This is a genomic window from Anaerotruncus colihominis (genome assembly GCF_010206195.1).
In the GTDB taxonomy this organism is placed as follows: Bacteria; Bacillota; Clostridia; order Oscillospirales; family Ruminococcaceae; genus Anaerotruncus; species Anaerotruncus colihominis_A.
The window spans coordinates 1-57671 of the sequence record NZ_VIQT01000010.1 but is presented as its reverse complement, the minus strand read 5'-3'; the positions used below and the strand labels follow the sequence as shown (position 1 = coordinate 57671).

Below are 57671 nucleotides of genomic sequence, written 5' to 3'. Positions count from 1 at the left end.
CAAAGGTTACACGCAGCGCAATTCAGAACGCCTCCTCTGTCGCTTCGATGGTTCTGACCACTGAATCGCTCGTTGCTGACGAGAAGGAAGAAAATCCGGTTCCGGCAGCTCCGGCCGGTGGCATGGGCGGTATGTATTAATCGGGCGCCCGCACGCTATCATAGAAAAAAGGCCGCTCCCCATTATGTGGGGAGCGGCCTTTTGCATTTATGTTTGGATTTGTTTGCCATCCGTTATTTTTTTCTGTGTGCCGTGATAATGGTGTAACTGTGTGCATTTATCGTTATGATGCAATGGTCCACATCTATATACCAGTTCTTTCCGGACCTGGTAACGATGGCATTGGGCACGGAGATTTTTGATTTGCACCAATCGACAACCTGGTCCGTATTCAGGCAAAGATTCCTTTTTATGCGCATGACGCCCAATTCGGTCGTATGCAGTTTTTCCAGATTAGCAAACAGTTCTTTCATATAGCGTATCACCTGAAACGATTGTATCATGTCCGCGAAGCGGTATGGTATAATTGGCCGTTCGGGCGGCAGCGGGCCGCGCCCGCGTATCGCCATGGCCATAATCTGGTATAATAACCGCTTTGTGGTTATTATACCACAGCAACAAGCCCTTTCGGGCTTGCCTGCCGCAAAGCGGCAGCGAAACCGGCTTTGCCGGTTTTGGCTGTGGTGTAACATGCGCAGTCCGCTGCTTTGCAGCGGGCGCCGCCAGACGGCGGCTACAAACGGCAAAGCCGTTTGCCCTGCGCATATTATACCAGATCGCGCCTACAGCCTGCAAGATGCGGTATCAGACATGATCTTACACAGGAACCGCGGACGCAAAAGTTTACAGCGTTTCGCTGTTTTCCGACCGGAAAACATGCTATACTGGCCGTATGACAAATGCGGCGTTTGGGCGCACGCGGGACAGGAGTGACAACTATGCGGATTGTAACATCCGGACAGATGAAAAAGATTGAAGAAAATGCGCTTCACTATGCGCTCAGCTATGAGCGGATGATGGAAAACGCGGGCAGCGCGGCGGCCGCCGCTATCCGCCGCCGCGCCGATATCAGTGGACGGTACATCACGATTTTCTGCGGACGCGGCAATAATGGAGGAGACGGATTTGTCGCAGCGCGCAGGCTGTATGAAAGCGGCGCGAATGTGGCGGTGATCCTGACGGACGGCGCGCCTAAAACAGGACAGGCGGCGGTGATGCTGGAACGCATCGGCGATATGGATATCGCGGTGGTTACATACGGCGACGATCAGCCGTATCTTACACAGCGCCTTGCGGAGACAGATATTTTGATTGACGCAATTTATGGGACAGGCTTTCATGGAGAGCTTGACGAGCGCCATCGCGATATCTGCCGTCTGATCAACGGCGTTGATGCTGAAACGTATGCGCTCGATATTCCGAGCGGTGTCAGCGCCGAAACAGGCCGGGCCGACGAGTTTGCTGTCCGCGCCGATGCTACAATCGTATTTGACAGCGATAAGCCTGCCACGGTCATGCCTGCGGCGGCAGCATGGTGCGGCGAGGTGATTGTCGCGGATATCGGTATCCCGCCGGAAGCACACGAGGGAATTGAACGTCAGTTTACGCTGGTGGATGAGGCGTATGTGTTTGGCCATCTGCCGCGCCGCCGCCGCGATACGCATAAGGGCGATTACGGAAAGCTTCTCAATGTGGCCGGTTCGCAGCAGTATATGGGCGCCGCCGTGCTATCAACGCTCGCGGCAATGCGCACAGGCGCGGGATATGTCACGCTGGCGTCGACCAAGGAGGTCTGCCGCACGGTGCTGCCGCTTCTGCCGGAAGCGGTGATGCGTCCGCTGCGCCAGAATCCAGACGGTGCTCTTTCATGGCAGGCAATGGACGAGCTGCGCGGCGCGATGAAGCGTGCGACGGCCATTCTCATTGGAAATGGACTTGGAACAAGCGAGGATACCGTGCGCATCGTCGGCGAAGTCCTGACGACAGCCAGTTGTCCGGTCGTTGTCGACGCCGATGGAATAAATGCGCTCGCACAGAATATAAATATATTGAAGCGGGCAAGCTGCGACGTGATTCTGACGCCGCACCTCGCGGAACTTTCAAGATTGACCACGCTTCCAATAGAACAGCTCAAGACGGATGTGCTGGCAGCGGGGCGGACTTTGGCGTGTGAATATGGCATTACAGTTGTGCTCAAGGGCGCATACACGTTGACAGTCGGGCCGGATGGGTGCGTATGGATCAATACAACTGGAAACGCGGGGCTTGCGAAAGCCGGCAGCGGCGACGTGCTTGCCGGGATGATCAGCGCGCTCGCAGCGCAGGGACACAGCGCGCCGGAGGCGGCGGCCTGCGGCGCATGGCTGCATGGGCTGGCTGGCGATTATGCGGCGGATAGCCATTCGCAATATGCGATGCTGGCGCGCGATGTGATTGATGCGCTGCCGCTTGTATTTGCGGATCATGAGAGATAAAGCCCGGCCGGTACGTCCGCGCCGGAATGTGGAGGTGCGTTTATGCGCAGACGGATTGGCTGCTGTATCCTGCTTTGTGCGGCGCTTTTATGGACCGGAACCGGGTGCGCCCGGCGCGATCAACAGCATCAGGCTGAAAATCTGGCCAGGCAGAGCTTAAGCCAGAATTTTCAGACGACGGCTAAGGTCCGGTATAAGAATATTGAAACGGTGATGACCATCTATAAAAAACCGATGAACTGCGCGGTCGTAACGTTTGAAGCGCCCGACAGCCTCAAGGAAATGAAGATGACGTTTTATACCGATCACGTTGCGCTTTCCTATAAGGATCTGTCATTCGATTTCACACCGGACAGCGTTCCAGGAAAAGCCGCGTCAAAAATGGTATTGACCGCTCTGAATGCGGCGCTGAATGACGACGGTATCTCTGTACGTGAGGAGGAAGGGCGTCTGATTGTCGATGGAACGATTGATGCGGGGGACTTCTCTCTGATTATTGATGCAGAAAATGGAAATATCCTGAAACTCTCCATACCAGAAAATAATTTGGAACTTGAGGTATTGAATTTCAAGTTTCTTGAATAAAACGTCCGTTTTAAAAAGGCCCGCGCCAACTGGCGCGGGCCTTTTACTGTCAGAAAACAGAAGCCGGCAATAGTATATAAAGGGCGCGTCAAACCTTTTTACATGAATTGTTTTACAATTCATGTAAAATCGCCGGCCAAGGGTTAATGATAGTACGAAGTCGATGAATTCTTTCGGGAGTCTATCAGGCCGGACGACGGGCGCATGATAAAAAATAACCGTCCAGCAACTGTTTTTTATAGATTGCGTTTTGCAATCTATAAAAAATTGGCCATCCACGCCGTCCCCGGCGCGGGGCTGTTTGATTAAAATGCATCTGCCCGCAGAGCGGGCAGATGCGCAAAAAATAGTTGCGAAGCAACTATTTTTTTGTCAACGCTGTTTAAAAAACGCCCAAGATGATCAAAATATGGATGCATGAGCATGCAATATATTTCAGCGCGGCAGCAGGCCTGTTTGAGAGCTTTCAGCCAGGTGATGAGACGGCCTTGAACCGCCAATAGCCACGGAGAGTGATAAACGTGACCGTAAAAAGGGGAGATATCTACTACGCGGATCTAAGTCCGGTGGTGGGTTCCGAGCAGGGCGGCGTGCGCCCGGTGCTGATCGTACAAAATGATGTTGGAAATCGATACAGTCCCACCGTGATTGCTGCGGCGATCACCAGTCAAAAGGATAAATCCAAGCTTCCGACTCACATTGAAATCAATTCGCAGGTATGCGGGCTTTCACGTGATTCGGTCGTGCTGCTTGAACAGATCCGTACCATTGATAAACGAAGGCTGAAAGAAAAGATGGGCAGGCTTGACGACGGCTCCATGGGGCAGGTCAATCATGCTCTGTCGATCAGCTTTGGGCTTGACGGTTTTGGCAATCCGCTTGCGCCTACATAAAAACTTACGTAGGCGAACCGCTGCGCCCCGTGAATGCACTGTGTATAAAAAGGCCGGCGCTTTTCTTGCGCCGGCCTTTTCCCAATCGTAAAAAGAAAAAAATGATACCTTATTATATATACGCAACATCCCCACCGCAGACATCAGCCTGCGGTGGGGGTGTTGTCAAGTCAGAACGATATTGTTAAATCCAGCGGCGCGCGCATAATCGGCGTGCGCCTGCATGGTTTCAAGGGAGGGGGAGGGCGTCTCGGACAGGCGTCCGCGTACGCCGTTTTTGCGGAAAGTAATCAGTTTAAGCCGAGTGCCCGCCCTGCGCGCTCCGATTGTCCGGGCGATCCCGTCGATCGCCGCGCGCGTGTCAACCAGTTCGTCAATACAGACGATGCGAATTTCCTCCAGCTTTTCATGTTCGCTGAGATAACCAAGGTTTTTCTTTACATTGGCATTGTCGGAGTCCGTGAGCGCGCGATGTATTTCGCTGTCCCATGCTTTGACATCGAGCATCACGCCGTCGCAGACTTCCATCAGTGCGGGATATGCGGCCAGATCGACAATGCCGTTACTGTCCATCAAGCAAGTAAGGCCCTCTTTTTGCGCCATCGCAAACAGCTCTGTCAGAAAATCGGCGCGCAGGGAGCATTCACCGCCGGAGGTCGTAATGCCGCGTATGAACGGGATGTTTTTGCGCACCTCATCCATCACCTGCTGCGGGGTCATGGTTTTGACACGGGGCGAAGCCAAATGCGGGCAGGTGATGATACACGCGTCGCATTCAACACATTTGTCCGCATCCCATACGACGCGGCCGTCCGCCATAGAAAGCGCCCCCTCAGGGCATCCCGGGACACATGCGCCGCAGTCGCGGCACATATTCTGCGTCTCGGGATTGTGGCAATAGGCGCAGGCGATGTTGCACGCCTGAAAGAAAACGGAGGTGCGGCTGCCCGGTCCGTCGACCGTGCTGAAAGGGATGATGCGATTGACCGGCGCTGTTAACGTCATGCCATCCTGACCTTTCTCTGCGCAAGGCGGTTTACATCGTAGTTCGGTGCGCCCAGATGTGTTGTGTTCTGAAGCACAACCTCTTTGTTGCGGTATTTTTCCATCTCGCTGCGTTTGACCAGATAGCCTGTGATACGCACCAGGTCAGCGTCGCCCGCATAGAAGCTCATGTAGTGAACGCCCGTTTGGAACGCGCCTTTTACAACGTCGAGCAGCGCAGCTGGATTCCGGCTGACGTTGGTCGCGATCGGGAAGATATCGCCGACGCCTGTCGGGAAGTACTTGTGGAACTTGGCGCAATGGCGCAGATGCTCCGCAAAGGATTCCGGCTCATCGCCGACCGGGATACGCACGCCGGAGGTGATGCCGAGATCGGAATCAAGCCCCACCTGTGCGTGTAACATGAACTTGCCGCCGGCGATCGGGGAATACTCCGCGTCAAAGCCGCTGACAATGCGCTCGATGGCGTCCATGATGCGCACGCCAAGCGCGTCGGCGTCAGGATCGCTGCCGTAAAGCTTGCCGGTGCCCTTCAAAAGCGTGTTGACGCCTTCGGCCAAGCCGGTAACGCCGAACATGCCGACAAAGCGGTCCTTGGAGAGCAGCCCTTCTTTGACGAGGAAGTTGGAATCAAAGAAGCCGGACTGCTCGACGATGAAGCGGATGCGCTCATTCATATAATCGGCGATGAGGCCAAGGCACTCGGGGAGCAGCTCATCAAAGAAGTGGTCGATATCGCGCGCTTCCTCGGCAAGCTTTGTCAGAGTGACGCGTGTCAGCGTGTAAGCGCCGCCGCATATCGGCAGGATGTTGTAACAGCTGGAAATTCCATAATCGTCGTAGGTATCCTTGTTCGCCTTGTGGTTGCAGATGGCGGGATTGGAGCAGACGAGTGAGCAGTCGATCGCCGCCTCCATGAAATCATCCGGCGTGATGTCGGGATCATACTTGATCGTCAGGTTCGGGACAGCGTTCTGAAACTCTTTTTCAACCTGAAGGATCAGCCAGCCGGCGCGCGTGGCCTCGGGTCCGATGTTCGCGTGGCAGAACGAGTCGGTGATCGTGCGGTCGAGATAGGTCATGAACAGGCGCAGCTTCTTGAGGACTTCCTCGTCGCTGAGTCCCTCGATGAACGGATCGATCAGTTTGTCAATATTTCCAAGATAAACCGGGAAATTGGTGATGGAAGGGACGTGGCGATAAAGGATCATGAGGGAATACAGCAGCTCATCCAGATCCTTCGGCGGGTCAATCTTCAAAAAGGCGCTGCCGTTCTTGACGAAACGCTCATAGTCCGGCATAATATAGCGCGGACGGTACGGCGCGCCGCCCTCGAACAGGTCGTTGATCGCGCCGGTGCTGAAATAGTGGCGCGCCCGCTCGGGGATATTGAGCACGTCAAGTCCGTTTTCGGCGCATTTGGCCAACTGCATCAGCTTCTGCTCGTGAGTCAGAGAGCGGGATGAAACAATTTTGTAGGCGTTTTCCTTGTCAAACATAACCTTTACCTCCAAATTTTTAATGGCCGCCGTCTCGGGCCTGTATGCGTATCTGGTTTGACGTTCATACGGGCATTACTTCAACGTGCGGTGTTCAAGCTCGGTTGTGAGCATTTCGTACTGTTTAGCTGTCAGGCGGACCTTCCCGCGCTGAATGGTCACAAACCCTTCCTCCGCAAGCTTGCGCAGGCTGCGGTTTACAGTGCGCGTGCAGAATCCGATTTCCTCGCTGATGGCGGGCCGCGTCATGGCGACCGTGGCCGCCGCGCCTTTTTTGGCGTTTTTTTCGTAGTAACGCGCAAGAAACTGCATCATGCGCGCGGTGCCGTCGAGAAAGAGCGAGCGGCGTTCCTGCGCGGTCTGCCGGACGAGGGTTTGTAGGACGCTGCGTACCCGCGAGAGAAACATGCGTCCGTCGCGCATCATCCAGTTCATATAGGTCTGTGCAGAAATCACAAGCAAGCGGCAACGTGTTTTTGCCTTGACCTCGGCCAGATAAGAGGTCATTTCACTGAGCACCTCATATTCGCCGAACAGCTCGATCGCCTCAAAGTCCCAAAAGGCATACGTGTTGTAACCGGGCTGCGACGCGAGCGTGGTTGTCTGTCCCTCCAGAAGGATATATACCGATCCACACGGGTCGTCCTGGCGAATCAAAAATTGACCGGCGGGGAGTGTAAGCGGCGATACGGGCGCATCGGCGGGAAAATTGGCAAAGAAGCGTTCAAGCTCGCTGCGCAGCGGCTCGTTTTCCCGCGCCAAATAGTCCGCCAATCTCATTTCGCCACCTCCTGAATCCAATTATAATCGGGCGGACCATCAAAAAAAAGGACGTATGTCCTTAAAAACGATCTTTGGATAATCGCACAATTATATGCGCCAAGCTATGGACATTGTGCCGAACATCGTGGCTGTATGATTTATGAGTTGCAGAGTTGGCCGCCATTTGTTATAATAATCACACAAAACATCATGCTTGAATTTGTTTGTCTAAACGTTGGGTAAACAAATGTTTATGACAACATCAACAAATATAAGCTCATGCTTTCAGGCCATATGGTAAAATATTGTTTTTTTGACTTTACATTTTAAATTTTTATGATATACTAGATAAAAATCGTCAATGTGAACAATAAATCACCCAAGAGAGTGGATGAAACATCACGAATCTATAAAAATGCCTTTGTTATATGGGATAAATATTGTTCATTGATTACTGCTTGGAGGGTACATATGGATAAACAGGAGCTTATTAAACTTGCTTTTGAGGCGCGCGAGCACAGCTATTCCCCCTATTCCGGCTTTTGTGTAGGCGCGGCGCTTTTGACATCGGGCGGCAGGGTTTACCAGGGCTGCAACGTTGAAAACGCGTCCTATGGCGCTGCGATCTGCGCGGAACGAAACGCCGCAATGAAGGCCGTTTATGATGGAGAACGGCGTTTCGAAGCGATTGCAATCTGCGGTTATCCGCGCGACGGCCGTCCGGAGGACGCCGGTTTCGCATATCCCTGCGGTATTTGCCGCCAGTTTCTCAGAGAGTTTTGCGATCCTAAGCAGATGAAAGTCTATGTCGCACGCACGCCGGACGATGTACTGGAATCGACGCTTGAGGACATGATGCCGCATTCATTTGGGCCAGAGGATCTGATCGGCGACGCGCCTGGCGTGTGAGCGCGGCCGCTCCTGGAGGTTTGTTCACCCGCCCTTTTTACGGGCGGGCGTTCATAAAAACATCCCCCATTTGGGGGATGTAAAACACTGTAAAAGCAAAGGAGAAACAAAATGAAAAAACTGCTCAGCTCTGTTTTGGCAGCGATCCTGGCAGCCGGTATGCTGACCGCATGCGGCTCCAAGCCGGCTGAAAGCACGACTTCGCAGGCTCCGGCCGGCGACGCTTCGACCGCGCAATCCGCCGCGCCTGCGGGCGACGAGGCTTCCACTGCGGAAGACGGCTCGACCGCCGCTTCCGGTGATTTTTCGGCAGCGATGATCACCGACGTCGGCGGTATCAATGACGAATCCTTCAACCAGTCCGCGTGGAGCGGTATGGAGCAGCTTGAAGCGGACAAGGGCGTTTCGGTCAGCTTCCTCGAATCCAAAAAGGACGCCGACTATGCGCCGAACCTTGAAAAGAAAACAGACGAGGCTCCCGACATCATCTGGGGTATCGGCTTTCTGATGAAGGACGCCATTCAGGCGGCCGCCGAAAGCTATCCGGATCAGCTCTATGCCCTTGTTGACGATCAGTTCGAGGAGGGCACTGTCCCGAATGCGATCGGCGTTGTGTTCCAGGCGGAGCAGTCCTCCTTCCTGGCCGGTTACGTCGCGGCCAACAAGACAGAGACGGATCATGTCGGCTTTATTCTCGGCATGGATTCCCCGACAATGGACCGCTTCAAATACGGTTATTTCGCGGGCGTCCAGTATGGCGCGAAGGAGCTTGGCAAGGAGATCCCCTGCGAGTATCAGCTCGCCGAGAGCTTCAGCGACTCCGCCAAGGGCAAGGCGATTGCTCAGAAGATGTACACAGACGGCGTTGACGTGATCTTCCATGCGGCCGGCCAGACCGGCTCCGGCGCGATCGAGGCCGCCAAGGAAATGAACAAGATGATCATCGGCGTCGACCTCGACCAGAACTGGATGGCTCCTGACAATGTCATCACCTCCGCTCTTAAGAATGTCGGCAATGCGGTTTATAACGTCACCGAGCGCGTCATGAACGGCGAGCAGCTTGGCGGCACAAATGTTATCATGGGTCTTGCTGAAGGCGGCGTGGGCCTTGCTCCGTCCTCCGATAAGCATCTGTCCGCCGAGCTTCTTGCAAAGGTGGCTGAGCTTGAGCAGAAGATCATCGACGGCGAGATCGTTGTTCCTTACACCGAGGGCGACTACAATACGTTTGTCGCGTCCCTGTAAGAACTTTACCCGGACTGCCTGTCCGCGTAAGATAACTGTTTTGGCGTCGGGACAGCCCGTGCGCAGGCAATGCCTGCGCACGGGGGCGTTCCCCGGCTGAGACAGTTTTTTTTTAGAAAAGTTCCAGAAAGTATCCCCTGAAAAGGGGGTGCTGGCGCGGGCTCGGTATTGATAAGCCATGCGCCGGCGGCCTGTTCCGGCCTGTGGCTTATCAATATGGAGGACGCGGCGGCTGCGCGTCTTTCGGGAAACCTGCAAGGAGGAGGATGATTATGGCAGCAGATAACCCTCAATACGCAGTACAAATGAAGGGCATTTCCAAATTCTTTGGAAGCTTCTGTGCGCTCAACCACGTGAATTTGGATGTCAAAAAGGGTACGATTCATGCATTGCTTGGTGAAAACGGCGCGGGTAAGTCAACCTTGATGAATGTGCTGTATGGTTTTTACAGAGCGGAGCAGGGTGAGATTTATCTTAACGGAGAAAAAGTTGATATAAAAAATCCAAGCGTCGCAATCAAGCATGGTATCGGCATGGTGCACCAGCACTTTATGCTTGTTGAAAATTTCACTGTGACACAGAATATCATGCTTGGCGCCGAAACGACAAAATCGCTTGGTGTTCTTGATATGGACGCCGTTAAAAAGCAACTGGTCGAGTTGTCGGAAAAGTATGGGCTGTATGTTGATCCAGACGCAAAAATCCAGGATACATCTGTCGGTATGCAGCAGCGTGTCGAAATTCTCAAGGCGCTCTACCGCGGCGTCGATATCCTGATCCTCGACGAACCAACGGCTGTTTTGACGCCGCAGGAGATAGAGGAACTGATCGCAATCATGCACCGCCTGACCGACGACGGCAAGACGGTTATCATTATTACACATAAGCTGGCTGAAATCAAAAAATCCTCGAATTACTGCACAATCATCCGCCGCGGCCAATATATCGATACCGTCGATGTTTCCAAGGTGAGCCAGGAAGATCTGGCAACTATGATGGTCGGACGGCAGGTAACGCTGCATATCCAAAAGGAAAAAGCAAAGCCGGGCGATGTCGTTTTTAGCATTGATAATCTTTTGGTGCGCGACGCGCGCGGGATCGCAAAGGTAAACGGCTTGTCGCTAAATGTGCGTGCCGGCGAGATCCTGGGGATCGCGGGTATCGACGGCAACGGCCAGAAGGAGCTTGTCGAGGCGATCACAGGGCTGACAAGGGCGGAGAGCGGCACGATTTCCATCAAGGGCGATCAGATTCAGAACACACCGCCGCGCAATGTTTTGGAGCATGGCGTCTGTACAATTCATGAGGACAGGCACAAACGTGGGCTTGTTTTAAATTTCACCGTGGCGGAAAACATGGTGCTTGAAAATTACCGCAAAGAGCCATTCAGCAAAGGTCCGATTTTGAACTTGCCCAAAATTCAGGAAAATGCCAAGAAACTGACTGCGGAATTTGATGTGCGCCCTGCGGGTTGTGAAAAAACGCTGGCCCGTGCGCTCTCTGGTGGAAATCAGCAGAAGGTCATCATTGCGCGCGAAGTGACAAACGACCCGGAGCTGCTCATCGCCGTACAGCCGACCCGCGGACTCGATGTCGGCGCGATTGAGTTTGTGCACCGTTCGCTTGTGGAGCAGCGCGACAAGGGAAAGGCCGTTCTGTTGATTTCTCTGGAATTGGATGAAGTTATGGATCTTTCCGATCGCATCGACGTGCTGTATGATGGAAAGATTGTGGGAGAGCTTGACGCCGAAGGCGCCGATGAAAATGAAATCGGGCTTCTTATGGCGGGAGGAGGCGCACAGAAATGAGATCGAAAGTCGTAAGTCTTTTGAAAAAACCGATGACCGGCATTATCATTTCGGTGTTTGTCGGCTTCATTGTGGGGGCGATCGTCCTTGGAGCCGCCGGATACAACCCAATCGAAGCGTATGGGTCCATGTTCGGCGGTATGTTCCGAAAACCGAAATATGTTTCGCAGATCATTATTAACGCGATCCCGATTATTCTGACCGGCTTGAGCGTATCGTTTGCCTTTAAGACGGGATTATTTAATATCGGCGCTGAGGGTCAGTATATCATGGGCACTGTGACGGCGGCGATGCTTGGTTATTATCTCTCCCTGCCTGGCATTATCCATCCGGCGGTCATTCTGGTTGCGGCCTTTTTGGTCGGCGGCTTGTTTGGCGCGCTCGCCGGCTGGCTGAAGGCGCGCTTCGGCGTCCATGAGGTTATCTCAACAATCATGCTCAACTGGATCGCGCTTTATTTCAACAACTTCATCCTTTCCTTGCCGGGGGTGAAAAAAACTGGTACCCAGGCGTCCTATGAAGTGCTTGAAACAGCGCGTCTGACCTTTATGGGGGCGTGGAAAAAGTCGGACGCAGGCAAGGATTTTATCCGGAACAACCCCATCTGGGGCGACTTTATGCGTACGGATGTCCATTGGGGCGTTTTGATTTCGATCATCGTTGTTATTGTTGCCTGGTATTTCTTAAACCGCACGACAAAGGGCTTCGAGCTGAGGGCGGTTGGCTTTAACCAGTATGCGGCTGAATTTGCCGGTATCAACGTCAAAAAGAACACAATTATTGCCATGTTCATTGCGGGCGGCATCGCCGCGCTGGCCGGCGCAATCCATATTCTCGGCACCAACCCTTTCAGGATCAGTGTTCTGCCGATCACGGAAGGATATGGCTGGGATGGCATCTCCGTTTCCCTGATTGCGAACAACAATCCAATAGGATGTATTCTATCGGGCCTGTTGTTCAGCGGACTTAACTACGGCGGCGGATCGATTCAGTCGGATATCGGCGCGCCGAGTGAAATCATCGACATCATGATCGGCTCGATCGTATTCTGTGTGGCGCTTGTATCGATCTTCCCGATGATTGCCGACAAGATCAAGAGAAAGGGTGACGCACATGCTAAATAACATCTTGCTGGCGATCAATATCACGCTGATGTATTCCGCGCCTTTGATTTTCGCTGCGCTTGGCGGCGTCATCACACAGCGTTCCGGCGTTGATAACATCGGTATCGAGGGTATGATGACCTTTGGCGCGTTTGCAGCGGCGTCAGTTGGTTATTTTACAGCAAATCCATGGCTTGGACTTTTGGCCGGCGGTCTTGCCGGCGCGGCGTTGGCGGTGTTTCATGCTGTCGCAGCGATCCATTTACAAGCCAATCAAACAATTTCAGGCGTTGCAATGAACTTCATCGGCCCAGGACTTGCTTTGTTCCTTTCCCGTATGTTTTTTGAGGGTGCAACGCAGACAAAGCCTGTTCCAAACAAGCTGCCGAAAGTTCTTTCAATGTTCGGGCTTGACACATCGAATCTGACCATCAATGCGATCAACATCGACATCACGGTTCCAATTGCGTTTTTACTCGTACTTATCATGTGGTTCTTCCTGTATAAGACCAAGTGGGGCTTGCGGGTACTCGCCTGCGGCGAGCATCCGGCCGCGGCCGATTCGCTCGGCGTCAATATTTATGTGGTTCGTTATGTTTGTACGATTCTTTCCGGCCTGTTTGCGGGCTTCGGCGGAGCGGCTATGACGCTTGCAGTTGTTGCGAACTTTAGCCCAACCGCGATTTCCGGTCATGGATTTATTGCTCTGGCGGCTGTTATTTTCGGAAAATGGTCGCCGCAGGGCGCCTTGCGGGCCTGCCTGCTGTTCGGTTTTGCGCAGGCGCTGGTCGTTATGCTGGGCGGTATGGATTATATCCCGTCACAGTTGCTCGCAATGTTGCCGTATGTATTGACGATCATTGTTCTGGTTTTGTTCGTTGGACGTTCCGAAGCTCCAAAGGCCAATGGAACCCCGTATCGAAAGGGCGAACGTTGATATTGGCTTATTCTGTTCTTTGAAAGGAAGTCTAACCAACATTTCATTTTGTTGCAACGCGAACAACGGATAAAAAAGAAAGCGCGGCGTCTCTATTCGGAGATGCCGCGCTTTCTTGTGAACAGGCGTCTGCAGCATATCCATATTCGCGATGAGTTGGAACAAGTCAGCAAGGCTCTGCTGGAATAGATGCATGTGCATTCAAACAGCCACTCATTGTTAGACGGCGGCAAAGATGGGGATGCTGTGCCTGAATGAATGAAAATTCTTGTGCATACACATACTCAGGAGGGATCTGTATGTATAGGGTGTTTGCATTCAAGCGCGCCTTGATGGGCGTTTTATGCCTGCTGATTGCTGCGCTGATCCTGCTTGGCACAGCGGTGAATATCATGCCAGTCGGCGCGTCGCAGCGTGCGCTGCCGATCTATTCCGTTGAAACGGAAAAGCCGCTTGTCTCGCTTGGAATCAACTGTGCGTGGGATGACAGCGATATCGACCGCCTGCTGGAGCTGCTCGACCGGCACGGCGTGGAAGCGACATTTTTCTTTGTCGGCGATTGGTGCGACAAATATCCTGATGCGGTCAAAAGGATTGCTGCCGCCGGACATGAACTTGGCAGCCACTCCGACACGCATCCGGATATGACAAAGCTTTCACGTGAACAGATTGAACAGCAACTAGCGCGTTCCGGAGAAAAAATTGAGATGCTGACCGGTATACGGCCGACCTTGTTCCGTGCGCCGTCTGGTGCATACGACAACGAGGTCGTCCAGACTGCACGGGCGCTTGGCTGGGAGGTTATCCAATGGTCGAACGACAGCCTGGATTGGAAGGGACTGAGCGCGCAGGAAATTTCCACGCGCGTCATTAAACAGGCGGCGCCCGGTGATATTATGTTGTTTCATGCTGGAAAGCCGAATACAGCCGCGGCTTTGGACACGGTCCTGACAGAGCTGACAGCGCGCGGATACCGGTTTGTGCCAGTGGGAGAGCTGATCTATCCGGCGCCATATACGCTTGACCATACAGGCAGACAGTTTGCAGGCGGATAGCCGCCCATAAAGCTTCATGCATTGTGGATGCGCCGCGATTATAGGCAAAATTGGCGACACATGCAGTGGGGCAAAAGACCCGCCCAGACAGCGTTCAACAGGCGAATACAGGTCCAAAAACAAAGCGGGACGGATACCCGCGGAAAGGCGGTGGCGGTATGACGGCTGTAACTGTCGGCGGCGGATGGGCCGGCTGTGCGGCCGCGCTTGGTGCGGCAAAGGCCGGCGTGCGCTCCGTGCTGCTTGAACGGACAGATCAATTGCTTGGCACAGGACTTGTGGGTGGAATTATGCGCAACAATGGGCGCTTTGTGGCCGCAGAGGAATTGATTGCAATGGATGCAGGGGCGCTGTTTTTACTTGCAGATGAAAATTCGCGCCACAGAAATATTTCCTTTCCGGGGCACATGCACGCATCCCTATATGATGTGATCCGTATGCCGGCTCTGGTACAGGGCCTTTTGGAGAAAGCAGGCGTGGAGATCCATTTCTGCACACGTGTCACAGCTGCACAAATGGACGGCGCACGTATTATATCCGTCAGTACGCAGGATGGCCAGACATTGAGCGGCGACCAGTTTATTGATGCAACCGGAACAGCCGGCCCGATGGCCAACTGCGCCAAATATGGAAACGGCTGCGCGATGTGCGTGCTGCGCTGCCCGTCGTTCGGCGGACGGGTCAGCCTGACGGCACTTGCGGGTGTGAAGGAACTCTGCGCAGAACATGCCGGCGCGCCGTCTGGGGCGATGAGCGGCTCGTGCAAGCTGCTCAAGGAATCGCTTTCCCCAAAGCTTACAGCACGGCTTGATCAGGAAGGAGTCGTCATCGTTCCGATCCCAGCTGAAATGGCGGCCGACCGTTTGGCGCTCAAGGCATGCCAGCAGTATGCGCTGCCCCAGTTCAAAAACAGCCTTATTTTGCTTGATACAGGCGGCGTCAAGTTGATGTCTCCGTATTTCGGCCTGCGCTGCCTGCATATGCTTCCGGGTTTTGAAAACGCGCGCTATTTGGACCCATGTGCCGGTGGCCGTGGAAACTCCATGCGCTTTTTTGCCATGGCTGCGCGCGACGACGCCATGCATGTGGCTGGTGTGGAAAACCTGTTCTGCGCCGGAGAGAAAGCCGGACTGTTTGTTGGTCATACAGAGGCGATCGTCACAGGGACATTGGCCGGGCATAATGCCGCGCTGGCAGCGTGCGGCCAGACGCCGCGTGCCTATCCGCGCGATCTGGCTGTCGGAGAAGCAATCGCGTGGACGCGTGAACAGATGGCGCAGCCCAAAGGACTTGAAAAGCGGTATACCTTTTCCGGCGCGTCGCTTTTGGAGCATCTCAGGGAATGTGGACTCGACTGCGACGACCGTGACGCAATTCGGGAGCGTGTACGGCTGACCGGCGCACAAAATTTTTTTACACGTGCCTGATTGTGAAAGAAACGGCCGGCATATCCTGATTTAGAAGGATATGCCGGCCATTTCAATTTGAAGATAGAGGGACAGTATCGATCGCTCAGGCTCTTTTGATCGCGCGCCCGATACGGCGCTCTTTTCGCCGATGGGCAGGAAAATGCCGTCAAGACTGCAAATGGAGCCGCCGGCTTTGAAAGGATGGTACAGGGCTGTGCATACATAGCGGGCCACCCAATCGGACATTTCGGCGCTGCCCAGCCAAAGCACCGGACAGGCGCGCAACACCTCGTAGTTTCCAGTTTAAGCGTCAAAAGCGCAGAGGGAACAGCAGCGTTTAAAAATGCGGCTGCCAAAGATAAAAATTGTTGTTTCGGACAAGCCTGTACCAGTAAAGACAGGAACCGAAACAGCGATTTTTTTGTATGATGGAAAGGCGGCTTTCTTATCGCGCTGCGGTTGCGGCGTGTGAAGCGCAAACCATGAAAAGGAGATTCCATTATGTCGCCTTATAAAATTCAGGTATGCGGCGTGAGCAAATGCTTTCGCCGGGACGGCGCGCAGGTGCAGGCCATGCGGCCGACCAGTCTCAATATCGAGGAAGGAAAATTTATCAGCATCATCGGGCCGAGCGGCTGCGGAAAATCGACGCTTTTCAATATCATCGCGGGGCTGACCCTGCCAACCGAAGGCGACGTACTTGCCGACGGGCAGAGTATCATAGGCCGGTCCGGTTATGTCGGCTATATGCTGCAAAAGGACCTGTTGCTACCATGGCGCAGCATCCTTGACAACATCATCCTTGGTATGGAGGTGCGCGGCGTACCGCGCATGCAAGCGGTGGCCAAGGCCATGCCGCTGATAGAAAAATATGGACTCAAAGGGTTTGATGGCCATCATCCAAGCGAACTGTCTGGCGGTATGCGTCAGCGCGCCGCGCTGCTGCGCACACTTTTGTACGATCGGGATGTGCTGCTACTTGACGAACCGTTTGGCGCGCTTGACGCGCAGACGCGTTTATCCATGCAGAATTGGCTGTTGCAGATCTGGAGCGACTTTAAAAAGACGGTATTGTTTGTAACGCATGACATCGATGAAGCGATCTACCTTTCGGACGATGTCTATGTGTTTTCACCGCGTCCCGGCTATATCAAGGAAAAGATCACAGTGGATCTGCCGCGTCCGCGCACGCCCGCGGCGATGACATCGGAACCATTTATGCAGCTTAAGCACCAGCTGCTGGACCTTTTGGCACAGCCGGCGGAGGAAGTGGACCAATTTTATGAAGATCGGGGGGAGAAAGATGGAAGCGACTGAAAAAGCGGACCGGGCGGAGTTGACATACCGCCGGGGTTCAGACATAAAAACACCTTGTGTACACACCGCCGTGAGGCGGATTGCTTCAGAGCCGCATCCCCACAGACGTAACCGGATCATTCGGGCCGGGCGCGCCGCTGTGGCGGTACTGCTGCTGTTTGTCTGGGAGGTTTTTACACGGATCGGCTGGCTGGATCCATATTATTGGAGCCGCCCAAGCACCATTCTTAAAACAGCGGCCGTACAGCTTTCACAGGGAACGCTGCTGATGGATATCGCTTATACGTCGGGTTCTACGATTCTGGGCTTTGCACTCGGCACAGTGATCGGCTCGGCGCTCGGGCTGACCTTCTGGTGGTCGAAAACGTATGCTGGAATCAGCGAGCCATATCTGATCATTTTAAATGCCCTGCCAAAGCTTGCTCTTGCGCCAGTGCTCGTCATCCTGTTTGGAATTGGGTTTCCGTCCAAGGTGATCTTAGCTTTCTCAATGACGGTCATTGTATCGGCTCTTTCCGCCTATAGCGGCGTGAAAAGCGTTGACCCGGCGATGGAGACGCTGCTTTATTCGTTGGGAGCCAATCGCTGGCAGGTATTTTCCAAAGTGGTGGTGCCCTGGTCAATGCCATGGATGGTCAGCAGCCTGCGTGTTAACATCGCATTGGCGCTGGCAGGAGCGATTGTAGGAGAATTTATTGCGTCGAGCCATGGTGTTGGGCGCATGGTCATCTATGCGGGGACGATTTTGGATATTAACCTCGTCTGGGTGGGCGTTATGGTGCTTTCGATTCTCTCAATGGCGATGTATTGGGGTGTAATCCTTCTGGAAAAAAGCCTTTCCAAACGTCTTTCAATCATTCAATCATAAAGCTTAGGAGGAACAGTATGAAACGATTTCATCTCAAACACGCGGGCCGTGTCCTGCTGGCTGCCCTGACAGGCGCGGCGGTCGCGCTGCTGCCCGGCTGCGGCGCGGCCGGATCTGCGGACGCGCAGGCGCAGACACGAAAGCTGGTAATCGCCGAGCCGGTACACCTGATCGGATATCTGCCGCTGTATGTCGCGCAGCATGAAGGATATTTCGCCGAACAGGGGCTTGATGTGGAGGTGATCCAGGCGACAGGCGGCGCGCATGTCACTGCGGTCATCAGCGGCGATGCATGGGGCGTGATAGGCGGCGTTGATTCCAATGCGCTCGGCAGCAAAAACAGCTCCGACCCGGTGGTCGGCGTGTGCAATGTGGTCAACCGCGCAAACGTGTATCTGGTAGCCAAGGAGGGCCTTGCGCCGTCCGGTAACAGCGATGATGACCTGCGCGAATTTTTGCGCGGCAAACGCATCGTAGCGGGCCGTCACGGCGGGTCGCCGAATCTGCTTACCCGTTACTTGCTCATCAAGCTCGGGCTTGATCCGGATCGTGATGTACAGCTTCTTGAGCCGGCCGACGCGGCGACTGTAGTTGCAATGCTCCAGCAGGATGCCGGCGACATCGGAAACGGCGGCGAGCCGCAGATCAGCGAAGGCGTCTCGGCCGGCGTTTGGGGTGAACCGTTTTATAAGTTCCCTGATTTGGGGGATTTCTCCTATTCGGTCATCGGCGTAAAACGCTCCACCATTGAAAAGGACCCTGAAACGGTTCAAAAATTCACCAATGCGATGCTCAAGGCGCTTAAAGCTGTGCAGGAGGATAGGTCGCTCGCTGAACGCGTCCTTAAAATTGAGTTCCCGACGCTCAGTGACGAGGCGCTCAAGGCTTCACTCGACCGAGCATATACGGATAATCTTTGGAGTCCAGACGGTGTCATTTCGCGCCAGGCAGTTGACACGGATATGGATGTGTTGATCCAATCAAAGGTTTACGAGGGAGCGTATGACTATCATGAACTGGTCGATATGCAGTTCGTCGAAGCGGCACAGCCGTAGCTAAAATACCGAAAATATGGGCAGGGCGCACTGTAGCCGCAGTTAAATAGGTATGAAGGATGGAAAATAAATTGGAAAATTTCTATTGACAACATTTATTACATTTGGTATAATACGGTCATCGGCATAAAACACATTGAAAGGAAATGGAGGGGACTGCTATGACAGCGATTATGTATATCAGGCAAAACTGCTTTGGACTGCACAGTGATGTTCATTGCTACAGGCTTTTTGTGATGCAGGATTCGGTTTATATAACCATGCGTTGTAAGGGCAGGCCCGAGAATCCCGGATAATGGGTTGATTGTGTCCCCGTATATACATCGTATTTTGGAAACACCGGCCGCGGCGTCACTGTCCGCGTCCGGTGTTTTTGTTTTTGTACATTTGTAAGACAGCAATTGTAACTGAATAGACGCCTGTATGGGCGCTCGGCTTTCACATGGAATTGGTGAGGGCCTAGTTGGTTATATTGTATACAAATAGTAATATCTTAACAGAAAGCCAGCCAGTCAGGCGACAGACTGATGAATGATGACGAAGGAAAAGGAGGGCCGCCGCCCTATGTTAGAGGTTAAAGGAAAATATAACAGCGCAAAAATTTTTACCGATGTAGTTGACGAAGCATCGGTCGCGCAGGTGATTCAACTGTGTAACCAGTCGTTTACAGATGGCAGCCGCATCCGCATGATGCCCGATATTCATGCGGGCGCGGGATGTACCGTCGGTACGACCATGACGATTACCGACAAGGTCGTGCCGAACCTTGTCGGCGTCGATATTGGATGCGGGATGGAAACGGTGCATCTGCGGGAACAACATTTGGAACTTCAAAAGCTTGATAAACTGATCAGAGCGAAAATTCCGTCGGGATTTTCTATCCGTGAGAAGGCGCACCGCTATTTTAATGAAATCGACCTGACAGAGCTTTACTGTTACCGCCAGATTAACCCGCTGCGTGCGGAAAAAAGCCTCGGGACGCTCGGCGGAGGTAATCATTTTATCGAGGTCGACCGCGATGATGAAGGCGGACTGTATCTTGTGATCCATTCAGGCAGCCGGCATCTGGGGCTGGAGGTTGCGGCCTGTTATCAGAACGAGGCCTACCAGAGGCTCAATAAAAGCAGCAAATCCGATGAGGCTGCACTGATCGCACAGCTCAAAACAGAAGGCCGCGAGAAGGAAATTCAAAAAGCGATCAAGAAACTGAAAAATACAAAACAGACATCGATCCCGAAACCGCTGGCCTACGCCGAAGGCGAGTTGTTTGAACAGTATATCCATGATATGCGGATCATCCAGCGCTTTGCTATGCTCAACCGCCGCGCGATAGCCGACGACATTCTGAAAGGGATGGGGTTGCATGCACAGGACAGTTTCACGACGATCCATAATTATATCGATACTGATGCGATGGTTCTTCGCAAAGGGGCTGTTTCTGCAAAGGATGGCGAACGCCTGCTGATTCCGATCAATATGCGCGATGGCAGCCTGATCTGTATCGGGCGCGGCAATGAGGATTGGAATTGCTCCGCGCCGCATGGCGCGGGCCGCCTGATGAGCCGGTCACAGGCCAAACAGAGCTTTACGGTATCGGAGTTTAAACATCAAATGGATGGAATTTATACAACTTCTGTTGGAAAAGCTACGCTTGATGAATGCCCGATGGCTTATAAGCGCATGGAGGATATTGTGTCAAATATCAGTGAAACAGTCCATATCGAACGGATTATCCGTCCGGTTTATAACTTTAAAGCCGGTGAGGAATAAATAAAAAGGGAGGACAGTTTGAATCTGTCCTCCCTTTTGGGGCTTAAAAACAGCGTTCCACAGATAGCGCGCCCATTTTTAACAACCGTGACAACCATGTCTAGATGCATGATGATCGCTTGAATAGGGGACGCAATTCCCGTCATATGGACAATTGTCGTCATGTACTGCGCAGACCTGTTGACAAACACTGTTGTAGTGGCATTCCGCGCCATGTACTGGGCAGGCCGGCTGTGTGGCAACACGCCGCCCATGATGGGCATAAATACCAAAGGAGAGATATAAAATGGATAATGCCAATACAGCAAGAAACATACCAGCACGGCGAACCAAAGCTTTCATGGTTTAATCCCACCTTAATATAAATAATAAAATGAATTGTTTATTTTAATTATAGGATGTGTGCCATGTCCTGTCAAGCGCAGCGTTAAAATTTGTTATCAATTATAAAAATAAAGAAGGATGCTTGTTCGTGCTTACAAATACTAGTATAATAAATGAAACAGCAAACGGAGGGATGGACCGATGATCAAAATGGTTGCCAGCGACCTTGACGGGACGCTTCTGCAAAACGGCGCGCAAGTCCTAAAACCGCCTGTATTTGAGCTGATTCGAGGTCTGCGGGAAAAAGGGATTTTATTTGTAGCAGCCAGTGGACGACAGTATCCCAATATGCGGCGTATGTTTTCCGAGGTGTGGAAAGATATTCTGTTTGTGTGCGAGAGTGGGGCGCTGGTGATGTCGCATGACCAGGCAATTTTTACCTCTCCTGTGCCGCGTGCGTTGGGTGACGCCATTATCAGCGATATTCTTGAGCATGAGGGCTGCGAGGTATTGCTTTCAGGTGTGGATACAAGTTATTTCACTAGTCGTTGCCGTGAATATGCTGATTTTATAACCTATACGATGAAAAATACGGTTACAATTGTGGACGACCTGTTTTCAGTAGACCGTGATATCCTCAAGATTTCGGCGTTTGTCCATAATGGCCGTGCTGCGGAGCTTGTTCCCGCATTTACAGAACGTTGGGGTAGCCGCATAAGCGTGGCGCTTTCGGGCGCTGAATGGATTGATTTTACCACTGCGAATAAGGGCACGGCAATCCGCGTGCTTCAGGAACGCTTCGGCTTTGAGCGCGATGAAATAATGGCGTTCGGTGATAACTTCAACGATCGGGAAATGCTTGAGGCGGTCGGTCATCCATATGTGATGGAAAATGCGGCGCCTGATGTCCGCGCGCTTTGCCCAAATCATTGCCGTCGCGTCGAGGAAGTGCTGGAGGCTCTCCTTTCCCGGCCTTTTTGAAAACGACCCTGGCAAAAAACTTCCCAGTTTTTTTGAAGAAAGCCCCAGCAAAAAACTTCAGCCGGCTGCGCTGCAAACAGTGGGGACAGCCGCTTTACAATGTCAGCAGGCTATGTTGCGGCCAGAGCGGCAGATGTTTTAAAATAGCCGTCTGTGCCGTGGCGGCTTTTACAGAACAAAAAGGCGAACAACCTATAGGTTGTTCGCCTTTTTAATGTAATACAAAGAGTAAGCGTTAGGGCTTGTTTAAAAATAGAAAAATGCGAGAATTTTGATTTTTCAAAGAGCCCCTAGGAGCGCGTATTGAGATAACGCATAATTTCGCCACCAATTTTATCAAGCGGAAATTGCTTTTGGACCGCGCCGATATTAAATGCGACCATGGGCATTCCATAAACGACACAGCTTTCCTGATCCTGCCCAACCGTATAGGCACCCGCCTTGCGCATTTTCAAAAGCCCTTTAGAACCATCCGCCCCCATCCCTGTCAGGATAACCCCCATCGCGTTACGTCCGGCAACCTCGGCAACAGAATTAAACAATACGTCAACCGCAGGGCAGAAACCACCAATCTTTTCACTGCCCTCACTTTTGACGTAATAGCCGCGCGCGTCCTTGGCCAAGCGAAGCTGAAGACCACCCGCGCCGATGATGACCTGTCCGGGCACAACGCGGTCGTTGTTTTCGGCCTCCTTGACACGCATACGGCAGATGCGGTCGAGCCTTTGCGCATACATATTTGTAAAAACAGGAGGCATGTGCTGTACGATTACAATGCCGGGCGTTGTCGGGGGCAGATCGCGGATAACGGCTAAAATGGCTTCCGTCCCACCGGTTGAAGCGCCGATAGCTATAATCGTGTTGGTATTGCTGTGCTGTGACGCAAGCGAAAGCGCGGGCATGACCGGCGTGGTGCGGACAGATGCCGTAACAGGACGGGCTGGAGCACGCCGCGTCGGTATTTTGGCCGTCGCTGCAATTTTAATTTTGACAATCAGGTCGTCGATAAAATGATTTAGATCCTGTGACGATTTGATTTCAGGCTTTTTGACGAAATCAACCGCGCCTGCTTCCAGGGCATCGAGCGCGCTGACCGGTGCTGAACTGACAACAACAACCGGAAGCGGATGAATAGGCATCAATTTTTTTAGAAAATCGATGCCATTAAGCTTTGGCATTTCAACGTCAAGTGTAACGACATCCGGATTTAATTTTTTAATTTTTTCCATGGCGTCGAATGGGTCGACTGCCATACCGATGATTTCAATCCGTGAATCCTTGGAAAGTCCACGTTCAAGTGATTTCCGAAAAAAGAGGGAATCATCGACAATCAAAAGCTTGATTTTTCCAAAGGGCGGCACCGATGTCATCCTTTCCGTTGATAAATTGCGGGCTGAATATACGTGTAAGGGCATGACGGCCCATTGCTGATACTTTCTGAATGGCCGATAAACAGGTAGCCGCCCTTTGCCGTACAGTTATAATACTTTTGAACAAGCTGCTGCTTGGTGGGCGCATCAAAATAGATCATAACATTGCGGCAAAAAATTAAATCCATCGGCTTGCGGAATGAAAACGGTTCCATCAGATTGAGCGGACGGAAAATGACCTCGGCGCGGATTTGATCACAGACCTGATACTGCCCGTTGGCCAGGCGTTTAAAATATTTTGATACCCATTGCGATGGAACATCTTTAAGATCCTCTATACTATAGATGCCTGCTTTTGCCTTTGTAAGCACATTCATTGAGATGTCGGTTGCAAGGATTCGTGTATCCCAATTTTTTTTGCGTGCTCCAAAGTATTCATCAAGCACCATGGCGGTATTGTAAGGCTCCTGGCCAGTTGAACAACCTGCGCTCCAGATACGCAATTCACGGCTGCGCGTCTTTTCAAAATAGGGAAGAACCTGTGTGCGCAAATATTCAAAGTGTTCCTTTTCACGCATGAAATAGGAGAGATTGGTGGTCAGTTTATTGAGAAGCGTGACCATCTCGGCCCCGGACTCATCCCGAAATAGGATGTCAAGATAGTCCCTGAAATGGTTCAGACCACGGTGACGCAGTTCATTTGTAAGACGCCCTTCAATCAATGTCTGCTTTTTAGTAAGGTCGATCCCGTATTTTTTTTTGACAAAACTGGTCAATTTGACAAATTCGTCGTCTGTCATACGTATAAGACCGGCTTGTGTCTGCTCCATGTTCATTATTGATGGCTCCAATCTATTGATTTAAGAAACAGGCTGTCAATAACTCAGGTCGGCCATGAAAAATTTTTGACAGTCAATATTCATGATAATGCGGTTACCAACTTTTGCAATAGAGGTCAGATATTTGTCGGTCGCGTTTAATCCCAACTCCGGCGGAGGTGTACTATCTTCTGGAGTGATACTCAAAACCTCTGCTACCATGTCAACGATTAACCCCACATGCATATCGTGGATCGTGGTGACGATGATACAGGTTTTGTCGTCATACGCGCGCTCCTCCTGATTGAATTTCAAACGGACATCAATCACAGGGACTACCTTGCCGCGCAGGTTGATAATGCCCTTGATATAGGTAGGCAGGGCGGGGACCGGCGTGATTGGTTGGATGCTGATAATTTCAATCACATGTGAAAGATCTATTCCGTAAAAAATATCGCCGATCAAAAAAGTCAGGCTGCGGTTGCTCAGATCATCCAATGCGGTATTGGCAGCCATTTCTATGGTTGTATTTGCTGTGCTCATGGCTTATCTCCTTTCCTTATTCAGGTTGAGCAGGGCGTTCGCATCCAGAATGAGACTGATGCTTCCGTCTCCAAGAATGGTACAGCCGGAAAGACCGATTTGCTTGACCGCGTATTTATTAAGGAAAGTCGGGAAAGGCTTGACAACGACCTGTTGCTCCCCAAGCAGCTTATCGGCAAACAGGCACGCGGCATTTGCACCGTTTTCGATCAAAATGACGATGCCGTCGCCCAATTCGGTGATCTGCGTTTCAACATCGAACAGGCGGTGCAGACGGATCAGCGGGAAGCACTCGCCGCGCAGCATAATCATTTCCGTACCGTCGGTATTGTGCAGAATCTGGCTGTTGTCATAGATCTTGAACGACTGCGTAATAGAGGCGATCGGCAGGGTATAGATGGTGTTGCCAATCTCAAGCTCCATACCGTCCACGATTGCGAGCGTGAGCGGAATCTTGATGATGAAAGTGGTGCCCTTGTCACGCTCGCTGTCGATGGAAAGCGTACCGCCGACCTTTTCAATGTTTTTGCGGACAACGTCCATGCCGACACCGCGCCCGGAAAATTCGGTGACTTCCTTGTTGGTTGAAAAGCCTGGCAGCATAATCAGACCAAAAATTTCCTTGTCGGTGTATTCGGATTCGGGCTTGGTCAGCAGGCCGTTTTCACGCGCCTTGCGCAGAAGCACCTCCGGATTGAGCCCGGCGCCGTCGTCCGCGATGGTGATGACGATTTCGCTGCCGATATTTTTGGCGATCATCGTGATGCGCCCGACATCCGGCTTACCCTTGGCGCGGCGTTCCTCGATCGGCTCGATGCCGTGATCCATCGAGTTGCGGATCATATGCATAAACGGATCGCCGATGGCCTCGTTGATGGTTTTGTCAACCTCGGTGTCACCGCCCTCAGTGACGAGCTCGACCTGTTTATCCAGCTTTTTGCTCATGTCGCGCACAATGCGGTTCATCTTCTGGAATATGCCGGAAAGCGGCACCATACGAATGGACATGACAACATCCTGTAATTCGTCGGTGAGCTTATGCAGCTCGCGCGTCGATTTATTGAAGTTGTCCAGACGCAGCCCCTTGAGATCGGGATTGCTGACGACCATCGACTCTGTTGTGACCAGCTCGCCGACAAGGTCCATCAACTGATCAAGCTTGGCCTGATTGACGCTGACAAGGCTCTGCTTTGTTTTGGGCAGAGCATCGGACGGCTTGGGCGCGCTCGGAGCGGCGGCCGCGGGCTTCGCCGGCGCCGCCGCAGCCTTCGCGGGCGCCTGCGCAGGCTCCGCCGCGGCGGCCGCGGGCGGCGGCGCAGGCTCGTCGTGCAGCACCGTATAATTTTTAACGTTTACAGAGCTTTCAACGACCTGGAAAATTTCAGATATTGGAACAAGCGGCTTAAAGATTATCTCAAAGCCGTTTTTGATAATCTCGGTGCAGCAGGAGGCGTCGTTTTCCGGATTGGCCGGAATCGTTGTAAGATCGGTGCACAGATCCTTCAGCTGGGAAACCAGCATGAACGCGCGGATGTTTTCCATCTGACAATCATCGTCAAAAAAGATCCGAATGTGGCAGGTTTCGTCGTCTTGTTCGGAGGCGGAAGCCTGGGCCGTCGGCGCGGCTTCGTCGGCTGCGGGCGCAGCCGGAGCGTCCGCAGCAGGCGATTCGCCCTTCATAATCGCCGCCATTTTTTCCAGCTCGGCGATGATTGCGCCCGGGTCTTTATTTGCCTCGCGGGTATTCTGGACACACTCGACCTCATCCTTTAAAAAGTCGGAGGCCTGGAAAACGAGATCAAAAATGGCTTCGCTGATGTTGGCCATCCGGGCAGGATCCTCACGGATGATGAAAAACACATCCTCAACAGAATGCGCCAGTGTGGAGATACCATTGAGATCCATCATCGCGGCGGAGCCTTTGATCGTATGCATGATACGGAAAATTTCGTTGATGTTGTCTTCACTGAAGCTTTTTGACTTCTCCGCGTCAAGAAGAATTTCATCAAGCTGATCAAGCAGCGTGGTTGTTTCATAGATAAAAACATCTAACATGGGTTCCATACTTGGATCAATCGCCATAGAATTCACCTGCTATTCTAAAGAATAAATTAGAGCCTGGCGCCGCACACAAGCGGTAGCCCCCCTCTTTAATGAGGCGGCCGCCGGTAAATATTATAACTCTATTTTTTATTATTCGGCAGGTTAGAAAAAAACTAAAGAACAATTGCTTGTGTTATTGAAACTTTGAACGATAATTATATTGAAAAGATTGTGCCAGTACTTCAAGGCGAAAAACGCCTTTGGAATGGCCAGTCCAGGTAGGAGAAGGAACATGGCGGATATTTTAAGGATCACAACACCGCTGGTCAATAAATCGCAGGCGCCCGAAGCGCAGAAAGCGATGGAAGCTACACAGCCGTTTGACCTGCACAATATCACGCGCGTGACAAAGCCCGCCGGCCAGGAGGGAATTTTACGGCAGAATACAGGGCTCAACCAGCAGGAGGAGACCTCCGCGCTGCTGTTGAATCTGCTCAAGGACCCGTCTGTTGCGGCCAGCTCGCTGAAAAACATCTATCTGCTTCAGGAGCTGATCAAGCTGCTGCCAGTCAACAACAAGCCGTTGACACAGGAGATTCAGCAGCTTTTCGATCAGTTGATGGTTGCGCCGGAGGACATCGCCGACGAGATGATGCGCCAGGAAAACGCCTCGACCTCGTTTAAGGGCGAACTGTTCGATTTTCTGCGCGAACTGCTCTCGCAAAATCCAAAGCAGGAGGGGCTGCGGCAGGCGACCGTCTATTTTCTCAAGGCGTTTAATAGTTATTCCATGCGTGAACCGATGCTGCGTTCCGTCGCGAACAGCCTGGAGTTTCTATCGGACAGTCTTGACAGCAGCAAGGCGCTCTCCGCGCGACTGGCGTCGCTGGCGGCGCGTTTTCGCGCGCCGGACGCCGCGCAGAGCTTTGATGGTTTAAAAAAAGATATGCTTTCGCTCTTTGGGGAGGTTGAAAACAGCATTCTGTTTTCGCCGAAACTGGCTAAGGTGTTGTCCATTGCCACCTATAATCTCTCGCGCTTTAACGATAACGAGCTGTTCTTCCACGAGGCGACGGCGCGGCTGCTTTCGCAGCTCCATGGAGAACAGGCGCGCACGCAGTTTTTGCGCTACATTGAGCAGAGCTTTTCCGGACGTCCGGAACACAGCCGTTCGGTGGTTGAGACGCTGGCGAAGCTGATTGACCGCCAATCGCAGACCGACGAGATTATGCTTATGAATTCCGAAAAGGTCGAAACCATTATCCGAAGCCTGCTTTCCTCCCCTTGTAACTTTACGCCGCTGCTTCATTTTGTGGTGCCGGTGCTGTATGAGGATATGCAGTCGTTCGCGGAAATCTGGATCAATCACAACGGCGGCGAGGATAAGGAGAACGGCCGCGGAACGGACGACCACTCGATCCATATGCTGCTGGTATTCGAGATCAGCGACATCGGACGCTTTGAGCTTGAATTGTATGTGCGCGACAAGACGATCGACCTGTCTCTGTTCTGCCCGCCGGCCTATGTGGACTCTTACGCGCGGATGGGTTCAAGTATTGCCGGGTGCTTAAAGGCGCTCGACTTTCGCCTTGGCGATGTGCATTTTGAAAAATTGGAGCGGGCACGTTCGCTGATGGACGTGTTCCGCTCACTCCCATATAAAAGGACGGGTATCGATGTCCAGATCTAAAAAAAACAAGGCCGTTGCGCTGAAATACAACGCCGAGGAGGATGTCGCTCCGATTGTAATCGCCTCGGGTTATGGTGAATTGGCGCAGCGCATTATTGACGTGGCGGAAAAACAGGGGATTCCCGTTTTCCGCGACGACAGCGCCGTATCGCTGATGTGTATGCTCGAGGTTGGCAGCAACATCCCCCCCGAGCTTTATCAGGTTGTCGCGGCGATTTACTGCCAGCTGCTCCAGACCTCCAAGGAGATCCGGGACGGCATTTCGGCGGCCGGGCGCGCGGCTATGGGACTGCCTGCCGGCGGTTCCGGCCAATCGGCGCAATAAAACCGGGAGGAAGCGGTCAGGATGAATTTTGAACTGTTTACAGGCCGTGCCTGCGAATTGAAGAAGATGAACAATGCCCCCATATTGTTTGGGAAAATCGACCGGGTGTCCGGCGACAGGATGGAGGTGGTCGGCGTCAAGGAGCAGCTGCCTGAGGTCGCGTGCGGGCAGCATGCGAAAATTCTGATTTATGACGAGACAGGCGGTTTTGAAGTGCTAGTTGGGCGTGTTGACGACTGGGAGCCGAAACGGCTGATCTTGCGCGAGGTTGTCAGCCTTGTTGAATATGAGAGGCAGCGGTTTTTTCGTGTCGGGGTGGATCTGCCGGCGCGCATTTATGAAATTCATGATGATCAGCTATATGGTCCAATCCCCATCCGGATCAAGAGCATCAGTCTGAACAGCGTACTGTTTGAATGCGCGCAGACATTGGTGGCCGAGCAGCGCATTGAGATGGATCCATCTTTTTTCAGTATAGAGGTGGAGCATCTTTACGCGACGATTTCACGTGGGCAGCGCATGACAAACAGTATGGCCTATGTCGCTGATTTTGATCCGCTGGCCGAGTGGGAGGAGCAGAAGCTGTGCGGCTTTCTGTTCGCAAAGCAAGGGGATGAAATCCGCAGAAAACGGGGGACGATGGAGAAGTGACGGACGCGGCGGACAGGAGCAGGGAAGAACGGGTTATTTTCGCATTGGATATCGGCACGCGCAGCGTGACCGGTGTGGTTGGCGAGGTTGAAAACGGAATGCTTCGTGTTCTCGGCGTCGAAACACAGGAGCACGCCGAGCGTGCTGTTGTCGATGGGCAGATCGAGGATATTGAACAGACGGCCCGCGTGGCGCGCATGGTCAAACAGCGGCTTGAGCAGAGGCTCGGCTTTACGCTGCACGAGGTCTATGTGGCGGCTGCGGGCCGCGTACTGAAAACAAAGCGTGTTACATGCGCGTTGGAGCTTGACGAAAAGAAGCCTATCGGCCAGGAGGAACTATTCAAGCTGGAGTCGAAGGCGATTCAGCAGGCGTATCAGGGGTTGCTGGAGGAGCTTGGCAGCGACGGCGGGTTGACCTATTACTGCGTCGGACACTCTGTTATTCAGTACACGCTTGATGGATATGCCTTTTCGACACTGGTCAATCACCGCGGCCGTCAAGCAGTAGTGGAGCTGATCGCGACGTTTCTGCCGAGTGAAGTTGTTGAAAGCCTCTATGGGGCCATGCAGCAGACAGAGCTAACGATCATGAGCATCACACTTGAGCCGATTGCCGCGATCAGCGCGGTGATTCCGCAGGAGCTGCGCCTGCTCAATATCGCGCTGGTGGATGTCGGCGCTGGCACATCGGATATTGCGATTACCAATAATGGGAGCGTCTGTGCCTATACGATGGCCACGATGGCCGGCGATGAGATTACAGAACGTGTGATGCGGGAATTCCTGGTCGATTTTCAGATGGCCGAAAAGATGAAGTTTATGCTCAGCGAGGGCAAAGAGCTGATCGCCTACTGCGATATCCTTGGTTTTGAATACAATATCCCGTCGGAGGAGCTGCGCCAGCGGATTCTGTCCGCCGTGGAGGAGCTTGCACAGATGATTGCGCAGCAGATTCTTGAAATCAACGGGGCGCCGCCGATGGCGGTCTTTATGGTCGGAGGCGGCAGCCGTACGCCCGAGCTGTGTCGTCTGGTGGCGCAGAACCTTTCGATTGATGAAAAAAAGGTCGCTATCGGCGGCAACAATTATATGAAGCGGATGGTAGAAACGGAGCCGCAATATATCAGCGCGGAATATGCGACGCCAATCGGCATCGCGATTTCGGCGATGTCCGCGCAGGGGCAGGAAAATTTGTCGGTTGTGATCAACGGCCAGCGTGTGCGCATGATGCGCATTGGCGCGATGACCTTGCTGGAGGCGCTGCTGCGCGCCGGCTATCAGTATGGCCAGATTATGGGGCGTTCGGGCCGCAGCGTGACCTATGCGCTCGACGGCGAGAAAAAGGTGGCGCGCGGCGGTGTGCCGACGCTCGCCGAATTCGAAGTCAACGGCCGCGCGGCGAATATTACAACGCCGCTTGAAGCCGGTGATTCAGTCCGGTTCACACCAGCGGTCAACGGCATGGACGCGCGGCCTTTGGCGCGCGACACTGTGAAGGATTTCGCCCCGTTTGCGATTGAATACAACGGCGAGACGGTCCAGGCGGGCGTATATGTGACTATTAATGGCACGCTGGCTGAGGCGGAGGATGAAATCCATGAAGCGGATAAAGTGCATGTCCTGCGTATAACCACCCTTGGCGATCTGCTTGCACAGACGGATGGGGCGCTTGAGACGACTGTTGTAAACGGCGTGCAGTGCACGGCCGATTACATATTGAAAGAAGGCGACTGTGTGAGCGCGGTCGCATCAGCGGCGCCGGCGCCGCCGGTTCTTCAGCAGCCCTTGACCGTGCCGGAGCCTGTGCCGTCAGTCGTACCGGTGGATTTGCAGATGACGCAGGCGCAGCCGCCCGGCCCGGATCTTTCTGTAACGCCGCGCGCGGAAGCGCCTGCGCTGTCGCAGGAGCCGGCTGTACAGGAGACGCCCCGGCACGGCGCGGTGCAGATCATCCTCAACGGTTCGCCGGTGCTTTTGCCGGGAAAGCCGGATGGTACGCCGAATCTGTTTTTTGACGTGCTCAATTATGTTGAGATCGATCCGGACCATCCGCAGGGAGAGCCGGTTATCCGCCGCAATGAACGCGCAGCCTCCTATATTGAGCCGATCCATGACGGCGACCGGATTGAAGTCTATTGGGGGTAAAAGTCTGCTTTGTTTCCAAAAGCGGCTGTAAGCCGCTTACGCTTAAAGAAGATAGAGTGAGGAGCTGAAATGTATGGAAACCTATATTGTCCGACAGCCGATTCTCGATAGCAGCGGAAAAGTGACCGCGTACGAGATCTTATATAAGGAGGACGAAACGGCACTTTACAATCAGCGTGATTCCCGGGTTGCAAACGCGATCGAGGAGTTTCTGACAGAACTCAGCAATGAAAAATTTCTTGGAGGGAAAACAGCGTTTCTAACGTTTACGCCCAACCTTCTTATGAAGAATATTCCGCGCATGTTCTCCCCCGAGCGCCTCGTCATTCAGATCGAGGATAATTCCATCGTGCATCCTGTGGCGCAGAAGATGATTTACCGCTATCGCAAGCAAGGCTACAGTATTGCTTGCGCCGGGTTTGAGTTTTCGCCGCGTTATTTTGGGATTATGGACGCGCTGGATTATATTAAGGTCAATTTCAGCGAAATTGATGAAACCAAACCAACCAATTCCAGCGTGGTCAATGTTGTAAATATTGCGCATAGTTTCCAGAAAAAGGTTGTTGCTTTTAAGGTTAATACCCCAGAGGCGCTCGCATTGACAAAGGAGCTTGGCTGTGAAATGGTCCAGGGCACCTATGTTGCGGAGCAGAAGCAATCGAAGGTACACCGCGTCGATCATATGCAGAGCAACTTCTTCCAACTTATGATCGCCGTGACAAAGGATGAGCCGGATATCGACGAGATCGCGCGCATCATTTCACGCGACGTCACGCTGGCTTTTTCGCTGATGAAGCTGGTCAACTCCGCCTATTTTGCGCTACGCAATCAGGCGAAATCCGTGCAGCAGGCGCTCGTTGTGCTCGGCCTTGGACAGCTCAAACAGTGGATTTATCTGTTGAGCTTCAAACGTGACAACGGCGGCGCTTCCGATGAGCTGATTAAACAATCGTTCCTGCGCGCCAATTTCTGTATGGAGCTGTCCAAGAATATCAGTGATTTCCCGATTTCGCCGTCGGAGGCGTATATGATGGGCATGTTCTCCACGCTTGACCAGCTGATGGAGGTCCCGTTGGAGATGGCGCTTGAAGAGTTGCCGATTTCAGACTATGTCAAGACGGCTCTGCTCAAAAATGAAGGGCGCTGCGGCGCGCTGTATCAGCTTGTGCTCTGTTATGAGAAGGCCGATTGGAATGAAATGACCTGGCACGCGAAGCTGCTCCAGATCCCGATGGACATCATTACGCGTATTTATTTTGAATGCGTTGAATATGTTAATTCCATCTGGAACAGCTTGCTTTCCCAGAATGTGGACGGCGACGCGCAGGCTGCGGCGGACATGGCGGACACGGTATCCGCGCAGTAAGCGTTTGTTGCGGTATTACGGCTGGCAGCATAGGTAAAATGTGCTTGCATATGTCAGGATGGATTTGGACAGTTCATTTTACCTGACTCAAAAATAAAAAAATTGTTGGATTTGCTTTGGTTTTTAAGAAACGTGTCGAATATAAAAAATTGGAGTATTGCAAATTAAGTTTCAAATTAGCGTATCTTGAGGGAGGAGAAGTCATTTGTTCAGGAATCTAAAAGTTGGTAAGAAGATCACATGTTCGTTCGGCGCTGTTATCGTGTTGTATATCATTACTGTTGTTGCGTCGACAATCGGCCTGTTCAGTGTGTCAGGCGGTTTGGAATCGTTTTATAATCATGCGTATCCAGTCGCGCGTGATTCCGTACAGATCGGCAAGCTTACCGCTACTATTCAGCGCGACATTTGGCATGCTGCTGAGTTGACGGACAATGCGCAGATCCAGTCGCTTATTACGGACATTGAGTCGAATGCGGCGATGATGAGCACTTATGCCGGCGAACTTGAAAAGGGTTACAATGGCGACCCGCAGCTACTGTCCAATTTCAAATCGGCTTTGACGGCGACAAAATCGCTGCGTGAAGAGACCGTTCAGTATATCAAGTCAAAGGATACTGATAAGGCGTTGGCCATGCTGACCGGTGAATATGCGGCTGCCTGCGGCAATCTGGATGCGTCATTGGAAAACATCATCAATTACGCCGAGCAGAACGCGAAGGATTCTTATACAAACGGCATGTCTATTCGTGTGGTCTGCGTTGTTATTTTGTCAGTGCTGGCGTTGGCCAGTTTGATCTTTACAATCCTGCTTGTGATCAAGCTGACAAAGGACATCACTTATCCGCTGGCGGAGATCAAGACGGCTGCGGAGGACTGGACAAGGGGCGCTATGAAGTCCACGGTTACATATCAGTCCAAGGATGAGTTGGGCGAAGTCGCGGACAGCATGCGCTTCGTTTCCAAGACGCTGTCCGAGTATATTGACGATATCACCAGCCTGCTTTTGAAGATGGCGCAGGGCGATCTGACGGTTTCCGCCGATATGGAATACCTTGGCGAGTGGGCGTCGATCCGGACTTCTATCAATCAGATTCTAGAGGCCCTCAACGATACGCTTGGACAGATTAACCGCTCCTCGGAGCAGGTTTCCAGCGGTTCCGAGCAGGTTTCCAGCAGCGCGCAGGCGTTGTCGCAGGGCGCTACACAGCAGGCGAGCGCCGTAGAGGAGCTGGCCGCGACGATTAACGAGATCTCTCATCAGGTTATGCAGACCGCTGAGAATGCGCGCGATGTTGACGGTTTGGTCACTTCCACAGGCGAGAATCTCCACGCCTGCGGCGATAAAATGGCGCAGATGGTCGAAGCGATGAGCAAGATCAACGACAGTTCCGCTCAGATCGGCAAGATCATCAAAACCATTGAAGACATTGCTTTCCAGACCAATATCCTGGCGCTCAACGCGGCGGTCGAGGCCGCGCGTGCTGGCGCGGCCGGAAAAGGCTTCGCCGTTGTCGCAGATGAAGTGCGCAATCTGGCGGCCAAGAGCGCCGAGGCTGCAAAGAATACCACGACGTTGATCAGCGGATCGCTCAGCGCAGTTGAAGAAGGATCGCGGCTTGTTGACAACACACAGCAATCTTTGCTTGATGTGGTCGGCAGTGCATCCCAGATCACAGATGCGATGCAGAAGATCACAAATGCGACCAATGATCAGTCGAACGCGATCCAGCAGGTTACACAGGGAATTGATCAGATTTCCGCCGTTGTACAGACGAACTCCGCAACCGCAGAGGAGAGCGCGGCTGCCAGTGAGGAGTTGTCCAGCCAGGCCAATATGCTTAAGAGTCTTGTTGCACAGTTCCAGATTAAGAATGTGGTTTCTTCCGGTGCGCCACAGCTCAGTTATTCCCATATTCCGGATGAAGCCGGATCGAACGATTTCTTTGGTGACAATAAATATTGATTCTATCTCTGGAAATCGCTCCGCAAGATACGTATACAGGGGACGCTGCATCTGCAGCGTCCCCTGTTTTTGATATGTTGGATAGATGTGGGCGGTGGAATGGAAAAATTCTTTGCCAATACACTTTAGTTTTTGAAAAAGACAACGAATATAAAGATTGAAGGGCAAACGGCGGGGCTAAGATGGCCGGCCGGCCGCTTCACAGATAGCCTTTAAGCGTCCTTGCGCGGCGGCCGCGCGCAGGGATGTAAAAGGAACAATTTATACGAACGCTTTTCACATGGACGTGGGAAGCACACCCAATTACATGGAGGTATAACTATGGGAATGGTAGTCAGAAGCAATATCATGGCGGTCAACGCTCAGCGTCAGTTGGGCATGAACAATTCGCAGGTCGGCAGGGCGCTGGAAAAATTGTCCTCCGGTTACCGTATCAACCGTGCTGGTGACGATGCGTCCGGTCTGGCGATCTCTGAAAAGATGAAAGCGCAGATCAAGGGCCTTGATACAGCTTCTCTCAATGCTCAGGACGGTGTTTCGGTCGTGCAGACGGCTGAAGGCGCGCTGACTGAGGTTCATAACATGCTCAACCGTATGACCGAGCTGGCGACCCGTGCGGCCAACGGCATCAACTCGGATCAGAACAGGCAGTCCCTGCAGGACGAAATCAAGGAACTCCAGACGGAAATCGACCGTATCTCCAAGGCGACGAATTTCAACAGCATCAACCTGCTTGACGGCTCGCTCGGCGGCGGTAGCACATCTGCGGTTGACAGCATTAAACTTGATGGCGGCCTGACGACCACCAATGTTGACGCAACAAAGTATAAGAGCGCTGCTTTGGCTGGTACAAGTGTTTTGGCTAAGACGGCAACCGATGGCGATAAGGTTTCCTTTACAGTTTCTTATACAGTTGGCGGAAAGGAAAAGAGCCTTACTGTTGATCTGACGCTTAGTACAAACGAAGATGGCGATAAGGTTTTGATCGGTAATTCCGGCAAGGAATATGCGATCAATGATTTCGCAACCGATGGTGTTACTGCAGACGATCTTGATACTGCCATGACGGCGGAGCTTGGCAAGAGCGCTCTTGCCAACGATTTTACAATTACAGGCGATTATCAGAATGGCTTTGTGCTTGAGGCCAAAACAGCGGGCAGCGGAACGGGAGTCACGTCTGCAAGTACATCGGCTACGGTCGGCGGGACCACAACTGTGGCTGGTATTACAGTTGGCGCTCCTGCTACAGTAGGTGAAGATGCTTATGTAAAGGGTAAGGCTACGCTTTACGCTGCTGGCGATAAGGTTGATGACAAGGCTTTCACTGTGAACGGCAAAAAGTATATCCTCGCGGCGGACGGGACGGATACTAGTGCTGTTGGCAAAGATATTACTGTGATCTTCGGCGCGGATCTGGATAATGCCGGCGCCAATGCGGCGAAGGAGATTTCCAAAGACACCGGACTGAACGTAACATACGATACAACGGATGGTCTCGTTTTCAAGGGCGGCACAGCCACAGTCAGCGGCAGTGGCCTTGTTCTCCAGATCGGCGATACAGCGGACAGCTTTAACCAGATTACAGTCTCAATCGACGACATGAGTTCTAAGGGAATTGGCGTTAACGGTATTGATATTTCTAGCCGTGAGGGCGCTGCGGCCGCGATCGATACGATCCGCGCCGGCATCGACAAGGTTTCCGCGCAGCGTGCCGTTCTCGGTGCTACGCAGAACCGTCTGGAATATACAATTAATAACCTTGATACCACGTCCGAGAACCTGCAGTCGGCCAACAGCCGTATCCGCGACACGGACATGGCCAAGATGATGATGGAGTACACGAAGATGAACGTGCTGACGCAGTCCGCGCAGGCGATGCTCGCGCAGGCCAATCAGCAGCCGCAGAGTGTGCTCCAGTTGCTCCAGTAATAAACAGTTAAGCGGCCCTTTCCAAACGGGGCTTGACGTATTCCGTTATGATGAAGGGAGCCGCCCGCCCGGGTGGCTCCCTTCTGTCTATATTACATGATCTATCCGAAAGGAGGTGAAAAAATGTATCCAATTCAGAACAGCATGTATTCCCTCAGCAATACCATCCTGAGCGGATATACACAGATGAACCAGATGCGCGCGATGCTCGCAGCTAGGGGCAACAGCAAGCTTTCAGCGATCAGCGGCGTATCAAACGCCACCAGTTCGACGGCAAACAAGCTTGATGCAGACAGCGCGGCGTTCCTCAAGGATTATCAAAAGCAAATGACGGCCCTCAAGGATGCGGCTGACAGCGTTCTTAATCCCAAGACCGATAAGTTGGCGGCAGGTTCGTCCGATCGCACAGTAGCGACGGCGACCGGAAAACTGGGGAAACAGTCCGATTCCTACGAGCTGACGGTTCAGCAGACGGCTGCCGGGCAGGTAAACTGCTCCACGTCGTTTGCCAGCAGCGGGGAACTGCCGTCCATGGGCGGCGGCTTGCGGATCAAAACAGCTGCAGGGACCTTCGATTTCAGACTGAGCGCCGCCGGCGCAAAAACCAATCAGGAGGCGCTGCAAAAATTCGCTGATTCGATCAACGCATCGAAAGCCGGCGTGACCGCGCGCGTCGTCACAGAGAACGGCCGTTCATCCCTTGAGCTTGAGGGAGCGTCGGGCAGTGACAACAAGTTTACCGTTTCCGGAACGGCCGCTGAAAGCCTTGGACTTGACAAGGCTGTGACCGAAAGCCGTGATGCGATTTTCACCATCACCAAAAATGACGGTGAAACGTACAGCGGAACGTCGTCCACCAATGCGATTGAAGTCGATGGAGTCAGCATCGCCATTGCCGGTGAGGGAAAAGCCCAGATCAAGGCTGGAGTCAACGACGGCGCGACTGCCAGCGCAATGCAGGACTTGGTTGACGCGTACAACAGCACGATCAAATTTTTAAGTTCCAACGAGAATCGGGGCGTCGGTGTTCTCCAGCAGATGAAGCGTATGATTCAGCCTCCTGTTTCCGAATCGTCCATGGCGATGATTGGGTTATCTGTAAAGGCGGACGGTACGCTGTCGTTTGATCAGAACGTCTTTAATAAGGCGATGGATGCCAGCCCGAGTCTGATGGGCAGCATTACTGAACGTGTTGCCAGCGGAATCAAACAGGATGCCCAACGCGGCCTTGATGCGCCGTCCGCCAGCCTGGTGGGTTCGGCTGCCAAGCAACAGCAGCAGAATCTGTTCGGTAGTTCTGCGTTCTCATCCAGTCAGATGGATTCCATCAGCATGATGAGCATGTATAACCGTCTGGGCGCATACAACATGTCCAATTTTTATGCTGTCGGCATGATGATGAACATGTTTGTATAACGGGTGAAAAAAGATTCGAATCCGCCTGCGGCGGATTCACAGGGAGAAATGTATCATGAATATTGGAAACGTCGGACTGTCTGGTGCGCGTTACACGGCTGCGATGGCGACTGCCACGCAGGCTGATGAAGCCGTATCCGCTAAGAAGGAGGGCGCGACGACTGAAACAACAGTTAACCGCGACACCTTCGAAAGGACGCAGCCAGAGCAGTCGGTTACGTACAGCAAAAACAAGCTGAACAAGGCCCAGGCTGATCAACTGATGGCGGCGGAAGAAAGCCGCACGCAGAGCTTTATGAACATGCTCAAGAGCATGGTTGTCAAGCAGGGTCAGAAGAGCAACTTGACATTGTTCGGTATGGATCTGTTCGTCACCCCGGAGCAGAGCGCGAAAGCGGCCGCTTCTATCGCGGAAGGTGGCGAGTATTCGGTCGACGCGGTTGCGGGGCGGATCATGGATATGGCGAAGGCGCTTTCCGGCGGCGACGCTTCCAAGATCGAGGAGCTGCGTAAAGCGGTTGAGAAAGGCTTCAAGGCTGCCGGCGTCGAGTTGGGCGGTAAATTGCCCTCGATCAGCCAGCAGACCCATACCGAGGTTATGAAGCGCTTTGATGAATGGGCTGCGGAAGCTAAGAAAGCATCAGCGGCCTCTGACGATGCATAAAATGCATAACAGGAAAAGTAAAAAAGGCTGCGGGAATTTCCCGCAGCCTTTTTTGTGTATGTAGATTGCATTATTTGCCGCCCTGCGCACGGATGTGCGCGGCAACCTTGACATCCTCACACTTAATATGGCTGATCAGCCAGCCGGCAATGCTGTTGTTGACCTTACCGACAAGCACAATCGTCGGGCCTTCCTTATTGAGCTGTTCCGCAAGCTCACGCACAACGCGTTTGAAGCCCTCATGGTATTGTTTGTGGTTGGCGTAATCAGGATATTTGTAACGAAGCTGGAGCGCCTCCTCGTCGCCAAAATGCTTGGAGGTGTAATCATATAGGAATCTAGTTGTTTTTGCAACTTCCGCACGGCCCTTGCCAGTCCCGCAAGCTGCCAACAACGCGTTGATTGCTTCAATCAGTTCCTTGTGTTGCGAATCAATCATTGCATTGCCTGTCTCAAGGTCTTTGCTCCATATGTAAGCCATTTTTCCCTTCTCCTTTTTAAATGAGTTTTAATTTCCACCATTATATACCTAATTTGTGTACAATGCAAGAGCTTTTGGAAATTTCTTTATAAATCAATGGCGCGGATGGGCGCGCACTTGTAAAATTGCTTTCACAAGCGCGGCGGAAACCTCTTTGGTGGAATGCTTATACCGCAGGGCGTCGATTTCATCGACCTCGGCAACTACATATTCTGGAGGAAGAAGATTCAATGCGGCAGCTACCGCGTCCTTGCGGCATTTGTCGCACTGGCAGCAGTTGAATTTTGAGAAAACGCTGTCCAACCGATCGGAGACAAGCAGCTCCATAATATTGACGACGGCATATTCGCGCTTGACCGCTGGGATAGCGACACCCCCGCTCTTGCGTGAAAACAGACGGCTGCGCAGATCAGAGATCGGGCTGGCCTCGTCCTCCTCGGCAGATGGGGCGGCCGCGGTCTCAGGTGAGGAGGCGGGTGTATCCACGGAAATCGTGGGCGGTTCAGAGGTGTCATCCAAAGACGCGCTTGGCATAATCAGGTTATAAATATAGTCCTTATCAAATTCCATTTTGGGTTTTGCCATTATAAAACGCCCCTTTCGAACAGCTCGTCAAGCAACCGCTGATAGTCCTGGACAGCTTTGCTTTTGGGGGCATAACGGATCATGTCGCGGCGCAGGATCTGCGCCTTTGTTAAATCGACGCCGGTTCGGATGGTCGTGCGCAGCAAGGGAATATTGAAGGTTTTCGCCATGTCGGAGGCTGTTTCACGGATGACGTTATTGATCTGACCACGCGGATTAAAGCGTGTCAGCAGAATACCGGCGTTTACAAGGTTGGGATTGTTGCGCGCCCGCACATGCTCAATGGTTTCGTTGAGCTGCACGATCCCCTGCAAGCTGTACAGGTCAGACAGCACCGGCATCAGGATCACATTGGATGCGGAGAAAGCGTTGACAGTCAGAACACCGAGCGCAGGCGGCGAATCGATAAGAATATAATCATAAAGCTTTTCAACGGATTTAAGCGCGGATGAAAGCAGAAATTCACGGCCCTTTCCAGTAAACTCCAGCTCGATGCCGCTTAACATCATGTTGGAGGTGATAACGTCGGCAAGCTCTGTGTGCTGGATTGCCTGGACAGCTTTCAGCTCACCCTTGAGCACCTGATAGATCGAATTTTGCAACTCAACGCGATTGTCGGCACGCAGACTAAAAGACAGGTTTCCCTGCGGATCGAAATCAACGCACAGCACACGGTATCCCTTGTGCCGCAGGCCCATCGCAAGGGCATTTGTCGTTGTCGTTTTTCCGACGCCGCCCTTTTGATTGGACACGCAAATGATCTTGTTCATCCTGAGTTTCTCCTTTTTTGCGCATGTAAAATCCGTATTTTTTATTATACTTGATCGTACCCCTGCTTGGCAAGCGGAGAGCGGAAAATCATATGTGGTTTCTGTTGGGATTTTATTCTATATGCAAAATATAACAAAAACTATACAAATAGTCATTTCCTCGCTCCTTTGGGAGCGACCGAAAATAATGCGCAAAAACTTCATGCGCGGCAACCTTTGCCTTTTTTTGCGGCACGCGTACTGCGCGTGAGGTTTTCTGTCAAAAATAAAAGAGAAAGTCTGGTTAGGGCTTGTTTGAAAATAAAAAGAGTTGCCGAATTTTTCGCAAACAGCAGAGAATGCAAGTCAAAAAACGCAGGAGCCCTTTCGGATTCCGAAGCTTTTTAACGCAGCCTCCGCCCCTGTTTGTAGAAAAAGACGGAAATACGGTTTAATCAGCCCAAAACAGGCAGGGAAAAAGCAGCCTGCTCGTGTAGCCGGCCGGTCCGTGCGTGGATAGATGTGCAAAAAATAGTTGAGTAGTCCGTGTTTTTTAGGAAAGATTGTTTAGTTTTCGCCAAGTCGGGCGATAAGAAATAGTAGGAAATAGTTTAGGATTATTCCATCCGTTACGGCAACGGTTAAAGAATCGAGGGATATTATGAAAATCAATCCGGCCGCTGCACATGGAATTTATAGAACAAATCTTGCCGGCTACAAGTCCACTTTGTCTGCGCAGGATTCCCAGGCGACCGCGGGGAAGCTTTCCGGAAATACAGACCATATTTCCATCAGCCAGTCCGGCGCGCGTCAGCTTGAAGCTGAAAAGGTGAGCAGAAGCATTCTGGATGAAATCAATACGCCGGCCTCCCCGGAGCGTCTGACACAATTGCGTGAGCGCGTGCAAAATGGCGCCTATTACATTCCGACTGACCAGCTGACCGGCGTGCTGATGCAACGCTGGTTTGGCCTTTAAGGAGCGCGCTCATGACGGAAGAACTTGATATATTTTATGCCTTTCTGGAGGATTACGCCGATTTTATGGAAGGTTTATCAGACCAGGAGGATGGAAAATATGCAGCGCTTTTGTCTTTTGACGCGCAGAAGGTTGACCATGTAATTTCCGAGCAGCAGGCTGCGTTGATGCGTCTTGACGCTATGGAAAAGCAGCGTGAAAAGCTCCAGGCGGAGGCCGGGCTTGGCGGATGCTCCTTTCAGGAGATCGTCAGGCGCGCCGACGAGGAGGACCGCGATTATCTGCATGCGCTGATGATGCGTATTGAATCGGCTGTGATGGATATTCGTTTCCGCAATGCGAAATCTACGTCGTTCGCAAAGGACAGCCTGCGCGCATTCAGTGGAAACGCCGATTCGCCTGAGCGGCAGGTTACGGGCGGCTACACGTCCGAAAAAAAGGTAGTGGAGGGTCCAGGCTCGCCGCTGTTTGAAACAAAAATTTAAGTGGAGGGGAATCTGCTTTGTCGACATTACGACCTACATTTATGGGATTTGATGTTGCAAAACGCGGCATTATGACTGCCCAGAAGGGCATTGATATCACAGGACAGAACCTTGTTAACTGGGACAGCGCCGGCTATACGCGTCAGCGTGTAGAGCAGGTGGCGGTTGGGACAAATCCGTATACGTCGCGTTATGGCAGTAACCGGATCGGTGTTGCCGGCCAGGGCGTCGACATCCTCGGAATCGGCCAGACGCGCGATAAGTTTCTTGATACACGTTTCCGCGAGCTGACCTCAGAAGCGAGTTATTACGATCAGGTGCAGACGATTTTAGGCGACCTTGAATCGGTCATCAGCGACTTTGAGCCTGACAGCGACAGCGGCATCGGCGCCATGCTTAACGGCATCTTAAACGCCTTGCAACCAGACACGGAGCAGGCCGATTCTGAGACATACGCCTCTCTTGTGCGTAGCGCTTTTAAGGATATGACGCAGACGCTTCAATATTTAAGCGGCAAGCTCGATCGCGTTGCGGAGCAGCAGAAATTTGATCTTGGTGTATCAGTGCAGAATTTTAACCAGATCCTTCAAAAGATTGTGGGATTGAATGAGGCGATCAGCAACGACCGCAATGTGCTTCAGAATTCGCATTATGGTCCCAATGAGCTGCTTGACGAACGCAATTATCTGCTTGACCAGCTTGCAGAGTATGGTGAGATCGGTGTTAGAACAAACGTGGATGGGACTGTTACGATCGAGATGAATGGCCATACCATTCTTGACGGTTCCAAATATGAAGCGATGGAGATGGGTGAGAATCCCAATGGTACGGTTGTGCTCAAGTGGGTGTCGAACGGCGATAAAATCCAGGTGACGGACGGGGTTCTCAAAGCGACGACGGACTTTCTTAATGGTCGCGGTCCCAATATCATCCAAGAGGGCGAAACGACATACCGCGGCGTTCGTTATTATCAGGATGCGCTGAATATTTTTGCGCATCAGCTCGTTGAGGTTGCCAATAACAGCATCCCCAATTACCAGGTCGATGCGGCTGGAGCATTGATACTCGATGCGGATGGTAATCCTGTGCTTGATCCAGATCAGCCGTATCGCAAGCTGCTTGGTTCGATCAGCGATCGGCCGGACGCCAATGGAAAATATGTGGTTGACCCGGACGGCCCTGTTACAGCGGCAAATATTTCCATTACGGACGAGTGGGATGCCAATGCATCTTATTTTATCGCGCGTAAGGATAATCTCGACAACAAGTATGTTGTGGATTTGTATAACAAGCTCAAAAATGACGACAATGTTTTTCAGGGACGCGGCGAGTCGTTCACAGGAACGTTTAAGGATTACCTGACGGGTTATTCCGCGACGCTTGCGGGGGATCAGAACTATTATAATAATCGCCTTCAGTCAAGCAAAAATCTGCTCTATACAACGGAGGACAGCCGTGATGAGGTTTCCGGCGTTGTGATGGATGAGGAAGTTGCAAATATGATGCTGTATAACAAATCGCTTCAGGCGGCCTCCAGGCTGATGACGACGCTTGATGAGGCGCTTGACGTCCTGATCAACAGGACGGGTCTTGTCGGCCGATAAGCAAAGGAGTTGAACGTAACAAATGAGGATTACACAGCGTACGATCAGCCGCAACTACAAGCGGCAGCTCAATACTGTGATGACCAGGCGCGCATCCACAATGGAGAAAGGCCAGAGCGGGCTTGCGTTCAACCGTCTTTCTGACAATGTGGCGGCGGGTGTGCGCGCTATGAAGGTTCAGGAGGAGCGCCTGACGAGTGAACGCCAGTTAAATACAATTGAAAACTTCCGTGAGGAGTTCAAATCGATCGATACAAACCTTGATGCAATCGACAACCTTCTGGTCAGCGCGCGCGACAAGGTGGAAAAAGCCCTCAATGGGACAAATGGCGGCGATCCGCGCGATGTTATTGCGAAAGAAATCGGGAGCCTGAAGAAACAGATTTTACAGTTTGCAAATTCACAATATGCTGGAAAATTCCTGTTCGGCGGTACAAATAATGGGGAGGCCCCTTTCACCGATAATGGTAACGGGAAGCTTTGCTTCAATGGCGTTCCGGTTGAGGATATCCGTTATGATAATGCGCGTCAGACCTATTATTATGTGGCGCCGGGGACAAAGCCGCCCAACGATACGTATAACGACCGGGCGGGAATTGTGCCGGGCAGTGAAAACATTTTTGTTGATATCGGCTTGGGACTCAGGGTAAACGACAACAGCAGCATTGATCCACGCTCTGCTTTTCAGACAAATTTCAATGGGCTTCTTGTGCTTGGGTTTGGTCCGTCAGTGACAGGGGCAAAGGGAACCGAGTCGCCCAATAGTGCGTATGATATTATGTCCGAGTTGGAAGAGGTGCTTTCAGACCCCGATTTTGACCATGATAAAGCCAGCGACCTGTTTGATCATTTCAAAACCGTTATTGATGATATGCGTTTCTCCCGCGTCGATTTGGGCACTCGCATGAATTTTCTTGACCGTTCCGCCGATCGTATGGAAAATGACATACTTAATTTGTCGACGACGGAAACAGACCTGATTTCGGCCGATCCCTTTGACACGGCAGTTGACCTGAAACAGTGTGAATATACATGGATGGCTGTGCTGCAGCTTGGAACCATGTTGTTGCCGACTTCGCTGCTTGATTTCCTGAGATAAGTCGGGTTTTTCTAGGTTTTCACCAGAGGAGAGAGAGTTAAATGAATTGGGAAAGGAGATGTTTTGGTGCAGTTAATTAACATTACAAGTCAGCCGTTGAAATATGAAATTTACACAGAAACGGCGCGGCTGGAGATGAATGTGCCGAAGAACCCGCAGGGGACGGTGAAACGGGCGCCTTCCCAAATGCGTATCCGTACGAAGGATATCGAAGTACGGCTCGACACCACCGAAATGCGCGCCAGTTTGAATCTGCGGTCGATCGCCTCATGGAAGCAAGTGTGGGCGCAGCAGGGGCGGCAGGCGGCGTATGAAGTGATTGGCGAGAATGTACAGACGGGCAATCAGATGCAGCGGATTGATGATGGCGTGACAATTGGGCAGATTGTCCGACAGAAGATGCTGCAGGCCGCTGACTGCACGACTTACACAACGTATATCCCTTCGGAGGGTACGGAAATCTCCTGGAACCCCGCGCAGGTCAATATCAACTACGATCCTGGTTCTGTTCAGACGGAATGGCAGATTGCGCAGAACGTTATGAATTATGTTCCGGGTAAGTTCCAGATGGAGATTTTGCAATATCCCAAAGTAACGATCGAATACTTGGGCGAACCAACATATGTTCCGCCCAGTGCGGCGCCCGGTTATGTTGAAGAATAGGGTATCCGCGAAAACAAGCAGCCAGGGAATGTCTCCCATTTACCCGGCTGCTTGTTTTCATTATCATATTGACGGAGGTGTAAACCGTTTATGTTGAAAATAGCGACAAGGGATTTTGGTGAGGTTGAAATCAGTGAAGACGATGTGATCACGTTTACAGAACCGATTTTTGGCTTCAAGGATTATAGCCGTTTTGCTGTGCTGACAGAGGAATCCATAGGCCCCGATTTTGCCTGGCTTCAATCGATTGAGGATGCGTCCGTCTGTTTTATTCTGGTCAATCCGAACGCGGTGGTTGGCCCATATAATCCCACCTTGCCCAAACGTGTGGCGGAAATGATCAAAACGGACGAGCCTATGTTCTGGCTTGTCGCCGTACTGCGGGATACGCTCGAAAAGTCTACTGTCAACTTGAAAAGTCCAATTGTAATCAATCCTGTGAGTAAGCGCGCCGCACAGGTAATCCTTGAGGACGATCTGCCGATTCGCTATCCGCTGATGGGATCGAAAGGGGGGCTTTAGTTGCTGGTGCTTGCAAGAAAACCCGGCGAATCACTTATGATTGGCGATGGGATCGAGATCAAAATTATCGATGTGACCGGTGAAAAAGTGCGGATTGGTATTTTGGCGCCCGGAGATATAAAGGTTCTGCGCAAAGAATTAATCCAAACAATTGAGGAAAATCAGCAGGCTGTCCGCAATGATATTGGGCCAGGCGCTGTGCGCAGCCTGCTTGGAGGGATGGATACTGTTTAAACGGATGATGAATACCGGGTTTAAACAGTACCCGGCCGTTCCAATCAGCGGAACGCCTGACCCTTTTGATTATTGAGGCCGGCGATGAAATTCTCAAGATTTTCACGGGATTCCCGGTCGATATCGCGGATAACGCACTGATAACTGCGCGTTTCCTGCCCCATGTCAATTGCCTTTTTGACATCAAGCAGGACATCTTTCAAACGCGGCTCCTGCATATTCAAAGAGATGGTCTGCTCGTCCTCCAGAATATAGGGTGTTGTAAATTTGACGCCACGCAGGGCGATGGAATGGATTTGAGCGTTGAAGATGGTTTCGCGATAACGCGGTTTTTTACCAAAGAATAAAAACCGTTTATGTGAGGTGTCAAGCACACGGGCGATCAATTTTCCGCTGAGATCGACATTGTAGGAAAAAACTGAACGCGCCGCCGGAAGAACGGTCTCTGTGACCGATACGAGACGGAGGATATGCTGTGAGGAGAGATAGACCTCGCCGACATAGCTGACGACTTCGACACCATCCTGTATTCTGACAATTTTCAAATGATCGCCCAGCTTGTAAAGCGGAATAAATTCGCTTTTAAAATCGACGCTTTTATCCTCAATTGAAATCTGGATGACGCCGGTATCGGCAACGATTTGGTCGTCAAGCGTCTTAAGAACCGCAGGGAATCTTGAATTAGACATGTTATAGCTCACACTGATAAGCCTCCTTGAACAATCAAAGCCGCAGCTTTGCCCAAAAGGCGCATTGAAATGCCTTAGACAAAATGCGGGCGATAACTATCATTATTGTACACCAAAAATAGCGGCTTGTATAGAGCGCAAGCTGCGATTCCTGCAATGAAATCTATGAAAAGAAGGGTTGAATATGAGCGTTGCTTTGAATGCGATTCAGCGTGTAATCGATCTCTTGGAGGAGAAAAGGGATTATTTCGCATTGTATGAGCAGGCGAGCCTTGAGATGCTGTCCTGTGAATTGGACGGGCTTGAGGAAAAACTAGAACACCGGGCAGTGATGATCGCCGGGATTGACTGCTTGGACGAGCAGATCGACGAGGCCTGTGACAAGCAGGAGCTTTATTGCCAGGCCGCGCGCGCGGCTTGCGGCCGCGGCGAGCTGCCGGATGAATGGAAGCCGGTTTTTGATCGTGCGATGCAGGTCCGGGCTATAGTAAGCCGGCTGCCGGACATTGACCTCCAAATTGAGATGCGCTTGGAGCAGGAGCGCGACCTGGCGATGGAGCAGATCAAGTCAAACAATCGTGGTCAAAATGCCCAGGCTGCCAAATATTATGGCGCTATGGTGGGTGGGACGGCGCCGCGTCCCGGACGGTTTGGATCAGCTTGAACCGGTGCCCAAAATATAGCTGTGTAATCTCTACTTTTTGGCTGACTTTTTTGATTGTCGCCTTTAGTTTTTGGCATTTTGTACGACAATTAAGTTAAAGAGATTTTAGCAACGGAGGCTTCGTCATGAATATAAGTTCTTCAAGCAGCAGTACCTATGTAAATAATCCGAGCAGCAACAAGGGCTTTTCTGGTCTTGCATCCGGTATGGATACTGAGAGCATGGTCGAGGCCCTGCTCTCCGGGACACAAGCCAAAATTGATAAGCAGAACGCCTTGCGTCAACAGACTGTTTGGAAACAGGAGATTTACCGCGAAATCATCACACAGATGAATACATTCCAGAACAAATATTTTGGAAGTTCATCGAGCACGAATTTCTTGAGCAGCACATTCTTCAATGCAATGAACGCGGTCGCATCTTCAAGCGCTTTCAAAGTCAGTGCAACAAGCGGCGCGGCGGTCGGCAGCACCTCGATTGCGGTTTCGCAGCTTGCCGAAGCGGCGAAGCTTTCGTCGGCTTCCGGTACGCGCAAGCTGTCCGGTGAAATCAACCTTGATGAGATTCAAAAGCAGGTTGCGGGACAGGCGCGCGATGTGACCTTTATGGTCAATAATAAAGCGGTTAAGGTCGATTTTAAGGACCTGTATGTCAACGACGATGGCACCTTCAAAACACCGCCGGCCACGCAGCAGCAGATTGCAGACCGGTTAACAGAGGTGTTTGCTGCGCAGGGCTTTGATAAAATCAAAGCGGAGGTTGGCAACGACGGCGAGATTGTGATCACCAGTTCGACTTGGGATGACGACAATGCTGTCGGCGATACGATCACCGTATCCAGTTCTTCAAGCGCGGCCGGCTTGAAAATCCTGGGCTTGAACGCTAATGCAAGCGCACAGGTTTATACAGGCGCGGATGGTAAAAAGGGTATGAAGCTGGAGGCTTCACAGCCGATTGCGACAGGAAACTATTTTTCTGTTGATGTAACCTTTAATGGCAGCAAGACGACGCTTAATATTGATATGAACGAGGTCATGTCAAAGGGGACAAAGGCGGAGCAGTATCAGGCGTTTGCCAAGCAGGCCAACGAGCAGATGGACACGGCTTTTGGTAAGGGCAACGCCGTTATGGTGATTGATGATCCGGCGACCGGCGCTTTCAGCTTTGATGTCAGCGCGATGAAGGGCAGTTCGATCATGCTCTCGGGGCCAAACGCAACAGAGAGCTTTCTTGGCGTGCTCAACGGCGAGAGCAATCGCATTGGACTTGGTGGATCAGTCAAGATGTATTTCGGCGACGCCTTTGTCGACGGCAAGGCACAGCTTGAGATCAACGGCAAAACCATCACCATCACCGAGGATATGACCGTTGGCGATATGATCCGCAAGGTGAATGCGAGCGGTGCAGGCGTGACAATGACATATCAGGCTGAGGCGGACCGTTTCACGCTTACGGCCAACAGCACTGGCGCGGCGTTCGATATCCAGCTCGGGAACACATCGCTGTCCGAGGCGATCTTCGGAAAAGCGCCCGCCGATCCATCCAATCCGGGTGCGGGGGAATATACCTTTACTGCTGGCAAAAATGCGAAAGCAACGGTCGATGGCGTTGAAATTGAGCGCAGCAGCAATACATTTGAATTCAACGGCCTGAATATTACATTGACCGGAACCACTGATAAAACGGAAACAATCACTGTTTCGCGTGATACAGATAAGATCGTTGGCGGTATCAAATCCTTCATTGAGGACTATAACGCACTGATTGATAAGCTCAATTCCCTAATCGAGGAGGACACCGACTATCGTGACTATCCTCCTCTGACCGATGCGCAGAAAAAGGAAATGAGCGAGAAAGAGATCGCGCTTTGGGAGGAGAAAGCCAAAAAAGGCCTGCTGCGCAACGATAGCACGATTTCGAATTTCCTCCTTCAGATGCGCAGTACGCTCTATCAGCGCCCGGCGGGCAGCCCATTTGCGATTTATGATCTTGGTATTGAAACAGGCGAGTGGGAGACAAAAGGCAAGCTGGTCATGGATGCAGACGGTGAAGCGACGCTACGTGCGGCTATTGAGAGCAATCCGGACGGCGTAGTTGCCCTGTTCACCGGTGAACAGGGGCTTGCAAGCCAACTTGATGAAATTCTTAAAAATACGGCAAGTACGAGCTTTGTAAGCGGCAACAGCAGAGGTTTGCTGGTGGAAATGGCTGGTTACGCCCAAACAGCGTCTGATAAGGACAATACCCTATATAATACCATCCAGCAGATTGACCAGAAGATTAAAGATCTGAAGAATGCGTATGAACAGGAAAAGACCAGATACTGGAATAAATTCAACGCGATGGAAGCCATGATCCAACAGATGAGTTCACAGAGTTCATGGTTGGCACAGCAGTTCGGCTGATCTTGCTGAATAATCAATGGGGTGAATCAAATGCCGGTCAATCCATACCAGCAATATCAAAGGCAGTCTGTTATGACGATGACACAGGGTGAAATGCTGACAAAGCTTTACGACGAGGTCATCAAGCAGATGAGCGGCGCAAAGATTTGTCTCACAGAAAAGGACCTGAGCGGCGTCAACAATGCCTTACAAAAAGTGCAGCGTATCTTATTCTACTTGAAATCCACGCTCGATTTTAAATACGAAATTTCGGGCAGTTTGGACGCTTTATATGATTTTTTCATTGAACGGATCGTGCAGGCAAATATGAAGAAGGATGTGGCGATTCTTGACGAAATTATCCCTATGATTGAGGAATTACGGGATACATTTGTTCAGGCGGATCGCAACATGCGGAGCAAATAAACTATGAGAATGTCCGCGGCTCTTTTGGCCGCGGACATTTTTTCTTTCAGAAGATGCTTTGTTTTTTAAGAAATCGGTCGATAAAATAATTTATAGAGTTATGTTTAAAATCTATTCGATTTCTCGGCCGCCCCGGCGGCCGGCTGTGAGGGATGCATATGGTCTGGAAAAGATTCACGGCGTTTTGTCTGGCAACCGCGATAATGACGGCAAATGTTGCTGATCTGGCGCTGCTGGCCGCGCCGTTTACAACGAATGCGCGCGCTTCGGGTGATGTTGAGGCTGCGACGCTTGGTTTTATAAAGAAACCATGGGACGATGATAAAGACCATCCAGAACGTACGACTGTTGTTTCAGGCGGTTCCGTTGATCTGTCGGTTTTCATCAAATCGGGTTATGAGGAGAATAAGGAAACCAGCTTTAATTACGATTCGACAGACGGAACAGCGCCGCAGGGCAATGATATAGTGATCACAGGAACTGGAAATACACGCCGGCTGGATGTATCGGATAGCTTTCCGACGATTGAAAAGCAGACGGTCATGATCACGGGCAACTATTATGCGATCAAGGGACAGGGCAAAGCGCTTGAGAAAATCAATGGTGCAGACCGCACTAAGATTGACGCATCGGTCGACCCGGAACGGATTATGCAGTATGGCGAATTGACTATAAAAGCAACCCAGGGTGAAATTGTCGCAGATGGAAAGTCCCAGGGTGGAGCTACTTTTTCAGTCTCTGCACCCGCGAACCTTTCGAATGGCGGTGCTGAGAACGGCCTGCATGGCTATGATGGGGGTACAGTTGGTTCGAGGCGAGTGGATAACGGCGATTTGATCATTGAAATCCATCCGCCGACAACTCAGACGGGCAGGCTGGATGATTTAACCTTTACAATTACGCCTTCCAAGGCATATGAGTATTTTGTTACACCGGATAAACAGAATTCGGCTGGTACAAATAATTTTTATTTGAAAGAGGACGGCACGCCATATGCAGACGACGAATTGCTCGACAACAAGCTGCCGCCTGTCAAGAAAATGAACGACGTTATCCAGATGGACGAGGAGATTACATTTTATCTGGATCTGCCAAAATCGAATACACTGCTGCTGACAGTCATTCAGGCAAAGGCGGCGGTGGAGGAAATTGCCAACGATATTAAAATCAGCGCCAACCGCAACGATGAAAAGTTTATCAAACTCGATCCGGGTGATGCCTTGAATTGGATCACCACTGATTTTTCGCTGCGCAATTATCAAAATCAATATAACGACAAATTTACAATTTCATGGAAGTGGAAAGCCGATAATTCCGCCTACCAGAATAACCTACATATCGGTGAGAGCAATAACGAGTGGATCGGCGCGACGGTTGAGCGCGAAATTGCCGATGTGAAGGGCAAACTTGTTTATACAGTGACCTTTAAGGATCGGAACGGTAAGGAAACGACGTCCACACCACAGGAGATTGAAATTGTCATCCGCGGTACCGGCGATCCGCCGGTGGCGAAGCTGACCGCCCAATGGCTCAATAAGGACGATCTGAGCAGCGGCGTCAACGACGACGCCAACAAGATCGCGATGAATACGGAGCTTAACAACAATGGCCTACAGCTCAAAATGGACGTTTACAAGGGCGGCGTTGTTGGGTATAAGAACCCGCAGAGCCCGTACCGTTATGAAATCACCGCCAGCATGGGCGCGCGCCAGAGTTGGGCAAAGCACATGATTATCGACGCGTCCGGCAGCACGGATGCGGTCACAGTTCAATTGAATACAACCAGCGGTATTCAGGATTATACGTTTGGAAGCGAATTTAATAATCCATCCATTTCCAATAAGGATGTGGCCGTCAGCATTCCCATTCAGATCAATGCGGCAAAGCCCGGAACTGTGACGCTGACATTCAGCTTTTTTGTTGAAGATTCAAAGGGGAATCCTGTGGAATTGGACTATAAGCCCCGTGTGACGATTACGGTTGTCGATACCTCCCCAAGCGAGGACGCGACGCTTTCTTCGCTTGTTATGAAGGACCCGAAGGGTCAGTCGATCGACTTTGGGTTCACGCCGGAGGCGACGCAGCCATTTGTGGTCAAGGTGCCGTTCAAGACGGATTCGATCACGCTGGAAGCGTTCCGCAACGACGACGCGGCCAACAAGATGATCGCCTATTACGCCTATCACCGGGACGGCGGGCTGACGCCGGTTTACGGTACGGAGGACAATCCGGAAAAGCTGGAGGCCGGTAAACCGACAGAGAGAATCAAACTGATCGAAAATGTCCCGGTTTACATTGAAGTGACGGTGACGGCGCAAAATCCAAATTTTACAAAAACGTATACCATTCAGGTAACACGGACCCCTGCGAGCACCGACGCGACGCTCTCAAATATTGAGATTTACGATGAGAGCGACGTCGACATGAAAAACAACTATCTGAAGGACTTTAACCCCCTTCAGATGGACGGCTATATGATCGAAGTGCCGTATAAGACAGATTGGCTGCGTGTGAAGGTCCCGACTACCGACGCCAACGCTGTCGTTCAATGTGATCCAAAGCTGGAAAACAAGGTGCTGTTCGGCGATCCGGAATGGATCAGGCTCAGTAAAATGACCCCGAACGATCAAGGGGTGTATGTGCTCAAGGTCAAGGTTGTTTCCGAGCAGAGCATTGACCGTTCAGCAAATAAGCAGCCCGATTTTACAAAACCTGACCGCGAATACACAGTGCAGATACGCCGGCGCGATCCAAGTGATGTGTCGACGCTGACAGAGCTGAAGGTATATGATACCGATGATAAGCAGTTGACGCTATCGCCTACCTTTACGTCGGCCCAGAGCGATTATACCCTGCGCGTCCCGTTCTCAACGTCAAAAATCAGGGCGTCGGTTACACCGCAAGAGGATTCGGTCAGCCGTGTCTTTGCAGTCTATGGGCGCCGTGGCCAGAGCGATTACAAGAAGTGGAAAACCGTCGATATCAATCCAGACGGTTCGATCTCCAAAGATATTCCGGTAGACTTCATTACAGCGACTTACGATCACGATGAAATCTGGATTATTGTCGGATCCGAAATGGCGTATGGCTATACAGAACAGGAACTGATCAAGATGGTGATTGACGGCGACAAGCCGCAATATGTTTCGCTTTACCGTATTCGTGTGGAGCGCGCCGAGCCGAGTGATGACGCAACGCTGAAATCGCTCGTGATCAATGATCAGGACGGTGTTGATACAAAGAAGATTTCGTTCAATCCGGATGTAGAGATGTATGAAATCAGTGTGCCTTATGAGACAAAAGAGGTCAGCTTTATACCGACTGTCAATCACGAAGGCGCGCGTGTCAAGATTCAAAGTAATCGCGACAGTGTTTTGCCAGGTGTTATACCGCCCAGATGGTACACTGTGAATAGTGGAACCGCATCCAAGAATTTTAACCTGCCGTATGCGGTCGGTGACGCAACAACAACCTTCACAATCCGGGTTGAGGCGGAAAACTACGATTATGTCAATCCGCCCTCCTATAAGGAATACATCGTCAAGATCACACGTGAGGAGCCAAGCCATGACGCGTATCTGAAAGCGCTTTCGGCGACCAATACCGAGGATTGGCAGCCGGATCCGTTCATCCGAACTACGCTTGATTACGAGGCGACAGTCAAAGAGGGTTCGTCGACGGTGACCATTACGGCGACGACAAACCATCCTAGCGCGACGCTTACGATCAATGGTATGGCGGCTCAGAGCGGCGTCGCAAGCGATCCGATCGATTTGGTTGATATTTATACAACGATCGAGATTGTGGTAACGGCACAGGATGGAACCACGAAGATGACATATACGATCAAGTTCTATAACCAGAATCTGGTCGAAAAGACAAACAATGCGGATCTGCGCAGCCTCAAGGTCAATTACGGTTTAATGACGCCGAATTTCAAGCCAGCGGTCACCGAATACGAAGTGGCAGCCACGGAGGATACATATTCGGTCGATATCATCCCACGCACTGACGATCGCCTCGCGACCTACGAGGTATATGCTGGAACCAGGCAAATCGGCGACTATAACAGCAATTACTCCCTGGCGCTTGAAGATGGGGAGAATGAGGTGCGTATTGTTGTGACGTCGCCGGATAAGACCGTGACGAAGGAATATACCGTCATGATCTACCGCAATGAGGAGGATAAGCTGAAAAACCTGACTCCGCTTGAGTCGGAGGACGTTGATTATGAGGGCAGCGGCGATACGATCATCATCATGATTGACCAGTATCCGCGCATTGGAGCAAGCGTCTTTGAGGAGCTGAAAAATTATCCCGATAAGACGATTATTTTCCAAGGCAATGACTATTCGCTGGAGTTCAAGGCGTCTGATCTTGTAGGCCGCGTGATTCCCTCGACGGAGATTTACGATTTCCGCATGTCGTTCAGCCCGCCGGATGAGCAGGAGGATGCGATTTGGGACATCATCGAGTCGCGCAGCGGCAATGACGATCTCACATCCAGCAGGGTGGTAATGGCATATTTCCCGCATCATGGGTCACTGCCCGCGACTGCAATTTTGCATATGTCCATTGGGAAGCGGTACGGCAGTGAAACCATTTACTGGCATTATTACAACGAGGAACGAGACAGAATTGACTATTATGGTCCGCTTCAGACGAATGCACAGGGCACCTTCGCTGTAAAGATCGACCACTTCTCGACCTATGTGATGACGGAACGTCATTCCATCGTCGGCGCTGAATTGCGTGTGGGCGAAACTACATTGGCTCCGAACGGTGGATTCCTGAATGGCGCGGCGGATATCGTCAAGGTCAATCCTTCGACAGGCGTCGCAGAGGAGTGAAAATGAAAAAGTTTCTTGTTGCAATTGGCGCGCTGCTATTTGTAGCCGCTTTGGCTTTCACTGGCTTTAAATTGGTAAAAATGGTTCAAAAACAGCATCCTGCGCCGGCGTCGGCGCAGGATGACGCCGCAGATGCGGCGTCATCCATGGCCGCTGCTCTGCCGCAGCCGGAACTTGGTGTCTACAAACTGGTGGAAACGGAAATGGATCTGCTCGAGGCGCTCGACTACGAGATCAAGCAGAATCGAGATACGGTTGGCTGGCTGATTGTTCCAAATACGCAAATCAGCAACAGCGTTTTGCAGGCTCATGATAATACGGCGTATCTGCGGACAGATGAACGGCATAAGCCAAGTGTTTACGGATGCTATTTTGTGGATTATACTTGTTCTGTCGGGCCGCGTGAGATCCTTTCGCCCAACACGGTCATTTATGGACATAGTGATCTCAAGGATAATCCAGATGGTCCACGGTTTTCACAGCTTTTTAAATTTACCGATCCGGAGTTTGCCAGGCAGAACCCCTATATTCAGTTCTCTACTATTGATGGTTTCATGGATTGGGAAATATTTGCGGTCTTTTATCCCAGCGTTGACATGAATTATATTGAAACGAATTTGTCCGGCTCCGAGCTTGTTGCACTGGCAAACGAAGCGAAGGCGCAATCAATTTACGATTATGATGTGACAGTCGGTGAAACCGATAAGATTTTGACCTTGTCCACCTGCACAGTCAAATATGGGGCAAACGACTATGAACATCGGTTCGTTGTGATGGCAAAACTGGTTCCGGAAGGGACAGAGAAAAAAGCAAACGCTGATCTGAAAGAAAAAACATCAACAGATCAACAAACGGAGGAATAAGCATGTTTTACGACTCTTTGGCTTTCCAGGCAATGAGAAGCAGCTTAAACGGTTTGGCGCTCGAACAGAATGTAATTCTGCACAATCTCGCCAATTATGAAACCCCCGGTTTTAAAGCAAAGAGCGTCAAGTTTGAGGATGTTCTCAAAGAATCTTCGCGCAAGGATGGGAGCGGCCGGTACGACTTTAAGGCGACAGTTTTTGAGCAGGAGGACACAACGATGCGTCCTGACGGCAACAACGTCGATTCAGATGTCGAAAGCCTAAAACTGTATGAAAATTATACACAGACGCTTTATCTTTATCAGAAGATCAGCAGCCAGTTTAGCAACATGAATTATATTCTCGAGCAATCCGCTAAATAAGGAGGGAAAAAGATGTCTTTCATGAAGTCAATGGATATCGTAGGTTCGGCGTTAACTGCGGAACGCTTTCGTATGGATACGATTCTACAGAATATCGCAAATTCCAGTACGACCCGCACACCGGAAGGGGAGCCTTACCGCCGCAAACAGGTCGTGTTCCAGGAGCGCGCGATCGATTTTCAATCGGCGCTGGCCGATGCCTCTAATCGGATCGAGCGCGGCGGTGTGCGTGTGACCGAGGTTGTGGAAAGCCAACGTGATTTTACACCAGTGTATGACCCTTCGCATCCTGATGCAAATGAGGATGGTTATGTTATGTATCCAAATGTTAATCTGACAGAGGAACGTGTGGATTTGATGGCTGCATCCAATGCTTATGACGCAAACCTGACGGCGCTCGCTGTCGTTAAATCCTTGGCTTTGAAAGCGCTGGAAATAGGGAAGGCTTAGGTTGTATTGCCTGTTTGAACATTTTGGGTGTAAAATAAAAAGTCCGATTGTATCCCCGCCCGTTTTCTGGGCGGGGTTCATAGATTTGCGAAAGAGGGGTTCGGCCTGTGAGAAACGGGATCGACACGGAATACTACGCGCAGCATATCCAGTGCACGCGCGATGCTAAAAGTGAGTGTCTGTATACGGTTCAACAATTGTTGGAGCTGTGTTTTGCGGCGCGCGAACATGGGATGCTGAAAATGGATGAGTTGATCAACGACCGTGTCCGCTATCCGGATGCTTTTTTGAGAAAGGCTGTTGCTTTGGTGATAGAGGTCTCCAATCCGGATAATATCCGCGATGTGCTCCATAATTATATATTTACATCGAGCAATGTTGGAAACCAGAAGTTCTTAAATTGTATGATGATCACCGAGGCTATGATCGCACTCAGCAGAGGCGAAGATCTCGATTATATATTTACCTATTTGGTTCCATCTTTTTTTGGTTTTGAATATGAAGCGGAATCTCGCAATATATACCAACAATTCAAGCAAAATCTGCGGACGCGTGGAACATAATGGAAGCCTGGTTGATAATAAAAATAGCCGTCGCGGTCTAATTTGAATAAAGCGATCGTAATATTATGCTAGGGCTTGTTCTCTATATTAGG

At 51.6% G+C, this 57671-nt stretch carries 52 protein-coding genes (1 of these 52 running past the window's edge); 40 read left to right on the top strand and 12 right to left on the bottom strand.

Going from position 1 to position 57671, the window contains the following annotated elements; genetic code table 11:
• A protein-coding gene (gene groL / locus FMM72_RS07965; protein ID WP_160208157.1) for a chaperonin GroEL crosses the window boundary here: on the top strand, window positions 1-140 show its 3' end. The gene continues 1489 nt to the left of window position 1, outside the view; 140 of the gene's 1629 nt are visible here — the last part of the coding sequence; its start codon lies off the left edge, out of view; the stop codon is at window positions 138-140.
• Window positions 141-233: 93 nt separating this feature from the next.
• Here groL and FMM72_RS07960 read toward each other — a convergent pair whose 3' ends face one another.
• The gene (locus tag FMM72_RS07960; protein ID WP_162221308.1) at window positions 234-503 is read right to left on the bottom strand and encodes a DUF3781 domain-containing protein; all 270 of its coding nucleotides are present in this window, start codon (window positions 501-503) and stop codon (window positions 234-236) included.
• A 435-nt stretch (window positions 504-938) separates the two neighbouring features.
• On the opposite strand from FMM72_RS07960, the gene FMM72_RS07955 reads away from it, so the two are divergent.
• From FMM72_RS07955 to FMM72_RS07945, 3 genes are all read left to right on the top strand, one after another.
• Entirely contained in the window at window positions 939-2474 is a 1536-nt protein-coding gene (locus FMM72_RS07955; protein WP_162221103.1) for an NAD(P)H-hydrate dehydratase, read from the top strand.
• A gap of 42 nt (window positions 2475-2516) precedes the next feature.
• Window positions 2517-3059 carry a hypothetical protein gene (locus FMM72_RS07950; RefSeq protein WP_162221102.1) on the top strand — a complete coding sequence of 181 codons (543 nt, stop codon included), beginning with the start codon at window positions 2517-2519 and terminating at the stop codon, window positions 3057-3059.
• 521 nt (window positions 3060-3580) lie between these two features.
• Complete coding sequence (locus FMM72_RS07945; protein WP_024730116.1) at window positions 3581-3952, top strand: type II toxin-antitoxin system PemK/MazF family toxin; 372 nt, start codon at window positions 3581-3583, stop codon at window positions 3950-3952.
• Window positions 3953-4117: 165 nt separating this feature from the next.
• On the opposite strand, the gene FMM72_RS07940 is transcribed toward FMM72_RS07945, so the two are convergent.
• From FMM72_RS07940 to FMM72_RS07930, 3 genes are all read right to left on the bottom strand, one after another.
• Window positions 4118-4957 carry a YjjW family glycine radical enzyme activase gene (locus FMM72_RS07940; RefSeq protein ID WP_160208161.1) on the bottom strand — a complete coding sequence of 280 codons (840 nt, stop codon included), beginning with the start codon at window positions 4955-4957 and terminating at the stop codon, window positions 4118-4120.
• Window positions 4954-6456 (bottom strand): YjjI family glycine radical enzyme, encoded by a 1503-nt coding sequence (locus FMM72_RS07935; RefSeq protein WP_160208162.1) that lies wholly within the window; start codon window positions 6454-6456, stop codon window positions 4954-4956. Before FMM72_RS07935 ends, FMM72_RS07940 begins: the two co-directional genes overlap by 4 nt.
• A gap of 75 nt (window positions 6457-6531) precedes the next feature.
• The gene (locus tag FMM72_RS07930; RefSeq protein ID WP_160208163.1) at window positions 6532-7236 is read right to left on the bottom strand and encodes a Crp/Fnr family transcriptional regulator; all 705 of its coding nucleotides are present in this window, start codon (window positions 7234-7236) and stop codon (window positions 6532-6534) included.
• Between the two features lie 453 nt (window positions 7237-7689).
• On the opposite strand from FMM72_RS07930, the gene FMM72_RS07925 reads away from it, so the two are divergent.
• From FMM72_RS07925 to FMM72_RS07870, 12 genes are all read left to right on the top strand, one after another.
• Window positions 7690-8127 carry a cytidine deaminase gene (locus FMM72_RS07925; RefSeq protein ID WP_160208164.1) on the top strand — a complete coding sequence of 146 codons (438 nt, stop codon included), beginning with the start codon at window positions 7690-7692 and terminating at the stop codon, window positions 8125-8127.
• 111 nt (window positions 8128-8238) lie between these two features.
• Window positions 8239-9372: a BMP family ABC transporter substrate-binding protein gene (locus tag FMM72_RS07920; protein ID WP_162221101.1), complete on the top strand. Its 1134-nt coding sequence runs from the start codon at window positions 8239-8241 to the stop codon at window positions 9370-9372.
• 272 nt (window positions 9373-9644) lie between these two features.
• Entirely contained in the window at window positions 9645-11180 is a 1536-nt protein-coding gene (locus tag FMM72_RS07915; protein WP_160208166.1) for an ABC transporter ATP-binding protein, read from the top strand.
• Window positions 11177-12304, top strand: a complete 1128-nt coding sequence (locus tag FMM72_RS07910) for an ABC transporter permease (protein ID WP_160208167.1) — start codon at window positions 11177-11179, stop codon at window positions 12302-12304. Before FMM72_RS07915 ends, FMM72_RS07910 begins: the two co-directional genes overlap by 4 nt.
• Complete coding sequence (locus tag FMM72_RS07905; protein WP_160208168.1) at window positions 12294-13220, top strand: ABC transporter permease; 927 nt, start codon at window positions 12294-12296, stop codon at window positions 13218-13220. The genes FMM72_RS07910 and FMM72_RS07905 overlap by 11 nt, the downstream gene beginning before the upstream one ends.
• Before the next feature lie 299 nt (window positions 13221-13519).
• Entirely contained in the window at window positions 13520-14275 is a 756-nt protein-coding gene (locus tag FMM72_RS07900) for a polysaccharide deacetylase family protein (RefSeq protein WP_160208169.1), read from the top strand.
• A 158-nt stretch (window positions 14276-14433) separates the two neighbouring features.
• Window positions 14434-15702: an FAD-dependent oxidoreductase gene (locus FMM72_RS07895; RefSeq protein ID WP_160208170.1), complete on the top strand. Its 1269-nt coding sequence runs from the start codon at window positions 14434-14436 to the stop codon at window positions 15700-15702.
• A gap of 483 nt (window positions 15703-16185) precedes the next feature.
• The gene (locus FMM72_RS07890; protein WP_162221100.1) at window positions 16186-17001 is read left to right on the top strand and encodes an ABC transporter ATP-binding protein; all 816 of its coding nucleotides are present in this window, start codon (window positions 16186-16188) and stop codon (window positions 16999-17001) included.
• A 139-nt stretch (window positions 17002-17140) separates the two neighbouring features.
• The gene (locus FMM72_RS07885) at window positions 17141-17869 is read left to right on the top strand and encodes an ABC transporter permease (RefSeq protein ID WP_257431014.1); all 729 of its coding nucleotides are present in this window, start codon (window positions 17141-17143) and stop codon (window positions 17867-17869) included.
• Window positions 17870-17886: 17 nt separating this feature from the next.
• Complete coding sequence (locus FMM72_RS07880; RefSeq protein ID WP_162221099.1) at window positions 17887-18924, top strand: ABC transporter substrate-binding protein; 1038 nt, start codon at window positions 17887-17889, stop codon at window positions 18922-18924.
• A gap of 564 nt (window positions 18925-19488) precedes the next feature.
• The gene (locus FMM72_RS07875) at window positions 19489-20694 is read left to right on the top strand and encodes an RtcB family protein (protein ID WP_160208174.1); all 1206 of its coding nucleotides are present in this window, start codon (window positions 19489-19491) and stop codon (window positions 20692-20694) included.
• Between the two features lie 525 nt (window positions 20695-21219).
• Window positions 21220-21999, top strand: coding sequence for an HAD family hydrolase (locus FMM72_RS07870; protein WP_162221098.1), 780 nt, complete (start codon window positions 21220-21222; stop codon window positions 21997-21999).
• Window positions 22000-22289: 290 nt separating this feature from the next.
• Here FMM72_RS07870 and FMM72_RS07865 read toward each other — a convergent pair whose 3' ends face one another.
• From FMM72_RS07865 to FMM72_RS07850, 4 genes are read right to left on the bottom strand one after another with little or no spacing between them, the layout of a single operon-like run.
• Window positions 22290-23369: a protein-glutamate methylesterase/protein-glutamine glutaminase gene (locus tag FMM72_RS07865; RefSeq protein WP_160208176.1), complete on the bottom strand. Its 1080-nt coding sequence runs from the start codon at window positions 23367-23369 to the stop codon at window positions 22290-22292.
• Entirely contained in the window at window positions 23366-24205 is an 840-nt protein-coding gene (locus FMM72_RS07860; protein ID WP_243151508.1) for a CheR family methyltransferase, read from the bottom strand. Before FMM72_RS07860 ends, FMM72_RS07865 begins: the two co-directional genes overlap by 4 nt.
• Window positions 24206-24244: 39 nt before the next feature.
• Entirely contained in the window at window positions 24245-24730 is a 486-nt protein-coding gene (locus FMM72_RS07855; RefSeq protein WP_160208177.1) for a chemotaxis protein CheW, read from the bottom strand.
• A 3-nt stretch (window positions 24731-24733) separates the two neighbouring features.
• Window positions 24734-26812, bottom strand: coding sequence for a chemotaxis protein CheA (locus tag FMM72_RS07850; protein ID WP_162221097.1), 2079 nt, complete (start codon window positions 26810-26812; stop codon window positions 24734-24736).
• Between the two features lie 253 nt (window positions 26813-27065).
• Here FMM72_RS07850 and FMM72_RS07845 point away from each other — a divergent pair, with 253 nt between their 5' ends.
• The 9 genes from FMM72_RS07845 to FMM72_RS07805 all read left to right on the top strand — a co-directional run bounded on the left by FMM72_RS07845 (window position 27066) and on the right by FMM72_RS07805 (window position 38927).
• The gene (locus FMM72_RS07845) at window positions 27066-28463 is read left to right on the top strand and encodes an antitoxin (RefSeq protein ID WP_160208179.1); all 1398 of its coding nucleotides are present in this window, start codon (window positions 27066-27068) and stop codon (window positions 28461-28463) included.
• Window positions 28450-28788 (top strand): EscU/YscU/HrcU family type III secretion system export apparatus switch protein, encoded by a 339-nt coding sequence (locus FMM72_RS07840; protein WP_006874889.1) that lies wholly within the window; start codon window positions 28450-28452, stop codon window positions 28786-28788. Before FMM72_RS07845 ends, FMM72_RS07840 begins: the two co-directional genes overlap by 14 nt.
• A 21-nt stretch (window positions 28789-28809) precedes the next feature.
• On the top strand, window positions 28810-29439 hold the full coding sequence (locus FMM72_RS07835; protein WP_162221096.1) for a hypothetical protein: 630 nt from the start codon (window positions 28810-28812) through the stop codon (window positions 29437-29439).
• Complete coding sequence (locus FMM72_RS07830; RefSeq protein WP_162221095.1) at window positions 29436-31586, top strand: cell division FtsA domain-containing protein; 2151 nt, start codon at window positions 29436-29438, stop codon at window positions 31584-31586. Before FMM72_RS07835 ends, FMM72_RS07830 begins: the two co-directional genes overlap by 4 nt.
• 73 nt (window positions 31587-31659) lie before the next feature.
• Window positions 31660-32952 (top strand): EAL and HDOD domain-containing protein, encoded by a 1293-nt coding sequence (locus tag FMM72_RS07825; RefSeq protein WP_160208182.1) that lies wholly within the window; start codon window positions 31660-31662, stop codon window positions 32950-32952.
• 205 nt (window positions 32953-33157) lie between these two features.
• Window positions 33158-34918: a methyl-accepting chemotaxis protein gene (locus FMM72_RS07820; protein ID WP_162221094.1), complete on the top strand. Its 1761-nt coding sequence runs from the start codon at window positions 33158-33160 to the stop codon at window positions 34916-34918.
• Window positions 34919-35239: 321 nt separating this feature from the next.
• Window positions 35240-36847, top strand: coding sequence for a flagellin (locus FMM72_RS07815; RefSeq protein WP_243151509.1), 1608 nt, complete (start codon window positions 35240-35242; stop codon window positions 36845-36847).
• A 123-nt stretch (window positions 36848-36970) separates the two neighbouring features.
• Window positions 36971-38263 (top strand): flagellar filament capping protein FliD, encoded by a 1293-nt coding sequence (gene fliD, locus FMM72_RS07810; protein ID WP_162221093.1) that lies wholly within the window; start codon window positions 36971-36973, stop codon window positions 38261-38263.
• A 55-nt stretch (window positions 38264-38318) separates the two neighbouring features.
• A complete protein-coding gene (locus tag FMM72_RS07805; RefSeq protein ID WP_160208185.1) occupies window positions 38319-38927 on the top strand; it encodes a hypothetical protein in 609 nt (202 codons plus the stop codon).
• A gap of 70 nt (window positions 38928-38997) precedes the next feature.
• Here FMM72_RS07805 and FMM72_RS07800 read toward each other — a convergent pair whose 3' ends face one another.
• The 3 genes from FMM72_RS07800 to FMM72_RS07790 form a co-directional block, all read right to left on the bottom strand.
• Window positions 38998-39408, bottom strand: a complete 411-nt coding sequence (locus FMM72_RS07800; RefSeq protein WP_162221092.1) for a bacteriohemerythrin — start codon at window positions 39406-39408, stop codon at window positions 38998-39000.
• Between the two features lie 93 nt (window positions 39409-39501).
• On the bottom strand, window positions 39502-39993 hold the full coding sequence (locus FMM72_RS07795; RefSeq protein WP_162221091.1) for a late competence development ComFB family protein: 492 nt from the start codon (window positions 39991-39993) through the stop codon (window positions 39502-39504).
• A complete protein-coding gene (locus FMM72_RS07790) occupies window positions 39993-40763 on the bottom strand; it encodes a ParA family protein (RefSeq protein ID WP_160208188.1) in 771 nt (256 codons plus the stop codon). The genes FMM72_RS07795 and FMM72_RS07790 overlap by 1 nt, the downstream gene beginning before the upstream one ends.
• A gap of 640 nt (window positions 40764-41403) precedes the next feature.
• Here FMM72_RS07790 and FMM72_RS07785 point away from each other — a divergent pair.
• The 7 genes from FMM72_RS07785 to FMM72_RS07755 all read left to right on the top strand — a co-directional run bounded on the left by FMM72_RS07785 (window position 41404) and on the right by FMM72_RS07755 (window position 46325).
• Entirely contained in the window at window positions 41404-41718 is a 315-nt protein-coding gene (locus tag FMM72_RS07785; RefSeq protein WP_160208189.1) for a hypothetical protein, read from the top strand.
• Between the two features lie 11 nt (window positions 41719-41729).
• Complete coding sequence (locus tag FMM72_RS07780) at window positions 41730-42203, top strand: flagellar protein FlgN (protein WP_162221090.1); 474 nt, start codon at window positions 41730-41732, stop codon at window positions 42201-42203.
• A gap of 17 nt (window positions 42204-42220) precedes the next feature.
• Window positions 42221-43807 (top strand): flagellar hook-associated protein FlgK, encoded by a 1587-nt coding sequence (gene flgK, locus FMM72_RS07775; protein ID WP_160208191.1) that lies wholly within the window; start codon window positions 42221-42223, stop codon window positions 43805-43807.
• Window positions 43808-43829: 22 nt separating this feature from the next.
• Complete coding sequence (locus FMM72_RS07770; protein ID WP_162221089.1) at window positions 43830-44906, top strand: hypothetical protein; 1077 nt, start codon at window positions 43830-43832, stop codon at window positions 44904-44906.
• 66 nt (window positions 44907-44972) lie between these two features.
• Entirely contained in the window at window positions 44973-45569 is a 597-nt protein-coding gene (locus tag FMM72_RS07765) for a DUF6470 family protein (protein ID WP_160208193.1), read from the top strand.
• A gap of 90 nt (window positions 45570-45659) precedes the next feature.
• Complete coding sequence (gene fliW / locus FMM72_RS07760) at window positions 45660-46091, top strand: flagellar assembly protein FliW (RefSeq protein WP_162221088.1); 432 nt, start codon at window positions 45660-45662, stop codon at window positions 46089-46091.
• Between the two features lie 6 nt (window positions 46092-46097).
• Window positions 46098-46325 carry a carbon storage regulator gene (locus FMM72_RS07755; RefSeq protein WP_257431095.1) on the top strand — a complete coding sequence of 76 codons (228 nt, stop codon included), beginning with the start codon at window positions 46098-46100 and terminating at the stop codon, window positions 46323-46325.
• Between the two features lie 44 nt (window positions 46326-46369).
• On the opposite strand, the gene FMM72_RS07750 is transcribed toward FMM72_RS07755, so the two are convergent.
• Window positions 46370-47026 carry a hypothetical protein gene (locus tag FMM72_RS07750; RefSeq protein WP_162221086.1) on the bottom strand — a complete coding sequence of 219 codons (657 nt, stop codon included), beginning with the start codon at window positions 47024-47026 and terminating at the stop codon, window positions 46370-46372.
• A gap of 172 nt (window positions 47027-47198) precedes the next feature.
• Between FMM72_RS07750 and FMM72_RS07745 the strand changes: the two genes are divergently transcribed.
• The 8 genes from FMM72_RS07745 (at window position 47199) to FMM72_RS07710 (ending at window position 57579) form a co-directional block, all read left to right on the top strand.
• The gene (locus FMM72_RS07745; RefSeq protein WP_160208197.1) at window positions 47199-47678 is read left to right on the top strand and encodes a hypothetical protein; all 480 of its coding nucleotides are present in this window, start codon (window positions 47199-47201) and stop codon (window positions 47676-47678) included.
• 125 nt (window positions 47679-47803) lie between these two features.
• Window positions 47804-50083 (top strand): flagellar filament capping protein FliD, encoded by a 2280-nt coding sequence (fliD, locus tag FMM72_RS07740; protein WP_162221085.1) that lies wholly within the window; start codon window positions 47804-47806, stop codon window positions 50081-50083.
• 30 nt (window positions 50084-50113) lie between these two features.
• Window positions 50114-50488 (top strand): flagellar export chaperone FliS, encoded by a 375-nt coding sequence (fliS, locus tag FMM72_RS07735; RefSeq protein WP_160208199.1) that lies wholly within the window; start codon window positions 50114-50116, stop codon window positions 50486-50488.
• A gap of 158 nt (window positions 50489-50646) precedes the next feature.
• Window positions 50647-55338, top strand: coding sequence for a cadherin-like beta sandwich domain-containing protein (locus FMM72_RS07730; RefSeq protein ID WP_162221084.1), 4692 nt, complete (start codon window positions 50647-50649; stop codon window positions 55336-55338).
• Between the two features lie 2 nt (window positions 55339-55340).
• The gene (locus FMM72_RS07725; RefSeq protein WP_162221083.1) at window positions 55341-56201 is read left to right on the top strand and encodes a class B sortase; all 861 of its coding nucleotides are present in this window, start codon (window positions 55341-55343) and stop codon (window positions 56199-56201) included.
• A 2-nt stretch (window positions 56202-56203) separates the two neighbouring features.
• Window positions 56204-56566, top strand: a complete 363-nt coding sequence (gene flgB / locus FMM72_RS07720) for a flagellar basal body rod protein FlgB (RefSeq protein ID WP_160208202.1) — start codon at window positions 56204-56206, stop codon at window positions 56564-56566.
• A gap of 12 nt (window positions 56567-56578) precedes the next feature.
• The gene (flgC, locus tag FMM72_RS07715) at window positions 56579-57016 is read left to right on the top strand and encodes a flagellar basal body rod protein FlgC (protein WP_160208203.1); all 438 of its coding nucleotides are present in this window, start codon (window positions 56579-56581) and stop codon (window positions 57014-57016) included.
• 107 nt (window positions 57017-57123) lie between these two features.
• Window positions 57124-57579, top strand: coding sequence for a hypothetical protein (locus FMM72_RS07710; protein WP_006874860.1), 456 nt, complete (start codon window positions 57124-57126; stop codon window positions 57577-57579).
• Window positions 57580-57671: the final 92 nt, after the last annotated feature.

Bases quoted from the DNA above. Each gene is read 5' to 3' on its own strand.
- FMM72_RS07925 (WP_160208164.1), top strand. From the start codon at position 7,690: ATGGATAAACAGGAGCTTATTAAACTTGCTTTTGAGGCGCGCGAGCAC.
- flgC (WP_160208203.1), top strand. From the start codon at position 56,579: ATGTCTTTCATGAAGTCAATGGATATCGTAGGTTCGGCGTTAACTGCG.
- FMM72_RS07880 (WP_162221099.1), top strand. From the start codon at position 17,887: ATGAAACGATTTCATCTCAAACACGCGGGCCGTGTCCTGCTGGCTGCC.
- fliW (WP_162221088.1), top strand. From the start codon at position 45,660: ATGTTGAAAATAGCGACAAGGGATTTTGGTGAGGTTGAAATCAGTGAA.
- FMM72_RS07835 (WP_162221096.1), top strand. From the start codon at position 28,810: ATGAATTTTGAACTGTTTACAGGCCGTGCCTGCGAATTGAAGAAGATG.
- FMM72_RS07930 (WP_160208163.1), bottom strand. From the start codon at position 7,236: ATGAGATTGGCGGACTATTTGGCGCGGGAAAACGAGCCGCTGCGCAGC.
- FMM72_RS07725 (WP_162221083.1), top strand. From the start codon at position 55,341: ATGAAAAAGTTTCTTGTTGCAATTGGCGCGCTGCTATTTGTAGCCGCT.
- fliS (WP_160208199.1), top strand. From the start codon at position 50,114: ATGCCGGTCAATCCATACCAGCAATATCAAAGGCAGTCTGTTATGACG.
- FMM72_RS07795 (WP_162221091.1), bottom strand. From the start codon at position 39,993: ATGGCAAAACCCAAAATGGAATTTGATAAGGACTATATTTATAACCTG.
- FMM72_RS07955 (WP_162221103.1), top strand. From the start codon at position 939: ATGCGGATTGTAACATCCGGACAGATGAAAAAGATTGAAGAAAATGCG.
- FMM72_RS07785 (WP_160208189.1), top strand. From the start codon at position 41,404: ATGAAAATCAATCCGGCCGCTGCACATGGAATTTATAGAACAAATCTT.
- FMM72_RS07960 (WP_162221308.1), bottom strand. From the start codon at position 503: ATGATACAATCGTTTCAGGTGATACGCTATATGAAAGAACTGTTTGCT.
- FMM72_RS07745 (WP_160208197.1), top strand. From the start codon at position 47,199: ATGAGCGTTGCTTTGAATGCGATTCAGCGTGTAATCGATCTCTTGGAG.
- flgB (WP_160208202.1), top strand. From the start codon at position 56,204: ATGTTTTACGACTCTTTGGCTTTCCAGGCAATGAGAAGCAGCTTAAAC.
- FMM72_RS07875 (WP_160208174.1), top strand. From the start codon at position 19,489: ATGTTAGAGGTTAAAGGAAAATATAACAGCGCAAAAATTTTTACCGAT.
- FMM72_RS07905 (WP_160208168.1), top strand. From the start codon at position 12,294: ATGCTAAATAACATCTTGCTGGCGATCAATATCACGCTGATGTATTCC.
- FMM72_RS07845 (WP_160208179.1), top strand. From the start codon at position 27,066: ATGGCGGATATTTTAAGGATCACAACACCGCTGGTCAATAAATCGCAG.
- FMM72_RS07940 (WP_160208161.1), bottom strand. From the start codon at position 4,957: ATGACGTTAACAGCGCCGGTCAATCGCATCATCCCTTTCAGCACGGTC.
- FMM72_RS07790 (WP_160208188.1), bottom strand. From the start codon at position 40,763: ATGAACAAGATCATTTGCGTGTCCAATCAAAAGGGCGGCGTCGGAAAA.
- FMM72_RS07860 (WP_243151508.1), bottom strand. From the start codon at position 24,205: ATGAACATGGAGCAGACACAAGCCGGTCTTATACGTATGACAGACGAC.
- FMM72_RS07805 (WP_160208185.1), top strand. From the start codon at position 38,319: ATGAATATTGGAAACGTCGGACTGTCTGGTGCGCGTTACACGGCTGCG.
- FMM72_RS07855 (WP_160208177.1), bottom strand. From the start codon at position 24,730: ATGAGCACAGCAAATACAACCATAGAAATGGCTGCCAATACCGCATTG.
- FMM72_RS07900 (WP_160208169.1), top strand. From the start codon at position 13,520: ATGTATAGGGTGTTTGCATTCAAGCGCGCCTTGATGGGCGTTTTATGC.
- fliD (WP_162221093.1), top strand. From the start codon at position 36,971: ATGTATCCAATTCAGAACAGCATGTATTCCCTCAGCAATACCATCCTG.
- FMM72_RS07950 (WP_162221102.1), top strand. From the start codon at position 2,517: ATGCGCAGACGGATTGGCTGCTGTATCCTGCTTTGTGCGGCGCTTTTA.
- FMM72_RS07800 (WP_162221092.1), bottom strand. From the start codon at position 39,408: ATGGCTTACATATGGAGCAAAGACCTTGAGACAGGCAATGCAATGATT.
- FMM72_RS07935 (WP_160208162.1), bottom strand. From the start codon at position 6,456: ATGTTTGACAAGGAAAACGCCTACAAAATTGTTTCATCCCGCTCTCTG.
- FMM72_RS07840 (WP_006874889.1), top strand. From the start codon at position 28,450: ATGTCCAGATCTAAAAAAAACAAGGCCGTTGCGCTGAAATACAACGCC.
- FMM72_RS07850 (WP_162221097.1), bottom strand. From the start codon at position 26,812: ATGGCGATTGATCCAAGTATGGAACCCATGTTAGATGTTTTTATCTAT.
- FMM72_RS07865 (WP_160208176.1), bottom strand. From the start codon at position 23,369: ATGACATCGGTGCCGCCCTTTGGAAAAATCAAGCTTTTGATTGTCGAT.
- FMM72_RS07890 (WP_162221100.1), top strand. From the start codon at position 16,186: ATGTCGCCTTATAAAATTCAGGTATGCGGCGTGAGCAAATGCTTTCGC.
- FMM72_RS07780 (WP_162221090.1), top strand. From the start codon at position 41,730: ATGACGGAAGAACTTGATATATTTTATGCCTTTCTGGAGGATTACGCC.
- FMM72_RS07730 (WP_162221084.1), top strand. From the start codon at position 50,647: ATGGTCTGGAAAAGATTCACGGCGTTTTGTCTGGCAACCGCGATAATG.
- FMM72_RS07910 (WP_160208167.1), top strand. From the start codon at position 11,177: ATGAGATCGAAAGTCGTAAGTCTTTTGAAAAAACCGATGACCGGCATT.
- FMM72_RS07770 (WP_162221089.1), top strand. From the start codon at position 43,830: ATGAGGATTACACAGCGTACGATCAGCCGCAACTACAAGCGGCAGCTC.
- FMM72_RS07825 (WP_160208182.1), top strand. From the start codon at position 31,660: ATGGAAACCTATATTGTCCGACAGCCGATTCTCGATAGCAGCGGAAAA.
- FMM72_RS07895 (WP_160208170.1), top strand. From the start codon at position 14,434: ATGACGGCTGTAACTGTCGGCGGCGGATGGGCCGGCTGTGCGGCCGCG.
- FMM72_RS07915 (WP_160208166.1), top strand. From the start codon at position 9,645: ATGGCAGCAGATAACCCTCAATACGCAGTACAAATGAAGGGCATTTCC.
- FMM72_RS07870 (WP_162221098.1), top strand. From the start codon at position 21,220: ATGATCAAAATGGTTGCCAGCGACCTTGACGGGACGCTTCTGCAAAAC.
- FMM72_RS07815 (WP_243151509.1), top strand. From the start codon at position 35,240: ATGGGAATGGTAGTCAGAAGCAATATCATGGCGGTCAACGCTCAGCGT.
- FMM72_RS07920 (WP_162221101.1), top strand. From the start codon at position 8,239: ATGAAAAAACTGCTCAGCTCTGTTTTGGCAGCGATCCTGGCAGCCGGT.
- fliD (WP_162221085.1), top strand. From the start codon at position 47,804: ATGAATATAAGTTCTTCAAGCAGCAGTACCTATGTAAATAATCCGAGC.